Here is a 57,671-nt window from a genome sequence, read left to right as displayed (position 1 = left end):
ATCCATCACTTCCAGATGAAGAAACGATAGATGGAATTCATTATGTACGTGTACCAGGAAAAGTATTCGAAATATATCGAGAAGGTGTTGTTCAATATATTGAATCAAACAACTTATTTGACCTCATCCACATTTTTAACCGTCCACGCCTTGTCATTCCTGTCCGTAAGGCAGCGCCTCATTCTAAAATTACCTTAAGCATGCACAATGATATGTTCAATGTTGAAAAAATCGATCCAGAGGAAGCAACAGCAGCCTTAGAAGAAGTTTCAAGTATTGTAACAGTCAGTGATTATGTAGGTAATGTCATACGTCAACTCTATCCACAGGCTTCGTCAAAAATACGCACGATTTATTCTGGTGTAGATACCGAGAGATTTTTACCTGGAAGTCATCCAAATATGCAAGAAATTCGCCATGAACTTCGAAAAGCATATGGTTTAGAGAACAAAACGGTAATTTTATATGCAGGAAGGCTTTCGCGTAATAAAGGGGTCGATAGGTTAGTTCGAGCGTTACCGGAGCTTTCAAAAAAATTTAAAGATTTAGCTCTAGTTATTGTAGGAAGTAACTGGTTTAGCCAAAATCACATTACCGATTATGTTGCTTACGTACGAGCATTAGCCAAAAAACTGCCAGTGCCAGTTATAACAACAGGCTTTGTTGCACCAGATAAAATACAATATTGGTTTGCTGCAGCTGATTTATTTGTATGTACTTCACAATGGCAAGAACCACTTGCTCGGGTACATTATGAAGCAATGGCTGCAGGTCTTCCAATCGTAACAACAGCACGGGGTGGTAATCCAGAAGTCATTCTGTTAGGAGAAAACGGTTTTGTTGTAGAAAACCCTGAAGATCCCCGTAATTTTGCGGAAAAAATCACCCAAATTTTATCTGACAAATCCTTGATGAAAAGAATGGGAGAAAAAGGAAGAGAACTTGCGATTTCCCAATATCAATGGGATCGAGTCGCATCCGAACTACTAGAAGTTTGGACTCAAGCGATTCATACGACCTCAACATCAGTTATTGAACAAGATCGTACTGAACAAATAAGTACAGATGAAATAAATAACACAACAGTAGAAGTACCAGATAATGTAATAGCAATTCCAACGACACAAGTGGACGAAAAGGCAGTTATTCAACAAGATCGTACTGAACAAATGGGTACAGATGAAATGAATACCACAGAAGAAAAAGAACTGGAAAATGATGTAGCGATTAAATACTCAATGACAGAAGAGGACGAAATGGAAGTTATGGAACAAGATCATGCTGAGCAAATGGATACAGATGAAATGAATAGCTCAGAAAAAAAAGAACTGGAAAATGTAGTAGCGATTAAATACACAATGGTAGAAGTGGACGAAGAAGCAGTTAGAAGATGCATATGGTATTCCAACATTTATGATGGGTGGAAATATGCGCGATAGGTTTCCAACCTAATAGTGTATGTTTTGGTAAATAGATTAGGTTAAGAGGGGAGGTCGGAGTGATGATTCGAAAAGCTATCATACCGGCAGCAGGGCTGGGTACAAGGTTTCTTCCTGCAACAAAGGCATTACCAAAAGAAATGCTTCCAATTGTAGATAAGCCAACCATTCAATATATTGTCGAAGAGGCAGTTGCCTCTGGGATTGAAGACATTATTGTGATAAGTGGCCGCAGTAAGCGTTCGATTGAAGATCACTTTGATAAATCGTATGAGTTAGAAGAAACTCTTTTTAAGAAAAACAAACAAATGTTACTAAAAGAAGTACAAAAGATTTCAAATCTGGCTAATATTCATTATATCCGTCAAAAAGAACCGAAAGGCCTTGGGGATGCAATTTATTGTGCGAAAAGTTTCGTAGGCAATGAGCCATTTGCTGTATTGCTTGGCGATGATATCGTCAAGTCTTCGAAGCCTTGTTTAAAACAATTAATTGAAGTATTTAATCATTATCATTCATCAATAGTAGGCGTTCAGCAGGTTGAAGAGGATGAAGTTTCGAAATATGGAATTATAAAACCAAAAGGCAATGAGATAGAAGAAAATCTCATCAATATTGAGACGTTAGTGGAAAAACCCAAAAAAGAAGAGGCTCCTTCTCGCTTTGCCATTATGGGACGCTATATTTTACGACCTGAGATTTTTGATATTTTGAAAGATTTACCCCCAGATTCCAGCGGAGAAATTCAATTAACAGATGCAATTAAAATAATGAATCAGTCTCAAGCAGTTTTAGCCTATCATTTTCACGGCAGGCGCTATGATATCGGGGATAAGGTCGGCTTTATTCGTGCAACTATTGATTTTGCTTTGCAGCGCCCAGACTTACAAGAAGATATTTTAAAGTATTTAAAAGAAGTGATTGTCCAAAAAGAAGCAAGCAGTTAGAACATAAGCCAATGGACATGAGATGCCCCAAAGAGTGATATATATCTTTTCATTCGATATAGGTTATTATCATTTCGGTTGATAAGTGTACACCACCAGAGGTACCAATTAGTAGAAAGCGAGGTGATCTTATGAATATAGCAGTAATCGGGGCAGGCTATGTAGGAACCACCACCGGTGTAGCTTTTGCTAACTATGGACACAAAGTATTCGTTATCGAGCAGGACCAGGAAAAATTAAAAAAGTTAAGAAAGTCAATTCTCCCTTTCTATGAAGAGGGGATGGAGGAGTTATTAAAAAAACTTATTGCCAACGGAAATCTTTTGTTTTCCCATCATTTAGAGGAAATTATCGATCAATGCGAAATTTTATTTATTACAGTTGGTACTCCTTCCTTACCGAACGGAGAAGCAGAATTATCCTATGTGGAAGAGGCGGCAAGACAGATTGGAAGATGGATGAACGAATATAAAGGAATCGTCATCAAGAGTACTGTTCCAATAGGCACGGGTGAAAAAATAAATAAGATTATAAAAGCTGAACTAAAAAAAAGAAACGTGGAGATTTCTTTCGATCTCATTTCGAACCCAGAATTTTTACGAGAAGGAAAGGCATTACACGATGCTCTGTATCCTGAACGAATTGTAATCGGCTGTGAAACAGAGAAAGCCCAAAAGTTGATGAAAGAGTTGTATAAAGAGTTCAACTCACCAATTGTGTTTACAACAATCAAAGATGCTGAAATGATTAAGTACGCATCAAACGCATTTTTAGCTACGAAAATTTCGTTCATTAATGAGCTAGCCCGACTTTGCGATAAGATTGGGGTAAATGTTATTCAAGTAGCAAAAGGTATGGGGTTGGATAGTAGGATTGGTCCTCAATTTCTTCAGGCAGGAATTGGGTATGGAGGATCATGCTTTCCTAAAGATATAAAAGCATTGCTAGCATTGGCTACTGCAGAGAAAACCCCCTTGCAAATCCTTCAAGCAGTATCGGATGTGAACCAAACACAAACACAATGGTTTATGGAAAAAGTGAAGAAAGCATTGAGCACTCTAACCGAAAAGCGTATTGCGGTACTAGGACTTACGTTCAAACCACAAACTGACGATATAAGAGAAGCATCCTCACTAAAAATCATTCATTACCTCCTTCAAAATAATGCTTATATTACTGCATACGATCCACAAGGAACAGAACATGTTAAAAAGATTTATCCTACCATTAGCTATGCCAAAACCCCAATTGAAGCATTAAAAGAAGCAGACGCTGTATTAATTGTAACGGAGTGGAAAGAAATCATTGAAATCGACTGGCAAAAGGCAAAAAACATATTATCTCAACCATTTATATTCGATGGCAGAAATTGTCTAAATTCATCTGCTATGCATAAATTAGGTTACCATTATGAGGGAGTTGGTATTCCAAGCTTTGATGAAAGTACTTAATGGGAAAAATCCTGAAGCCAAGGCTTGGCTACTCGTGTATCTCATGAATTGCTGAATGGATCCTTCATTTATACTAAAGATCTTTCCTTTAACTTCACAAATGAAGCTGTTAGAATATTTTCCTTATCATAGGGAAAAATTGTTATTAAAAACATACCATGTTATGACCATGCTCCATAAAACGTTCTGTAAAACTTTCACCATATCTAATAAAAAGGAAAGATCGATCATATGTATTATTTTATCGTCAATAAAACCTCTGGTAACGGTAAAGGACTAAGAGTTTGGAAAAAGATCGAAAAATTGCTTCAAGAGAAACAGGTAGATTATCAAGTGCGGTTTACCGAGCGTCCAAAACATGCAGTAGAAATCGCTAAAATGGTATCCTCTGAAAAATGTGATGCTGTTGTTGCTATAGGCGGAGATGGTACAGTCCATGATGTTGCAAACGGGTTAATTGATTCCAATATTCCTTTAGGTGTTATTCCCGCAGGATCAGGAAATGATTTTGCAAGAGCCCTAGAGATACCAATGGACTATAATAAGGCCTTAGAACGTATTTTAATGGGAAAGCAAAGAAAAATAGATATCGGAAGAATTGGTAGCGAATACTGCATCACTGTAACGGGGATTGGTTTTGACGGTAACGTCGCCCATGTAAATAATACTGCTAAATATAAAAAGTGGTTGAATTCCATTCGATTAGGTGAGCTTTCGTACGGTCTTAGTTTCTTGCATGTTTTATTAAAATATCGTCCTGTTAACATTGAATTAAAGATTGATGGGAAAAGCCTAGTATTTTTTAATGTATGGTTAATTGCCATTGCCAATATCCCTAATTACGGCGGAGGCATTAGAATATGCCCAGATGCTTGTTATCATGATGGGCTTTTTGACATTTGTATTGTACACAACATGACGAAATGGAATCTGTTACTCACTTTTCCAAGAGCGTTTAAAGGCAAACATGTTTTACATCCTGGTGTAACTATGATCAAAGGAAAACATGTAGAAGTTACGTCTAAATTACCGGTGATTGTACAAAGCGACGGAGAGCCCCTTACGGAAACACCAGTGAATATAACCATTCAGAAAGAGGCATTACTGATCATTTAAAATAGTCAAGGCCTTCTTTTAATTACTTTTTGATTTTGTCAAGCGTCCCATTAAAGTTAGCCATAAAAATACACAACTTGCAGTGTTGGCAAGTTGTGTATTTTTCATTTTATGATTAGAAATTAATATATTTCCGCGGATCTACCGCATTTGATTTCGAAGCGTTCCATTCACCTTCGTGAATCTCAAAGTGTAAGTGTTGGCCAAAGGAATGGCCGGAGTTACCCATGTACCCAATTTTTTGCCCTTTAGATACGACGGCTCCTGTTCCGACTAGACGGCTAGATAAGTGTGCATAGACCGTTGTATAAATTTTTCCATTAATCGAATGCGTGATAAAAATAACCTCTCCGTAGCTACTAGAATAATAGGAACGAAGCACAACCCCATCTGCTGCCGCTACAATTGGAACAGTACCACTTTTCGCAATATCAACCCCATAGTGGAAGCTTCCCCAACGGTGACCAAAGTTAGAAGAAACGTACCCTTCTGATGGACGCATAAACAAGCCAGGCGTCACTGGTGGTGTTCCACTGGTTCCACTAGATCCACTGGATTGCTGTTGTTGTTTAGCTAATTCTTCAAGGCGTTTCTTTTCTAACTCAATCGCTTTTTGGACAGCCGATTTTTGAGCAGCTAATATTTCTTTTTCTTCTTCAAGTTCCATTTTTTGATGCTCTAGTTGTTGTTCTTCTTTTTGAAGCTGTTTTACTAGCTTGTCCTTTTCGGCTTTTTGCGTCTCGAATTGAGCTTTCATATTTTCTAATTCGGCACGCATGTTTTCAAGTTCATTTAATTTGTTCGTTACTTCTGCTTTCTTCGCTTCTAAATCCGCTTTATCTTGTTTATGCTGTTCAATAATCTGATTGTCAGCTTCCATAATGGTAGCAATCGCACTAACGCGGTCAATAAAATCACTAAAGCTCTCTGCACCTAAAAGGACATCTATGTAACTAATTAAACCACCTGATTCTTGCATTGAACGAGCACGGTTTTTTAACAAGTCATTTCGTTCATTTATCCGATTCTTTAATACTTCAATTTCTTGCTTTAACCGTTCAATTTCTGCTTTTGTTTCATCGATTTGAACTTCTTTTTCATGGATCTTTTTAGTCGTATCCGAGATTGCTAGGTCAATACGTTTAATTTCTGCTTCAAGCTGTTGTTGTTCTTGTTGAAGGTGGGAAATTTGATCTTCTTTTTCTTTAATATTTTTCTCGACTTCTGATTCTTTACTTTCGATTTGCTTTTTTTGAGATTTTAAGTCTGATAGTTTAGAGGCAAAAGCCTCCTGATGACTAGCCATCATCGTTCCAAAAGCTAGAACTGTTGCTAAAGACACCGACAGAATTGAACGCTTCTTCAACGGTTAAACCCCTTTCTACTACTCTCCCTTTTTTCTAAAGCGAGAACTCGTTCGCTTCTATATTTTCAAGAATTTACGAATGGACATCATACTGCCCCATGCACCGATTAAAGCCCCCATTGCGATCAGTAAACCAGCAAGTTGGAACACAAATGGAGAGAATTCTAATATTTGAATAAAGTGATTTTCGAGTCGTGGTGATAAATAGTCATAGACGTAATGGTACGCCGTTGTAACGACCACGATTGGGATAATGGACCCTAATATTCCCAACCAAAGACCTTCAAGGAAAAATGGCCAACGAATAAACCAGTTCGTTGCCCCTACCAGTTTCATAATTTCAATCTCTTTACGACGCGCAAAAATCGTAATTTTAATGGTATTAGAAATTAAGAACATGGCAGTAAATAAGAGTCCGATAATTAACCCTAAGCCAACGTTACGGCCGATTTTTAATGCGCTAAAAAGGCGTTCAATTTTTCCTTCGCCATATCGTGCTGAATCGACAAAATCGAACGTCTCTATTTGCTTGGCCACAACTGGTGTATCAGTCGGATTTTTCGTTTTAACGATAAATACATCGTAAAGAGGGTTTTCTTGTTCAAATAAACGGAAAATTTCTCCGTCTTCCCCAAGGTTTTTAATTAAGTTATTTAACTCGTCTTCTTTTGACGAGTAGGTCACCGATTTCACTTTTGGAATTTGTTCTATTTGATTTCGTAGCTTGGCTTGGTCTTCTTCCGTTGCGGTTAAATCAATGTGTACACGAATTTCAACATCTTTTTCAATATCGGAAGCGATTTTATTCATATTCATCATTAGGACGAAAAACACACCAACAAGTAAAAGCGTCACGGTTACGGCACTGATGGATGCGAACGTCATCCAAGCGTTTCGTCCTAAGCTTTTAAAGCTCTCTCGAAAATGGCGCTTAAACGTTCTAATTTTCATAGCCGTAATCCCCCCGCTGCTCATCGCGAACAATGCGCCCGTTTTCTATGGCAATAACCCGATGACGAATCGTGTTCACGATTTCTTTGTTGTGTGTGGCCATGACAATGGTTGTTCCGCGGTCATTAATTTCTTGAAAAATGTTCATGATTTCCCACGATGTTTCCGGGTCTAAGTTCCCGGTAGGCTCGTCCGCGATGACCACCTTCGGCATATTGACGATCGAACGAGCAATTGACACCCGTTGTTGTTCACCACCGGATAGCTCTGATGGCAACATACGCGCTTTATGCTTTAAACCGACTAAATCAAGAACTTCTAAGACACGTTTTTTAATATTCTTTGGATTTTCTTCAATAACTTCCATGGCAAACGCGACATTTTCAAACACCGTTAATGTCGGCAAAAGTTTAAAGTCTTGGAAAACAACCCCTATATTCCGACGGAAAAATGGAACACGGTTTTCTTTTAGCTTGGTCAAATTGACACCATTCACCATAATGGTGCCTCTTGTTGGTTTTTCTTCACGATACATCATTTTGATAAACGTTGACTTTCCAGCACCACTGGGGCCAACGACATAAACAAATTCCCCTTGTTTAATGGATACATTAAAGCCATTTGCAGCCATAATTCCATTAGGGTATTGTTTATATACATCTTGCATTTCTATCATTGTTTAATCACCTTAATCTTTTCTATGTATCTATATAAAATGAATGGTTACGTCAAAATTCGTCAACTTTAGACGTCATTCTTATTATAACATTGGAATCGCGTATTTTAATGAAAATTTATATTACAGTTTCTTTTCAAATTTCATCATAAAATGAAATCTTTCGTACCGAAATTCCCTTATTACTCGGGAAATATCGACAGGAAGGAAAAAATGTGAAAAATAAAAAAATCGACACGAACCATCGTATCGATAGAAAAAAGCGGGCTGGTGTAATTTTTATCCAGCCCATCTTTATAAATCACGATATTATTTATTATTCGCTAACCATTCCGCCACAGCTTCAGCTTCATCGTCATTAATAATTCCTGGTGGCATAGACCCTTTACCGTTGTTAATAACGTTTAAAATTTCATCTTTACTTAATTTTGCTCCAATTTTTTCAAGAGCTGGGCCGAAACCACCTTCTAGGTTTCCACCGTGACAGCTGGAACATTTTTGATTATAAATTTTTTGAGCATCCCCCACACTTGTAGTTTCAGTGGTTCCATCGGATGTTGTTCCTTCGTCTTGACCCCCACCACATGCAGCAAGACCGAAGACAAGGGATGTACCTAACATGAATCCTAGTAGCTTTTTCTTCATCACTTTCTCCCCCATTTTTTAAAGATAGTAGCTCATATAAATTATAGCAATTCTACGCCCGCTTGAAACCCTCGCCAAGAACCTCGGAAGCGTCCATAACTACAACAAATGCAGTCGAGTCAATGTTTTTCACCACTTGTTTCAATTTTGTGAATTCTGTTTGATCGACCACACAGAGTAATACTGGGCGTTCATGGTCCGTATATCCGCCGTATGCTGATAGTTTTGTCACACCTCGGTCAATTTTATGCAAAATTTCTTGGCGAACTTCCTTTTCTTTATTCGTAATAATCATCGCCATTTTGGATCGCCCGAAACCGACTTGAACAAAATCAATCGTTTTACTTGTCACGTATAAACCTATTAGTGCGTATAACCCACCTTCGATATCAAAGACGATAGCTGCTGAAAGGACAATTAATCCATCAATAATCGCCACCGATGTTCCTAAAGAGAGCCCTGTAAATTTTGTAATAATTTGGGCCGCTAAATCCGTTCCTCCAGTGGATGCTTTTCCACGAAACGTTATGCCTAAGCCAAGGCCAACACCGATGCCCCCAAACAAAGCACCAAGCAGCTGATTTGTTGTCCACGGTTCCCAATCGTTCGTTAAAAAGACGACAAACGGTAAAAAGAGCGTCCCTACAAGTGTTTTTACTCCAAACTGCAAACCTAAAATAAGCAGGCCTGCAATAAACAACGGAATATTGAGCGACCATTGGACGAAAGCTGGCTCCCATCCAAATAACGCATCTAAAATCGTACTAATTCCACTTACTCCACCGGAAGCCACGCGGTTAGGAAGTAAAAAGACGTTAAACGCAATGGCTACAATAGCTGAACCAATAAGGACGTATATGTATTCAATCAATTTTTCCATCTTCGGTGATAATGTGATTGGTTCCCTTCTACGATTCATAGCTTCTCCTCTTTCCCTGTCAAATCATGCCGATTGAGAGTATAGCATGAGGGCTCTTGGTTGTAAATGACAGCTAGATAACGCATTAACGTGATGAACGGCTAAAAATGAAATTCGTTTTGTTCCCTTAGACGAAAATGTACTATTTATTATTATTGGTGATGTTCATACGGAACATGCGCGGGGAAGGCGGGGTTCATATTTTGGAGGTCCCATTGCGGTATTTATGTTTCTGTTGGACCGGTTTTACATTCATTTATCGTATTATACTTTCTGTTTCATCAATTTACTTTACGTTCCTGCTGATTACTTTCTGTTGGTTTGATTTTACTTTCCGTTCGGTGCTCAATACTTTCTGTTGAGCCAATTTTACTTTACGTTCGGTGCTCGATACTTTCTGTTGATCCAATTACTTTACTTTCCGAACCGATTACTTTCTGTTGAGCCAATTTTTCTTTACGTTCCGTGACGATTTCTTTCTGTTGAGCCGATTTTTCTTTACGTTCGGTGCTCAATTCTTTCTGTTGAGCCGATTTTACTTTACGGTCCGAACCGATTACTTTCTGTTGAGCCAATTTTACTTTACGTTCGGTGCTCAATTCTTTCTGTTGAGCCGATTTTTCTTTACGTTCCGTGACGATACTTTCTGTTGAGCCGATTTTTCTTTACGTTCGGTGCCGAATACTTTCTGCTGATCCAATTACTTTACTTTCCGAACCGATTACTTTCTGTTGAGCCGATTTTACTTTACGGTCCGAACTAATTACTTTCCGTTTAACCGATTTTACTTTCTGTTTAACTGAAATGATGTTCTGCTACGAACAAAAATTAAAGCTACCTATCTCCTAACGATAGGTAGCTCATTAGTTTACTTTAAGCGAGAACGTAAATAAGCATCAATAAAGATGTCGATTTCACCGTCCATCACGGCTTGAACGTTTCCGACTTCCGTATTCGTACGATGGTCTTTTACTAGAGAATATGGATGGAAGACGTACGAACGGATTTGGTTACCCCAACCGATCTCTTTTTGTTCACCGCGAAGTTCAGCCAGTTCTTTTTCTTGCTCTTCAATTTTCTTTTGGTAAAGTTTCGCTTTTAGCATATTCATCGCTTTTTCGCGGTTTTTAATTTGCGAACGTTCGGACTGACAGGTCACGACAATACCCGTTGGAATGTGGGTAATTCGAACAGCAGAGTCCGTCGTGTTGACGTGCTGACCACCGGCACCAGAAGAACGATACGTATCGACTTTAATATCTTCCGCGCGAACTTCGATTTCGATCTCTTCGTTGAACTCTGGCATAACTTCGCAAGATACGAAAGATGTATGGCGACGGCCTGAAGCGTCAAACGGTGAAATGCGTACGAGGCGGTGTACCCCTTTTTCTGCTTTCAAATATCCGTACGCATTGTGACCTTTAATTAAAAGCGTCACGCTTTTAATACCCGCTTCCTCACCAGGTAAATAATCGAGCGTTTCGACTTTGAATCCTTTTTTCTCCGCCCAACGCGTATACATCCGAAGCAGCATGGAGGCCCAGTCTTGTGACTCCGTACCACCCGCACCTGGATGAAGCTCTAAAATCGCGTTATTTTTATCATACGGTTCGCTTAATAAAAGCTGTAGCTCAAATTTATTCAAACGTTTGATTAATTCTTTTAATTCGCTTTCGAGCTCCGCTTTTAACTCTTCATCGCTTTCTTCTTTTACTAATTCGTACGTGAGCTCTAAGTTTTCTTGTGTTTCTGATAAGTCTTTGTATTCGTTCACTAAATCTTTTAATCCATTCGCTTCACTAATAATGGATTGCGCTTTTTGTTGATCGTTCCAAAAGTCCGGAGCGACCATGATTTGCTCGAGTTCAGCTATTCGAGCTTCTTTCGTATCGAGGTCAAAGAGACCCCCTAAAATCCGCTAATCGCTTAGCTGTTTTCTCAAGTTCGTTCTTAATTTCGAACAGTTCCATGCTGATCACCTCTAAAAAATGTATTTTCATCATAAAGAGAGGCTGACCCCTGAGGAGTCAGTCCTCTCCATTACGCTAGTTTACCATGACAATGTTTGTATTTTTTCCCGCTTCCGCACGGGCAAGGGTCGTTGCGTCCAACGTTCGTTTGTTTACGAATTGGCTTCCGCTTCACATTACCGCCGTCTTCTTTCGGATTCACCGCATGCCCTTTCGCGACTTCTTGGCGTTTTAAGTTATTTTGGATTTCAGCTTTCATTACGTATTTTGCCACATCTTCTTCAATAGCAGCAACCATATTTTCGAACATGGCAAAACCTTCGTTTTGGTATTCACGAAGCGGATCGATTTGACCGTACGCGCGCAGGTGAATACCTTGACGTAAGTGATCCATCGCATCGATATGGTCAATCCATTTCGTATCGACCGCTCGAAGAACGATGACTTTTTCAAACTCGCGCATTCTTTCGCCTAAAATTTCTTCTTTTTCATCGTAACGAACTTTTACTTTTTCTAAAATGAGGTCAATGATTTCCTCCGCATCTTTTCCTTCAAGGTCTTGGACGGTAATGTCTCCTTCAGGAAGTAGGTTCGCGTTGACGTAATCAATAATTCCTTGAAGATTTACTTCTTCATCGTCTTGCGTCGCCATATGTGAATGAACCGTACGCTCCACGACCGATTTAATCATATTTTCTACGATGTCGCGAAGGTTTTCCGCTTCTAACACTTCGTCGCGCTGTTTATAAATGATTTCACGCTGTTGACGAAGGACATCGTCGTATTGGAGCAGCTGCTTCCGGGCGTCGAAGTTGTTACCTTCTACCCGTTTTTGCGCTGATTCCACCGCGCGTGTCACCATTTTACTTTGGATTGGCTGGGAGTCATCCATACCAAGACGTTGCATCATCGCTTTCATATTGTCAGAACCGAAGCGGCGCATTAACTCGTCTTCCATGGACAAGTAAAATTGTGTCACACCCGGATCTCCTTGACGACCCGAACGACCGCGCAACTGATTATCAATACGGCGAGACTCGTGGCGTTCCGTACCAATGACGGCTAATCCGCCAAGTTCTTTTACACCTTCACCTAATTTAATATCCGTACCACGACCAGCCATGTTAGTTGCAATCGTCACCGCACCTTTTTGACCAGCTTGGGCGATAATTTCCGCCTCACGCTCGTGGTTTTTCGCATTTAATACATTATGCCGGATACCACGTTTCGTTAACATTTTCGATAGTAATTCCGAAGTTTCAATCGAAACCGTACCAACGAGCACCGGTTGTCCTTTTTTATGACGCTCAACGATATCTTCCACGACCGCTTTAAACTTACCTTCCATTGTTGCGTATATTAAATCCGGACGGTCGTCACGAATGACTGGTTTGTTAGTTGGAATGACGACAACTTTCATGTTGTAAATGTTCCGGAACTCTTCTTCTTCCGTTTTGGCCGTACCTGTCATACCGGCTAGTTTTTCATACATACGGAAGTAGTTTTGGAACGTAATCGTCGCCATCGTCATGCTTTCGTTTTGGATTTCTAATCCTTCTTTAGCTTCAATCGCTTGATGAAGACCGTCGCTATAACGACGCCCTTTCATTAAGCGACCTGTAAATTGGTCAACAATGACGATTTCGCCGTCTTGGACAACGTAATCGACATCGCGATGCATACTTACATGGGCTTTTAACGCTTGGTTAATATGATGGTTGATCGTAACATGCGTGATGTCAAACAAGTTGTCGATACCGAAGTATTTTTCTGCTTTATTAATCCCTTCTTCGGTCAGCTGAACACCTTTTGTTTTCTCATCGTACGTGTAATCGACGTCTTTTTTCAGCGTGCGTACAAACGCATTTGCCTGTAGATAAAGCTGTGTCGATTTTTGAGCCGTACCAGAAATAATGAGCGGTGTACGTGCTTCGTCGATTAGGATGGAGTCAACCTCGTCAATGATAGCAAAATGAAGCGGACGCTGTACTTTATGTTCTTTATAAAGCACCATGTTGTCCCGTAAATAGTCGAAGCCAAATTCGTTATTCGTTCCGTAGGTAATATCCGCTTCGTATGCTTTTTTCTTTTCTTCTTTAGATAAGCCACTAGCATTGAGGCCAACGGTTAAGCCTAAAAATTCGTACAGACGGCCCATTTCAGTTGCGTCACGGCTCGCTAAGTATTCGTTCACCGTCACGACGTGAACCCCTTTTCCAGTAAGGGCGTTCAAGTACACCGGCATCGTCGCTGTCAGAGTTTTACCTTCACCCGTTTTCATTTCGGCGATATTTCCTTCATGAAGGGCAATACCACCCATCAGCTGCACTTTATATGGATACAAGCCTAACACCCGACGAGACGCTTCCCGAACAACAGCAAACGCTTCAACGAGCAAATCATCAAGCGATTCACCTTGCTCGTAACGCTTTTTAAATTCTGTCGTTTTTTCGCGAAGCTGCTCATCCGTCAAGCGTTCCATGTCGGACGATAACGCATCGATTTGATTCGCAATTTTTTCTAAACGATTGATTTCCCGCTTATTGGGGTCAAACACTTTATTTAATATACCAAGCATGAAAGACGCTCCTTTATTCCTTCTTCGTACGAACTATTCGTAAAAATATCGATTCCTTACCTATTTAATAATACCACTTCTCACGGAAAAGTGACAACTTATGGGATATCCGGGCTAGAGGTAAGGTGCGAGCAAAAAAAATGAATTCTATAACGTGAAATAACTAAAGGAGCAGCAGCTTACTTGGTAGGCCGTTTTCTGAAATAGGTCCTGTTTTGCAGTTGTGATAATACCTTTTGCAGTTTACAATTGTTCTTTTGCACTTAATATAAAATCTTTTGCAGTTTGCATCAGTTTTTTTGCACTTGTCACAATTTCTTTTGCACTTTCCGCCACTTGGTTTGCACTTGTCACAATTTTTATTAAAAAAACAGCCTTTCATCATGAAAAGCTGTTTACCAATTGATTATGAAGATAACGAAGCGACTTGTTCCGCAACAGCTGCGTCCATTTCTTTACGACGCTGTGAGATACTATTCGGTGATACCCCAAATCGTTCCGCGAGTTCTTTTTGCGTAAAGGTAGGCAAGTCAAATGCTAATGATTGCAGGAGATAGTACGTGGCTGCGACATACAGTTTCGGGTTGCGAATAGTTGGTTGAACTTTTTTACTGAACACGTTCCATAAAAGCACACCGAAATCGGACGCATCTTTGGAGCCACCTACTTCTTGTATGAATGCTTGCAGGTCGTCCCCAATTTCTCTATAAATCTCTTTTTCCCACTCGTACGTTGGCTGCTCTTCTTCTTGAGAAGCATTTTCTTTTTCCGCTAATTTCGTAAACACATCGTCGATAAACGTTAAATAATGCTCACGGAAATACGATTGAACGTCTCCTTCATACGCAGCGATCTGTTCTTTTAAGTATGGCACCGCCACATCAGCCACTTCTTTAGGGAAGTCGTAGCCGAAGATATAGAATTTATATGTCTCTTCGTAAGGTAAAAGTACCCCTGTTACAAACGTATGTGGCTGGAACGAACGATTTTTATATTGTACTTGATATGTTTCGTTCGATAACTCATCTACCATCGTAATATGAGTATCGGTCACTTCTTGAATCATCCCGGCTACAAAGAGCGCTTCTTTCCACGATTCGACAATCGCCTTCGTGCGCGGACGGTGGATCGTTGGAAGTTGATACTCGACAAAGGATTCCAAAATCGTCGTTCCCTTCGATTCATACGCCGTTGTAAACCAAATATCAAACAACAGGACCGAGTTCATTTCGTTTTCGCGAAAGACACTCGTTTTTCCTTCCACTTCCCGGAACAGTTTCTCCCGCTCGTTACGGTAATGGGTGTACATGTAACGATATAACTGTTCCTCTTGCTTTTCGATTTCTTCATAAATGACGTCCATGATCGAAACGACGCCGTTTTTCCCACAACATTTTTTATATTTTTTTCCGCTCCCACAAGGGCACGATTCATTCCGACCAATTTTTGACATATATATCCCTCCTCATCGTTCACTCTGTATGTAAACTCCAACGGTTTGGGGCATACAGGAAAACTTCCATCAGTGGTCTTCAACGGATGGTTAGTTGAACCAATCGGACCTTTATGGACTTTTTTTCCCCACCTTGAGGTGAGGGTTATTGCCCGTTAAGTATGGGATAAAAAAAGACCATTTTCCATCTTAACACGAAATGGCCAGGACGAATAGTACGGAATTTTTTAACGGCACAAAAAAGACCCCATAGCCAATAGCTACGGGGCCAACGAGAGGATATGGTGATTCGTAAAGTTAGACTTGGTTAAAGGTTAATTTGTTTCAATTAACCCATATTTTCCATCTTTACGACGGTAAACGATGTTCGTTTGGTTCGTTTCCGCATCCGTGTAAACAAAGAAGTTATGGCCAAGGAGGTTCATTTGTAAAATTGCTTCTTCGCTATCCATCGGCTTCAAATCAAATTGTTTCGTGCGAACGACTTCTAGCTTGTCTTCTTCCTTCTCCTGATGGTTGGCGGAAACATCATCGACATTGGTAAATAGTTCTTTTGGACTACCTTTTTCACGAAGCTTACGATTCACTTTTGTTTTATGCTTACGAATTTGACGTTCTAATTTATCCGTAATTAAATCAATCGCTGCATACATATCTTCATGTCGCTCTTCCGCCCGTAACACGAGGTGAGGAAGAGGAATCGTAACTTCCACTTTAGATGTTTTATCTGGATACACTTTCAAGTTCACGTGTACGTTGGCATCTGGAGCATGAGAGAAATAGCGTTCTAACTTTTTGATCTTCTTCTCTACGTAATCACGAATAGCTGGAGTTACTTCAATGTTTTCGCCACGAATGTTGTTATTCATCATGCGAACTCCCCCTTTAGTAAAAGCTATGTTATTATATTTCTCTTTTTCTTAAAATAATCCTGCTTAATCTTTCAAAAAATTTTGTCAATTTTTTGACCAATTTGTGGAGAAATGGTGAAAACCGTTATATTGACGGCACTTTTAATAAGGGAAAGATAGGGGTAAAAAAGAAGCTACTGAATTAGTCAGTAGCCGTGAAGGATTAATGTTGAATATACGGTTGAAAGGATTCTTTGATTTGGTTGGACCATTGTTGAAACGTCGGAACCAGTTTCTGTTGAAAGTAGTCTTGTTTGAAACGGGAATCTCCTACAAGTTCATTAAATAAAATCGTTTCTTTTAACACCGTATCAAACGCTTGAACGGCTTGAACAACGGCCTCGTCTTTGTCGGAAAAAATTTGACGGAGCACGCCATTCGTTTCGCCAATTTGTACAAACGCCTTAAAAATGTCCGCTTTTAGTCGTTCTGCTTCGGTTTTTTTTAGGTTCGTGAAGCTTTCATCAATATATAGAAGGGCTTCTTCAATTGAATGAAGAAGTTCCACATATTGTTGGCAAAGGGTTACATGTTGCTCGGTTAATGAGAACGTTGATTTCATAGTGCGTCACCTATTTTCTTTTATCGTAAAACATTCCATCAAATTGGAGCGATTCGTACGGATTCCGATATTTTTTGACGGATTGTTTTCGTTTTTCAAACGAATTCTGGTCTTTTTGAATGTCCATTTGCAATTGTTTCAGGAGTGGTTCGATTTGTTGATTGATACGAACTAACTCTTGCCCAAGCTCTATTTCCTCTTCGGAAAAAGGCGGTTGAATGGACGGAAGGAGTGCTTGCCGCTTGTTCAACAACTTTTGTATCGACTGGATGACTTCATCACGGTCCTTTCCTTCCATCGTTTGGAGCACGTGTAAAAGCTGTTTCGTCACCTCTAGGCTTTGCTGAACGACCGACATTACACGTGACCACCTTGTCCGTGCTGTTGCTGACGGTTCAGTTGAATCACTTGTTTCCACGTATCGCGGAATTCTGTAACATAGCCTTCGACTTCGTCTAAAATTTCAACGTCGTTTTTAAGGTTGGCTTCAATGAGACGACGATGAATGTAGTCATACATTACCATCATGTTTTTCGCCACGTCATAGTCCATATTGAGCGTGACCATAAGTTCTTGAATGATGTTTTGGGCTTTTAAAAGATTCGTATTTTTCTCCTCGATGTTTTTCTTTTCTATGGCTTTTCGAGCGAACTTAATAAATTTTAAACAGCCGTTATAAAGCATTAACGTAAGCTCCCCTGGGGAAGCGGTTTGCACGGAATTCACTTGATAGGACTGATATGGATTGCTAATTCCCATGTGTAAAACACTCCTTTGATTACATACCCCCACCGAAGGCATTCATTAGGTACATCGCTTGTGAGTTGTACATATTAATCGCTTTTTCCATTGCCGTAAATTGACGCCAGTACCGGTCTTCGATTTGGATGAGGCGGTCTTCGAAGGCGTCGATTTGGTTATCGAGCTGCATTAAGCTTCGACCGATGGAATACTGTTGACTTGTCCATAACGTTTTACCTGCTTTTTGTTCGATGTTACCGATGGTTGATTTCACGGTATCACGTAAACGTCGTGCAATTCCTTTTGTATGATGGTCGGAACCGTTGGCATTAAACAGTTCATATACGGCCTCTGGATCATCTTCTAATGCGGCTTTTAACTTTGCTTCATCAATAATAAGTTTACCATTTTCTAAATAATTCGAAGAAGTGGTGATACCGATTTCTGAAATAGAGTCGTAATTCGTGTTTATTGTACCGCCAGAGACACTTGTATAAATATCTAATCGCATTTGAGAAAGTCCACTTGATAAAATCGGGTCTCTTCGTAACAGACCGCTTTTCGCCTTTTCTTCCCACAGTTCAATTTGTTTTTCGGTCATCGCTTCTTTTTGTTTGTCAGTAAGCGGAAGATAATCTCGATAGCGTTCTTCAGAAATTTTGTCATTAATCTTTCCAATGATTTCATTGTACTTTTCGACAAACCCTTTAATCGTGTCAAACATTGCATCCGTGTCGGTTGAAGTAGAAATCGTAGCAGAAGCCCCTTCTTTTTTTAGCGTAAACGTTACGTTATTAATTGTAAACGTATTTGATGAACGGGTGGTTGACAAGCCGTTAATCGTAAATTGAGCATCTTCCCCTGCTGTTTTTCCGGTTAATTCAGCACCAGATGCAGCGGCTGTGAACCCAAGCTCTTGGAAAAATATTGCGGTCTCATTATCGTTTAGTACTAAACTTGCAGCTGCCCCAGTATCTTTTTTTGTCACGACCACTTTGTCCGTTTCTGGATCGTGAAACACGGTAATCCCTAAGTCTTTATTACTGTTAAGCTTATTAATCACCGTATCTAGTGTATCATTCGCATCAATGGAGATGGTCACCGGATTGGCAGGTGTCGTTCCATCCCCATTCGTCACAGTAAAACTTAACGTTCGAGCTCCCTGAACATAGTTTTCTGTTCCGTCTGAGATCCAAGTAGCTGACTTTGCTAGTTTCGTTACAGATATAGTGGTATCTATGTTTGGAGCTGATGATGTTGCCGTAGCCGTTATAACACTTTCATCAGAACTTGAAACCTTTTTCTTTAAAAAGTTACTTTTTAATGTTAAATTATCAAAAATGTACTTATCTAGCTCTTGAAGCAAACTGTTCATCGAACGATAGTCGTCACGTTGCCATTCGAGCGTTTGTTTCTTTTGATAAAGTTTATCTAACGGCATTCGCTCAACAGCCATAAGTTCACTAACAAGCGAATCAATGTCCATTCCACTTGCTAATCCACCAATACGTAAGTTACTTACCAATTGATCTCACCATCCTAAATCTTTTTATCTACCACTAACCCGACAAGCTCCATCATTTTCGCATACATATCTAACAGTTTTTTTGGTGGGATTTCGCGTACGACTTCTTTTGTTTTTTCATCGATAATTTGAACGTAATACTCTTCTAAATCCTCATGTAATTCGAATTTCAGTTGGGTATGACTTGGTTGTAAAAATTTATTGAGACCTTGGACTACTTCTTCAAGGTCTTTTTTAGATACGATTAATTGAGTTTCTTGGTTAGCAACATTTACGTTATTTAGTTCTTTTTGTTGAATATCAGCAGCACTGTTTTCGTTACGAACCTTTGTATATAAATATGAGGAATTGGCATGTGGGGAAATACGTTCCGTCATTATCTTCCGCTCCTTTACAGAAACAGTTCTATTTTTTATATCGGCAAAATCACGTAAAAATGTAGATGTTAGAATAAACAAAAATATAGAAATGAATTTCATTTAATTTTGTGTATAATTAATTGCAGAACATATGTTCGATTGATGAGGTGATTTAATTGAATGAACTATCCCAACTAACGCTAGTACAACAAAACATTTTAATTGCAAGCATTATCGGTGATGGAGAAATCACAAAACTTTATAAAAATAATAGGAGAAAAAATCATAGTTACCGAGAACATTTTGGCGTCGAGCAAATGGAATATCGAAAATGGAAAGTTTCATTTTTTGATGGTCTTTTATATATTATCAAAAAAAGTCATTGTATTCGTTCATCTTCTCTACCATTGTTTACAAAGTTATATCCTCTCTTTTATCATGATGATGGCACCAAACATCTGCCGCTTTCTTTATTGTTATATTGTACACTGCCACATTTTCTTTCAATTTTATATATGGATGACGGCTCACTCTGCATCTCTTCACGAATTAACAAGCGAAAGAAAAAAATCTATCTAACTCCTCCTATCTATCTCTACTTGCAATGTTTTCCTCCCCACGAATTACAAATATTACAACAACATATTTCTACCCATTTTGGTATTACATTTAGATTAAGCAAACGCCCTGATGGACAAGGAATGATTTTAAAAACAACATCAGTGAAAGATACGTTTCTCTTCTTCGAAACAATTGCTCCAGTCATTCATAGCTGCCCATCTATGTATTACAAAACAAACTGGAAAGAACGGTTAAAAACGGAGGAAGTAAAATGGGAAAATAAGTTCCCTGAATGAGACCCATATTCAGACAAAGAAATACAACTTCTTAAAGAAATGAAACATCAAGGAGCTACCATCGATGAAATCAATAAAGCTCTAAAGAGAAGTTATTGGTCAATAGTATATAAATGGAAAGAAGTAAATTGTGAATGATGTATTTACTTAAACAAAAGAGACCCTAGGTATCCTAGGATCTCTTTCCATTTGCTTATCATTAACGGAGTAATTGAAGAACTCCTTGTGGTTGTTGGTTGGCTTGCCATGCCTCAACGTCTTTCGATCGTTGTGTAGACTATATCTTCACCCGCTAGCTTACCGCTAGTTAGGGGCTGGGCACTTCGGTTCAGCTATCTTGCCTCACCTACGGACTTCATCACCATAGCGTTTCGCCTTAGGTGGTATGTCCTAGTCGTTGAACCTTCTCCACTCTTTCGAGACAGGAGCTTGGCTGCTGATTATCCATTGTTTCATCTCCATCATTTTCAAACCTTCACGCCTGCCGTTTCCGGCTACGTTGTGGTTGATGGAGCTTTAGGAACTCCCAGCAATTCACCCAGTGATCCTCTAGCCCGTTTCCAGACTAGACGCCCTTCCAATCCTAATTACCTAAGAAGTTGTAATACTCCTTGTGGCATTTGATTGGATTGAGCTAACATAGATTGTGCTGCTTGAGAGAGGATGTTGTTCTTTGTGAACTCCATCATTTCTTTCGCCATCGTGCGAACATTTGCTTTCGCAAATGACTAGACTATATCTTCACCCTCAGCTTTACCTGTTAGGGGCCGGGCACTTCGGATCCACAATGTCTCTCATCATTGCTTCACCTACGGGTTTCATCGCCATAGCAATTGCCTTAGGCGGTATACCCTAGTCGTTGAACCTTCTCCAGACTTTCGTCACAGGAGCTTGGCTGCTCGGTTGCCCAATCCTTTGACTTTTCCAGCCCTCACGTTTGCCGTTTCCAGCTACGTTGTGGCGTCAAAGGCTCTAAGGGGTTCCCAGCAATTCACCCGGTCATAATCACTAGCCGTTTCCAGCTAGGACGACTGTGCCTGTCACTACTTAGGCAGCTAAGGCATAATCAACGTCACGGATACGTGATTCTGCTGCTGTTAAGTTTTCAGCTGATGTTCCTAAGTTGTTGATTGTGTGCTCTAAACGATTTTGGTATGCACCTAATTTTGAACGTTCTTGTGAAACTTGCTTAATCGCAGTATCAAGAACTTCAATAGCATCTTGTGCTCCCTCTTTTGTTGACACATCAATATCTTCTAGTTTTAGTGTATTTCCAGCTTTAGTTGTTGTTTCACCAATTGCACTTGCACTCATGTCATTAATGCTAATTGTCATAGTTTGAGATGCATTAGAACCGATTTGGAATGTAACACCAGAATTTTTAATATCCGCATTTACATTTGTCATTCCAACAGTAATAGCACCTTTCGAACCTTCATCAACTTCCATTAAATAAGTGTTACTAATTTCTAATTTACCTTCTGTGTTAAATTCTACATTTAAATTTGCTTTTAAATCGTTTTTATAAGCTGTTTTCATATCCGCAAGTGCACCACGGTAACCCTTCGCTTCCAAATCAGAAGCTGATAGTGCATCTACTGCATTATCAATTGCTGTTTCTATGGAATTTTTAATAGCTTCTGATAAAGAACCTACGCCATTTAGGGCTGTATAATTTCCTTCTGCAATTTCAGCAGTTAATTGGAGTCCGTCCATTTCCATTTTTAGTTCATTGTTTTGGTTAACTTCTGGATTTAGACCATCTTCTAAATCAACTGAAAATGCATCCCATTGAAAATCTGTTCCCGAAGTATCCTGTGAGTTTGCCCCTGCTGCAGTTGAACCTGCTGTTGCACCACCAGTGTGAGATAAATCGCCTCCACTAATTCCTAAGGCATTAACTAATTCTGTACTTGCCCCATTTTTTTTAATAGTTAATGTTTGACCAGAAACAGTTCCGTCGTCACTAATTTTAAACTGAACTGTCCCTGTTGCAGAATCTACATCAAATCCTAGGGTAAACTTCCCTAAATTTGTTGAAATCGTAGTACCATATGCGGTGTCGTATTCGCTCGCAGCAGCTGCCAACTTGTCATTAAATTCTTTTGTAAAAGATACTAAATCATCATAACTTCCTTCATCAAATTCTACTGTTAACATATGGTCATCTGACCCATCATTATAAAGCACAGAAATAACATTATTCTTTGTTTCACTACCATCTTTAATTACAATAGGGGATGCTGCTGACGCGGTTAAAGCCACTCCACCTGTAAGATCCGCACTTGTTGTTTTAGCCCCTTTTGAACCATCCAGCAATTTTTGTGTATTAAATTCTGTAGTATCTGCAATTCGATTGATTTCATCTTTTAATTGTTTAACCTCATCCTGAATTGCTTGTCGGTCCTCATCAGTATTTGTATCGTTTGAAGCTTGAACAGCTAATTCACGCATACGTTGAAGGATAGCATGTGTTTCATTTAATGCACCTTCAGCAGTTTGAATTAAGGAAATACCATCTTGTGCATTTCGTTGAGCTTGCTCTAACCCACGAATTTGTCCACGCATTTTTTCTGAGATCGCAAGACCTGCTGCGTCGTCGCCAGCACGGTTAATGCGAAGTCCAGAAGATAATTTTTCCATAGATTTAGTTGCTGCCATAGAACCTGAAGTTAATTGACGATAAGTGTTTAACGCCGTAATGTTGTGATTAATTCTCATTTACATTACCTCCATGTTTTTAATTTTTTGTGGGAACATCCGTTTTACCCACTTTTTGTATTAATAACCTCTTTTTTAGAAGAGGATATTAAATAGATTGATGAAGATAGTGGAGGGAAGTTATGAATAGCAAAAAAGGATGAGTGATATCGATATGCCTCCTGCACATCCATAAACACTCATCCTTGAGGTTTCATGTATTATTAAAATTTTTACTTGCTTCGTATACTTCTCCTCGAACGATGGAGACTTCTTTTGGTGCATCGATTGCTAATCTTAAATCTCCTTTGTTGCTTTTTACTACTTTGACAATAATGTTGTCATTTATAACGACATATTCACCAGGTCTTCTACCTAAAACTAACATCTTTTAAGTTCCCTCCACAGAATTTAGTAGTAATAAAATACTAGTAAACAAGTCTTTATAAATGTAATTTAATTGAATTGTTGTATCCATTTAACACACAAATAATAGGATAAATTACCTATACATACATTTACAAGACTAAAAATTTCTACATATTCCGACAAAATTTGTATTTCCCCAAAGAAAAAAGGATGAGCAAACACACCTATCTCAAACCGCCTCCTGCAGTATGAAATAAGTCTTGTTCACTCATCCTTGAGCGTCATTAATCTATTAAATTTTTCGAAAACATAAAGTTACATTATTGGATTTTGTTACATAGCATGCTATGTTTTCCCTTTCATCTTTTTTATCGGAGGTAATCAAAAATGTTTAACACTTTTTAATAAATTTTTTATAAAAAAGGTTCTCCGTCAAATGTTGGGGTGGTAAAGAAATCAGGCCACCCCTTATCCTATATGTAGACCCATTCCTTTATACTGATGTCTCAATAAGATTCTTGCTCGAAATCTCTTGAAGTTTTTATATCCATAGCCGTTTCGCTTGATGACTTTTGTCGTATTATTGATTCCTTCCAAAAAGCCATTGGAATGACCATACACAAAGCTATTCAGGATTTCTACTTGCCAATTTCGAAACGTTTCTATCGTTGTTTCATCTCTGGAATTCCTGATTCCTCTACTACTTGATAAAATGCTTCCAGCTCTTTTTTTACCTCTTTAATCATTTCTTGACCGATCTCTTTCGCTCGGTTAAACCACGATTGATAACGTTCTTTTAGTTCATAGGCTTTTTTTAGCTCTTCCGACATATTCAAATAGCGTTCTAAATGCCACTGATCGTCTTCAGTTAAAGTGTTTTGAGGTTTATAAAAAATGTACCTTTTTCTTTTGCACTTTTTACGGTCATAGTCGTGAAACTGCTGCTGAATACGCCTGCGAACTCGATCAATCCCCCAATAAATATAACGACAAAAATGAAAACGATCCGCCACGATCACTGGGTTCCCTAGGGCCGAACGAACGGCTGCCTTAAAAGAAGGACTCATATCCATAATCACCACTTGAACGTGGTGACCATGCCTTTGAAGGTAGTCTTTTATCGTCTTTTTATTTCGGTTCGGTAGGATGTCTAGGGGTTGCTTTGTGATCCCATCGGCGATGATGAGTTGATACTTTCCTTCCCTTGTATCTCCTTTATATTCATCAATCGCAATCACTCGAGGTAGTGACTCTACTTGCTTGACTTCCGTTTGAGCGATTTGATCAAATCGCCTCATAATGGTCGTGGATGAGGTACCGTAAACATCCCCTACTTCCTTAAATGTCTTTCCCTTAATAGCGCATACGGACACGGCCTGATTCCATTCAATCGATGTTCGTTGATATCGTTTGACAAACGTATTCTTTTCGGAAAAGCGTTTTCCACAAGCACAGGCATATCGACGACGTTTATACCAAATATACGTCATCCGTTCAAACCATTTTAAATGTTGAACTTTTTGCCATCGATAATCATGAACTTTGTTGGTGAGCTGACCACAGTCAGGACAAGGGTGTGGCTTTCGCTCCATTTCCACATAGAGGAGGATTTCCCCTTTACGCTCCTCCATTTTTATCACCTGACAGTCTTTTAATCCTGGGATATTCATGATAGAATTCATAGTACACGCAACTCCATTCTTTTTACTTGTTTCTGGACAATTCAAGTATAAAAGAATGACGGGGTTGCGTGTCTTTTTTTTTGACCAAAATTGTATGAAAACCCCAACATTTATTATAGAGCCATAAAAAATGAAAAAAGTCACCTCAAAATGAGGCGACTAAATTTGTAATTATCGAAGTAATTGAAGTACTCCTTGTGGTTGTTGGTTGGCTTGCCATGCCTCAACGTCTTTCGACCGTTGTGTAGACTATATCTTCACCCTCTAGCTTTCCGCTAGTTAGGGGCTGGGCACTTCGAATGGCACTTGCCACCCTACGGATTTCATCACCATAGCTTTATCGCTTTAGGTGGTTTATCCTAGTCGTTGAACCTTCTCCAGAGTTTCCTCACAGGAGCTTGGCTGCTGATTATCCATTGTTTCATCTCCATCATTTTCAAACCTTCACGCCTGCCGTTTCCGGCTACGTTGTGGTTGATGGAGCTTTAGGAACTCCCAGCAATTCACCCAGTGATCCTCTAGCCCGTTTCCAGACTAGACGCCCTTCCAATCCTAATTACCTAAGAAGTTGTAATACTCCTTGTGGCATTTGATTGGATTGAGCTAACATTGCTTGTGCTGCTTGAGAGAGGATGTTGTTCTTTGTGAACTCCATCATTTCTTTTGCCATGTCTACGTCACGGATACGGGACTCAGCAGCTGTTAAGTTTTCAGCTGATGTTCCTAAGTTGTTGATTGTGTGCTCTAAGCGGTTTTGGTAAGCACCTAGTTTAGAACGTTCAGCAGAAACAGTCTGAATAGCATCGTCAATTGTAGTAATAGCATTCTCTGCACCTACTGCCGTAGTTACATCAAGTGATGACACTCCAAGGTTGCTAGCATCCATGGCATTTACAGATACATTCATTGTTTGATCTTCATTAGCACCAATGTGGAAGTTTAATGATCCCCCAACAGTAATATCAACAGTTACACCTGCACCCGCTTGATTTGCGGTGAACTCTAAACCTTTTGCATTACCACCAGTTACAATAACTTTATTACCATCATATGCAACATTAGTGTTAGCACCCATACCATCTACGTTAACACCTGAAATGTTAGTTCCAGTATCACTAACAGCTGATGCGTTCCAAGTTTCACTGTTTATTAAGTTATCAGCACTTGCAGAAACATCTAAAGTCTGATCCGCACCTACTTCAATTGTACGAATTTCAAATGTGTTAGCAACATTGTCATAGATTGCTTCTACTCCATCAACTTTGGCAGTAATATCAGCTGCTAAATCTTCTAGTTTAGTAGTAGTATCAACAGCAAAGTCAACACCATTTACTGTTAATATACCTGTACCTTGAGCTAACCCACTAGCATCTGTAGCTATAGCAGTCGTTGTTGCTCGAGTCCCTAAAGTAGCACCAGTCAAATCGATTGTGTAAGTTCCATTTTGAGTATCAGCCGTCATACTAACTTTAGACGCAATAGAAGTGTCACTTACACTTAATCCAATACTACCATTTAGTAATTTCTTTGTGTTAAACTCAGTAGTATTTGCAATTCGGTCAATTTCATCTACAAGCTGATCGATTTCTTTTTGAATCTCTTCACGATCAGCTGCTGTATTTGTATCGTTTGATGCTTGAACTGCTAACTCACGCATACGTTGTAAAATAGAGTGAGTTTCGTTTAACGCACCTTCAGCTGTTTGGATTAAAGAGATACCGTCTTGCGCGTTTTTAGAAGCCATTTCAAGTCCGCGAATTTGACCACGCATTTTTTCAGAGATGGCAAGACCTGCTGCGTCGTCACCAGCGCGGTTAATGCGAAGACCTGAAGATAGTTTTTCCATTGATTTTCCTGCTGCAGCTGTACCAGCAGTTAACTGACGATACGTGTTTAACGCTGCAATATTGTGATTAATACGCATAAAAAATCATTCCTCCTTGAATTTTACGGCCTACGTCCTTGTGGGCCAATTGGTTTTGGAGAAGATGAGTCGGCCGCCTCATCTTCTCCCGTTCACTCTTTATATCGGATAGATAATTCCTATTTTTATAGGTTTTTGAAAAAATTTATCGAGATTTGTCGTTGTTTTGTTTTAAGAGTGATAGTAGATTATTCACTTCTTTCGATGCTTCGGCGTTTTCTTTTTGAATGTCTATGTAAATCTCTTTTCGATAAATTTCAAGATGTTTGGGGGCTTTGATGCCGATTTTCACTTGGTCATTAGTAATTGATAAAATTTTTATTTCAATGTCATCCCCTATTTGAATCGCTTCATTTAGCTTTCTTGATAAGACAAGCATCTTCTCACCCCTTTGACCCTTGAAGTTGGGCTTCGAACAATAGATGTTTTGTTCGATAGTTCGTGTCGTTTAATATCACTTGCTTACCTAGCTGTTTATTACGATTCACAATGACAGGGGCTTGAAGATTAGCCGTCGTTTTTGTAAATGGATCTTGGACGGTCAAAATGACATACACTTCTACTTCGTTCGTTGAAGTCAGTTGAAGTTGAGATACTACTGCATCCGGTAACGTAAAATCGTAGTCTTTAAAAAAATGAAAGGGATTCACAACGACAAATCCGAGGTTAGCGCTTTTAACGGATTGCATGATGAAAAACACATCATTCTCCGGTAACGGTAAAAAGACAAATTCATTTTCATCCGGAAATCCCGGAATTCCTTGTTCAAAAGTGATAATATCCGTCAGATTAATGGTCATTTCTCCGTGATACTTCGTTTGAATGTTCATTTTTCACATTCCTTTTTTAAATTTGTTGTTCATAGTTAATGCCTACAAATTTTAAGTTCGCAAAATCCACTTTTAAATTAGCGTATTGCTTCATTGCGATTTCGACTTTTCCAGGTTCATATTCAATTATAGGTTTTTGCGGTTTCGTATTGTTAATCGGTTTATTTACTTTCCATTGAATATTGAGCTTGGCTGGTTCATAGTTGATTTTTACACTGAAATGGGATGGCACAAAGCCGATGTTAAAATCATAGATTGGGTTTTCACTATTTCTTTTTGCTTGCTCGGCAAGCGGATTTCCGCCGTTTTCAATCCTCATTAATTCATCCCCGTCTTGTGCCATCCGCTCGAGTCCTTTTAACCAATCCTCGTATCCTTTTTGTGCAAACTCTTCGATTCTCCTAAATATGTGCTTTAAGTCCATGTCTTCCCATGCTTTCGTTTGATCAATCGTGAGCTTCCCCGGTGTCCGTTCGATCGTTAATTTGGCTTGAGGCTGCTGAAGGTCTAATTGAGCGTGCAGTTGTTCAATCGATTGTTTTGGTGGAATCGTGTGCATTTGAATTTTTGCTTGCTGGGACTCTAAGCGAATTTGCGGCAGTTGCATGTAATCACCACCTTACTTATTTTGAAGAAAAAGAAGCTATCCCACTTGGTATAGCTTCTAACGTAAAAAGTCTAATAATGTCGGTTGAATAATCCGGGCACCTACGCCAAGTGCGGCACGATGAACACTTTCTTGCGTTTTTAAATCGGTAATAACCCGTTCAATATCCGCATCCTCATTATCGGACAAAATTCGGTTAGCAACCACTTCTTGTTGCGCTAACCGGTCATCCACTAATTCCAATCGATTGTAACGGGCACCAAGTTCAGAACGTTCAGCCGAGAGCGTGTCCATGACATCGTCCAAGTCACTTAATAAGTTATTTAAATTCGATTGGTCTCCGGATTCAAGGGCATCTTGAATCCCTTGTACCGTATCCCAAAGCTTCTGGCTAAACACGTTTGCTGGATTGACGTTTGCTTGTAAATAAACGCCTCTTGAGACTTCAATGTTATAACTATTAATTTTAGCCAGTTGCACAGGGTCCGTAATGTTGTCCGCTGCCTGCGGCGGATTAAGATTTTTTAGTGGTGAATTATTCACATCTGTTCCATGGAAAATATATCTTCCTGATACTTTTGTATTGGCCACACTTATTAAGTCTTCTTTAATTTGGGCAATTTCTTTAGCAATCGATTGTAAATCCTCAGGAGATAACGTTCCGTTCGAACCTTGGATCACCAGCTCCCGTACCCGTTGTAAACCGCTATTCGCTTGCTCAATCCCCGCTTCCGAGTTTTCCATCCACAAGTACAACTCAGAAAGGTTGCGTTTATATTGTTCAATCTCTTGTAAGTTCGAACGATAATACATCCCTTTCATTGCTACGACAGGATCATCAGAGGGACGGGTAATTTTTTTCCCAGTCGCCAATTGGTCCTGCAATTTTCCAAGGCGTTCATAGCTGTTGGAAAGGTGTTTTAATGAGTTCGAAGTTAACATACTTTGGGTTACACGCATCACTTTTCACCTACCTTAACGTCCTACAGTCCCCATGCCGTTAATAATTCGGTCGAGCAATTCGTCTTGTAACGTAATCATGCGAGCCGCTGCATTATACGCATGCTGGAACTGAATCATATTCGTCATTTCTTCATCAAGAGAAACCGAACTCATCGACATTCGGCGTTGTTCCACTGCTTCGCGTAATACATTACTATTAGAAGATAATCGTACCGCCTCTTGCGATTGCACCGCCATATCGCCAATGACGGATTCATAATAATCTTTAAACGTTGAAGGATACGTTCCGTAATTTAATTTTTCACTTACGATAATATTGGCTAGTTTTATAATATTTTGGGCATCTCCGTGTACTGGATTCGATGCATCTGCGTTCGCAATGTTGTTCAGATCAGTTAAGATTTCATCCGCAATAGCCATTCGTCCGGCAAATCCTTCTTTTGGCGTTGTTCCATCAATTGTTCCATTTTCTTTGTCTTTAAAAAATGGAGGGACTGATGTGGATGTACCGTCGATCACATTTGGAGACTTTCCATCTTCATGTTGTTCATTAAAGCGAACAGCAAACGTATATGCTAAACTATCTAATTCAGCGAGCATGTTCGGATAAATACCTTTTACATTTCCACTTCCGTCCTCAAACCCATACGAATCGATTAAGCCTCTTAATTTCCCACTATACGTAAAATCGTCCGCACGAATCACCGTACTTCCAACCGAAATTTCGTTTACCGTATTTGAACTTCCGCTAAAATTTATAGTTACCTTGTTGTAACCTAGGGCATCCACAAGAGTAGCTCCTGGCATTCCATCCGTAACGAGCTTAACAATCGCTTTTCCTTCGGCAATGGCTTTCGAGTTTCCATCATTTTTTTCATAGGTTACTTGGATATTCACTAGTTGCGAAAGCTCATCAAGAAGGCGATCTCGTTCATCATACAGGTCATTGGGCAAATACCCATGTGGCTCGACATCGCTAATTTGGTTATTAATTTGGTGAATTTGCTGTAACAACGAGTTAATTTGTTTTTCTGTTACTTCAATTTCATTTTTTAAATCTTGGCGTACACCGTTTAACGAAGAAGATAAATAATTAAACGTCTCAGCAACGGCAATTCCCCGTTGGCGGACAACCGACCGAGCCCCTGGGTTCATCGGGTTTACGGCCAAATCTTGCAACGACTGCCAAAATAAATCCATCGTTTGGGACAATCCGGATTCAGAAGGCTCATTCATAATTTCTTCCATTTTCTTTAACGCTTCTTGTTTCGTTTGCCAATAGCCTAATTTATTATTTTCCCCACGATATTGAACGTCTAAAAAGTGATCCCGAACACGTTCAATGGAACCTGCCTCTACCCCTGTCCCCATCTGACCAGGAATTTGCGGTCGGTTTAACGACGCCGCTGGATATGGTTCCGTTTGGACAAAGTTCACTCGTTGACGTGAATATCCCGGTGTATTGGCATTAGCAATATTGTGGCTTACCGTTTGTAAAGCGGTTTGTTGAGTCATCAACCCTCTGCGGGCGATTTCCAATCCAAAAAATGTGGATTTCATTGGTTATTTCCTCCGTTCTTCCGTTCGAGTGCCTTATGCTTTCGAATCAAACATCGATGTAGAATGATTGTTGTTCCGTTTCATCGGATGCGAATACGTTGTTTGTTCCGGTTGTGGCCTTAGCAAATGCAAACTTATATTCACGTACTGAAGGGATTGGTATAAAAGTTGTTGATTAAGTTCGTTGCGTTCTTTTAATCGTTCGATCACTTGAAGAAGCTTTTGCTGCTTTTCACTCAATCGTGTTCGCTCTTCTTCACGGCAGAAGGAGAGGCAATTGGAGATGGTTTGCTCTTTGTCAAATACTCCATGTTGATGGAAAAATGCTTGAACAAGCTGTTGGCGTTCGTTTTCTTTTTTTTGAATGGTCGCTAACAGGGCTTGTTCATGTTTCATCATCTCTTGTAGCTGATCAGATTGTCCCTTTTTAATAACCTCTGTTTTTTGAATGCCCAGCTCCAATAACTGATTGTGAAGTTCATATAAATCTTGTAAATTCTCAACAATGTTCGTAATCGTCATACCGATCCCTTCTTTCTATGACCGCTCACCATTCGAATAAAAGTTCACCATACTTTTAGCCACTGCTTTCGTATCTACTTTGTACGTACCGTTCTGTACTTGAATTTTTAGCTCGTTCACTTTCGCTTGGCGTTCGTTGATGAGTTGGGACGCCTGCTGCATTTGTTTAGCCGCCTTAGAAATTTCTACTTGATCGCTTACCTTCGACCCTTTTTTAACGTTTGCTGCTGATGGCTGGAAGTTCCGTTGATACGGGTTTACTCCCATGGGACCGAAACGATGGATTTTCATACAATTTCCCTCCTTTTTTCCGTCCTTATCTCTTCTAATCTATATATCGACATGAATGGTTCATCATTTAGGAAAGCAATTGAATCTATCTATATTATAAAAGAAAAATCGATAAACACACTCGCCCTTGTTAAGTCAATCGTATCGTTTGTCTAATGTATAATACGTTTTATTTTTCTCCTTCATTTCTTTTTGACGTTCCTGCTCCGCTTGAAATTGTTCAAGGTCGCTCTTAATCTCTTGGGCGCACACGTCACAAATCCGACCTTCTCGAATGAGCTTCCCGCAGCGATCACACGGGTAGCCTAAATTCGGGAACTGTGTCAGTTTTAAACGTCCTTTACGAATAAACTTATAAAGAAGGTCTTCTTCAACCCCTGTCGCTTCTACAACTTGACTCATGGTTGCTGCCCGATTTTCCCGTTTCCGTAAAAATTGGTACACCGTTTCGTATGCTTTTTCTTCTTCGCGAAAACATTTTTCACATACATCTCGGAATTTATTTTTTACGAAAATCGCGTTACATGTTGGACAGTTTAGTAATTCCATGTTCGTTTTTTCCTCCTAATCAAACACCCTCTTACTACTTATATCGGCACATTTTTTAAATCTATAAGTCCTTTTTATCCCCGAGCTAACGTGAGGGAGGAAACACTTTTTGCCCCATGGCCTCGAAGAAGTTTGGCTGCATAATGGAGAGTTGCCCCGGTTGTATAAATATCATCAATTAATAAGATACGTTTGGACGCGATTGTTTCTTTAGACACCAGATGAAAAATCGGAGCATAATCCATTCGCTCCGCCCGTGATTTTTTCGATTGCTTTTCAGAATGCGTCCTTTTCAAAACATTTCTGATGGTAAGTCCAGAAACTAACGCTTCCGCTTGGTTAAATCCACGCTCGTATAATCGTTCGACACTTAGCGGAATCGGAATGAGTACATCAAAAGATATCGATTTAAGTTTCTTAGTAATCAATGGTTGAAAAACAGAGGCAAGAGCATAGTCTCCGCGAAACTTCCAGCGGGCGATGACGTCTTTTAAAAAATCGTTGTAGACGAAAAGAGACGTGTTTTTCTCCAATACTCCTTGCCATGTAGGGTCTGATTCCCACCGGACGCAATCATAGCAGTACTCATCCTTCCAATAAGAGGATGAGACTAATTCTTTTGGTCGAGAACATTTTTGACATACTTCACCTTGGATTGGTTCCAGTTTTTCCTGACAATTAGTGCAAATCTGCTCTCGATGAAACGTAAATAAATCCTTCCATGTAAAAGACGTGCCGAGGTCTCCTTCACAAATGAGACACCGCTCACCCATCGATTAACCCCCGCTTTCTCGCTTCCGTGTTCATTCGTTGAATGTGACGGACGGCGCGGACCATTTCGTTCGTTAAGCCATAATGAAAAAAGGTTACGTTTCCGGTTGGGTATTGGGGACTGCGACCGACGCGGCCAGCCATTTGGACAAGGGCGCTTTCGGTAAAAATGGAGTGGTCGGCACCGATGACGGCCACATCGAGGTTCGGAATCGTGACACCCCTCTCTAAAATCGTGGTCGTAAGTAGAATCGGAATCTCGCCCTTTCGCATCCGTTCGACTTTTTCAGAGCGGTCAGGATCGTCCGCATGCACTGCTTCAATATTTGGATTCAATCGCTGAAAAAGTGGCAACGCTTGTTTCATTAAGTCAATATCCGGGAAAAAGAGAAAGGCTTGCTTTTGTTGGTGAAGTCGTTCGTTGACCCAGCGGAGAATCGGGGAAGGGATACGACCTTTGGCCATTTGTTTTTTCCAGTTGCCACACCATTGAAGCTGAGGAACCGGAAGAGGATGGCGATGGAATCGAGCCGGAATCATAACATGCCGCCTTTTTCTAATCTTACATTCTTTTTGCCATTGGGCCGTTGGGGTAGCGGTTAATAAAATCAGTGAGGACTTTGGCTTCCGGGCTTTTTGAACAGCCCATTGCAACGTTTTAACATAGCTATATGGAAACGCATCGACTTCATCGACGATCATACAATCGAACGCTTCGTAAAAGCGATACAGTTGATGCGTCGTCGCGACAACTAGCGGAGAAAATGTATGTCGTTCTTCACTTCCCCCGTACAAGGAAACGACTTTTACGTTTGGAAATACGCGCTGCAATCGAGGAGTGAGCTCTTGGACGACATCGCGTCTCGGAATCGCAATACATACTCGCTTGTTTTGTCGAAGGGCTTCGGAAATGCCTTGAAACACAACTTCCGTTTTTCCAGCTCCACATACTGCCCATACGAGAAGGACGGAGTTAGTTCGGACTGCTTCCACCACCGCATCGGAAGCCATCTGTTGCCCCGGTGACAAGTGGCCGTCCCATACTAGCACATCCCGGTCTATTTGAAACGTTACGTCCGGCCCAGTCCAGCGAACAAGCGGTGTACACGTAGACACCCGTCCCATTTGAATGCACCTACGACAATACGTGCATGTTTCCTGACAACGCGCACACGGAAACGAAGTAATATAAAACGGATCATCGTTTCCACACCGCCCACATACCCATTTGTTGTTCCTTTTTATAATCCCTTTCATATAGGTGACATACCCATGTTCGTAGTGGGAGTGAATCTGTTCGATAGAAAACGGAAGTTCGTCTAGCAGGAGTGCGCGTCCAACGAGGAATTGTTGCAGATCTGACAAGTAAGAGAAGGTGGAATTGATCGGAATGGATGGTAGCGAGGAAAAAGAGGAAATCGGTTGCCACTCAGTAATGCCCTTTGACCCAAGCACTTCTGGTAATAAGCGTTGATTCACGATAGAAAAACGCAAATAGAATTCTCCTCCTTTAATTTATAATGATAAAACAAGCGCCACTCTTCCTTAGAAGAAATGGCGCTGTTCGTGTTGTTTCCTTATTCATATTTTGTATCAGAGTGCACCCAGCCGAGCCCCATGGCTCCTTCACCGAGATGCGTACCGATGACTGGACCAAAATAACTTAAATAAAACTCAACGTGAGGATATTTTTCCTCAAGCTCCTGTTTAAAGGCAAGCGCCTCTTCTTCACGGTTGCCGTGAATGACACACGCTTTAAGCGGCTCCCCTTTGCTAGCCACTTCATCAAACAATTCGACAATACGTTTAAGTGCTTTTTTACGCGTACGAATTTTTTCAAACGGAACGATTTTTTTGTTTTCAAAATGAAGGAGTGGCTTTACTTGTAGCAAGCTTCCGATAATCGCTTGAGCGCTTGATAAACGACCGCCGCGTTGTAGATGAGATAAATCATCGACCATAAAGTACGCCTCGCTACGTGACTTAATTTTGTCTAAATGAGCCATAATATCTTCAGGAGATTTTCCTTGTTTGGCAAGAACCGCCGCTTCAAGCGCATAAAATCCTTGAATCATACAGCTAATTTCGGAGTCGAACGGGTATACTTGAATGCCTTCGACCATTTGACCAGCTGTAACAGCTCCTTGATAGGTACCGCTAATACCGCTTGATAAATGAATACTTATCACCGCTTCGTATTCTTGAGCGAGTTTTTCAAACAATTCGACGAACAAGCCTACAGCCGGCTGGGAAGTCGTCGGTAAATCTTCGCGTGCCTTTACTTCTTCATAAAATTGGTCAACCGTAAGTTCGACTTCTTCCTGGTACGCTTCATGACCAAATATGACGTTTAGCGGAATCATATGAATATCGAGTTGTTCACGCAATTCTTTCGGAATGTAAGCTGTACTATCCGTGACAATTGCTATTTTCATTGAAATACCATCCTTATTTTATTTTTCTACACTCTATTTTATAAAAAAACAGTGACAAATGCACCATATTTTAAGGAATCAATTGATTTATCTTCCTTTTTTTGTAAACGCTATCTTTCCTAATGTGTCAATTTTGAAAACGTTTTAATTTTTTGTTGACAACTTGTATATACAGGTGTACGATAATTATGCAACTTGTATATACAACCAAAGACCTAGTTTTGTAACCGCTTTTTATATAAGAGAACTTATAGGAGGGAATAACATGAGCGTCAATAAAGAAAGCGTTCGTCAAATTGTTGACGCAATTGGTGGTAAAGACAATATTGCCGCAGCTAGTCATTGCGTCACCCGTCTTCGTTTTGCTTTAAAAGACGAAGGAAAAGTCGATAAAGAAAAATTAGAGTCCATTGACATCGTGAAAGGTTCGTTCTCAACAAACGGACAATTCCAAGTCGTTATTGGACAAGGACTTGTTGACAAAGTATACAACGAACTTGTGGAACAAACAGGAATCGCACGAGCAACGAAACAAGACATTAAAAACGAAACAGAGAAAAAGCTTAATCCGGTTCAACGTATCATTAAAACATTAGCGGATATTTTCATTCCGATTTTGCCAGCAATCGTTACAGCCGGTCTATTAATGGGTATTAACAATATTCTTACCGGAAAAGACATTTTCTATGATGGCCAATCTTTTATTGAAGTGCATCAAAACTGGGCTGACTTCGCGAGCATTATTAACTTAATTGCGAATACAGCATTCGTCTTCTTACCGGGTCTTATTGGTTGGTCAGCCGTGAAAAAATTTGGAGGTAGCCCATTACTTGGTATCGTACTCGGACTTATGCTCGTACACCCTGACCTGCTAAACGCATGGGCGTACTCTTCCGCTAAGACAGAAGGTACGATTCCATACTGGAACATTTTCGGTTTAGAAATTCAAAAGGTTGGTTACCAAGGACAAGTGTTACCAATCCTAGTCGCATCCTATTTACTTGCAAAAATTGAAATCTTTTTAAACAAACGCGTACACGACACGATTAAATTGCTTGTTGTGGCTCCAGTCGCACTTCTTGTTACTGGTTTTGCATCATTCTTAGTTATCGGACCGGTTACCTTCTGGTTAGGAAACTTATTAACTGATGGCGTTGTTGCGATTTTCGATCAGTTCGCCGCACTTGGTGGACTCATTTACGGTGGTTTATACGCGGTACTCGTTGTCACAGGTATGCACCATACGTTCTTAGCGGTCGATATTCAATTAGTGACAACGGCTGGCGGTACGTTCTTATGGCCGATGCTCGCGTTATCTAACATCGCTCAAGGTTCGGCTGCCTTTGCAATGATGTTTGTAGAGAAAGGAAATGAAAAACTAAAAGGCCTGTCTTTAACATCAGCGATTTCCGCGTTTTTAGGAATTACCGAGCCAGCGATGTTCGGTGTGAACCTACGTTATCGCTACCCATTCATTAGCGCCCTCATCGGTTCTGCGATTGCCGGTGTGCTATTGTCTATCAATCATGTAAAGGCGTTCTCCATTGGTGTTGGAGGTTTACCAGGATTCTTATCCATTATTCACGAATACTGGGGCGTCTTCTTCGTCGGCATGGCGATTGTGTTAATTGTTCCATTTACGCTTACGTTTATTTGGGCAAAAGTAAAAGGAAACAAAACTGCATAATTCATTGAAAGGGGAAGCCATACGCTCTCCCCTTTTGCCATTTTCATATTTGCTCAATGTATCACAAAACTAAATAGAAGGTGATAAACATGAAACAACAACCTTGGTGGAAAAAAGCAGTTGTGTACCAAATTTATCCGAAAAGCTTTAACGATACAACCGGAAATGGTGTCGGTGATTTAAGAGGGATTACAGAAAAGTTAGATTACTTAAAAGAATTAGGCGTCGACGTGATCTGGCTCACACCGATTTACAAGTCTCCACAACGAGATAACGGCTATGATATCAGCGATTATTACGCGATTCATGAAGAATACGGAACGATGGAAGATTTTGACGAACTATTGGATGAAGCGCATAAGCGTGGCATTAAAATTATTATGGATATCGTGGTGAACCATACGTCAACGGATCACGAATGGTTCCAGCAAGCAAAATCGTCAAAAGATAATCCGTACCGCGATTTTTACATTTGGAAAGATCCGAAAGAAGACGGTTCTGAACCAACGAACTGGCAATCCAAATTCGGTGGTTCCTCTTGGGAATACGATGAAAAAACGGGACAATATTATTTACACTTATTTGACGTCACCCAAGCGGACTTAAACTGGGAAAACGAAGAAGTTCGTAAAAAAGTGTACGAGATGATGCACTTCTGGCTTCAAAAAGGTGTGGATGGCTTCCGTCTCGACGTCATTAACTTAATTTCAAAAGACCAACGTTTCCTTGATGACGACGGCTCAGTACCTCCTGGAGATGGCCGTAAATTTTACACGGACGGTCCTCGCGTTCACGAATTTATGCACGAAATGAACCAAGAAGTGTTTTCGAAATATGACATGATGACCGTTGGTGAAATGTCATCGACAACGATTGACCATTGCATTAAGTACACGAATCCAGAGCGTCAAGAGTTAAATATGACGTTTAACTTCCACCACTTAAAAGTCGATTATCCTAACGGTGACAAATGGACAATCGCTGATTTCGATTTCTTAAAACTGAAGGACATTTTAGCGACATGGCAAGTGGAAATGGATAAAGGCGGTGGCTGGAACGCTCTGTTCTGGTGCAACCATGACCAACCGCGCATTGTCTCTCGTTATGGTGACGATGAAAAGTATCACAAAGAATCTGCCAAAATGCTTGCTACAACGATTCATATGATGAAAGGAACCCCATACATTTACCAAGGGGAAGAAATCGGAATGACGAATCCAAAGTTTACGTCCATTGACGAGTATCGCGATGTCGAGTCGCATAACATGTATAAAATTTTACGCGAACAAGGAAAGAGCGAAGAAGAAGTGCTCGCTATCTTACAACAAAAATCGCGTGACAACTCACGCACACCGGTACAATGGAACAGTTCAAAACATGGAGGCTTTACAACAGGAACACCTTGGATTGACGTTGCGAAAAACTATCAAACAATTAACGTAGAAGAAGCGTTAAAAGACCGAGACTCCGTCTTCTATCATTATCAAAAACTCATCCAATTACGGAAAACGTATGACATCATTACGGATGGAACGTTCGAATTAATTTTAAAAGACCATCCAGACATTTTCGCGTACTTCCGTCACGGAGATAATGAAAAGCTACTCGTTGTCAACAACTTCTACGGTAAAGAAACAGTATTCGAACTACCAAACGACTACGACGTAAGCGACTATCAAGCAGAAATTTTACTTTCTAACTACAAAGACTCTTCTCTCGATTTTAAGCGCGTGAACTTACGTCCGTACGAATCCATTATTTATCGTTTAACGAAATAAAAAAGAAAGGAGCAGACTCCCTATCGGAGCTGCTCCTTTTTCATTTAGATGAACGTATACGGCACAATTAACTTAAATAACGCATCCTGGGTACATAGATGGCTTAAATGGGCTTATAGGAGTTGAAGTTTGGTACATAGATTACTAGATTGGCTTATAGGAATTGGAATTCGTTACATAGACAACTCGATTTGGCTCATAGGTGTTAGAGTTTGGCTCATAGCACCTCAATTTGGCTCATAGGAATTAGAATTTGGCACGTAGACAGCCGTATGACTCATAGAAAGCTATTTGGGGCTCATAAAAGTTGATTCAGCCCATAGGTTTCGGCTCATATCACCACTACGATCTTCTATTTATTCTCTCCCGCATCCATCGCAAATGTCGCGACAATTTTCCACTCTCCGTCGTCTTTACGAAACATGGTGACTTGGCGGGCGACGTCTTCGATTTCGTTTCCAGCATCGTCTTTTGTGACCGTATGCATTTCAGCAAAAATGCTGGCTTTATTGTTCGTATACTCAATAATCGTCACGTGTTGTGGATTGAGTGTAATATCATAGTCGTCAAACACGTTTTGAACATACACCTTCTCTTCGTCATAATCGAACGATAATGGCTTTTTCGAAATAGTGTCCATATATCGCTCTACATCTTCGGCATTAAAGGCGTCTATATGCTGTTGAAATACGGCTAAAAGAGCCGTTTTCTCTTCTTCAGGAATATCAGCTTCTTCAATCGGTGGGGCTGGTAACGTCGTTTTTGCTTTATCAGTCTCTTTAACGGAAGGTTCCGTTCCTTCATTATTACATGCCGTTAGCAGCGTCATGCCAACAAGAACCGGCACGATATATTTTCGAACCATCGAATCATCTTCCTTTCTTCCACTTAGTCCTTCACATTTTACCATGGGGATTATGATAAAATAAGGGTGGTGATTGAAATGACTGTGAAAAAATATTTAACGATTTATCAAGATTTAGCCGACCAAATACAAAAAGGCACGTATCATCCGATGGACATCTTGCCATCGGAAAATGAATTAGCCGACCTTTACGACACATCCCGTGAAACAATTCGGAAGGCATTACATTTACTCTCACAAAACGGGTATATTCAAAAAGTGCGTGGAAAAGGGTCCATTGTCCTGGATGTATCAAAGTTTAGTTTTCCCATATCGGGACTGGTAAGCTTTAAAGAATTACAAAAATCGCTCGGACGACAATCTCGAACGATTGTGTATGAATTTGGTCTCCAACAGCCTGACACTTGGCTTCAAAATCAATTACAAGCGTCTCCAGACGATGAAGTATGGAAAGTCATTCGGGCACGTGAAATTCAAGGAGAGCGGATTATTTTAGACAAAGACTTCTTCTTGAAAAAGCACGTTCCTTATTTGTCCAAAGAAATATGTGAACAATCGATTTACGAATACTTGGAAAACGATCTCGGTTTGACTATTAGCTTTGCCAAAAAAGAAATTGTCGTGGAACGCTGTACAGATGAGGACCGCCAATATTTAGATATCGGAAATGATACACATATTGTTGTCGTAAAAAACTACGTGTATTTAGAAGACGTGACGCTGTTTCAATATACCGAATCACGCCACCGGTTGGATAAATTTCGTTTCGTTGATTTTGCTCGCAGACGGCCGTAAATTTTCCCACATAAAAAAACGCCCTTTCCAATTTTGGAAATAGGGCGTATTATTTTTACCGAACCTCCACCCAACCGTTTTTAATGGCCATAACAACCGCTTGAGTACGGTCGTTCACATTCATTTTTTGTAAAATATTACTAACGTGGTTTTTCACCGTTTTTTCACTGATATATAACGCTTCACCGATAGCACGATTACTTTTTCCATCCGCTAACAGTTGCAATACTTCACATTCCCGACGCGTTAATAGGTGAAGCGGACGACGAACTTCCGTTTGGTGAAATTGCGTGTTTTGTTTCTTTTCTTCCCCATGAGCCACCAGGCGTCGAAATTCGTTCAGTAAGTTTCTCGTCACTTTCGGATGTAAATAGGATCCACCTTCTGATACAACTTTCACCGCTTCAATTAACGTTTCAGAATCCATTTCTTTTAGTAAATAACCCATCGCTCCAGTTTTTAAGGCGTGCGTTACATAGTTTTCATCGTCATGAATCGATAAAATAATCACTTTCGTTTCTGGAAATTTTTCAATCAGCTGTCTTGTCGCTTCAATGCCATTCATATCAGGCATGTTAATATCCATTAGCACAACATCTGGTTGGTATGTTTCAACGAGTTGAACCGCTTCGGTACCATCATTTCCTTCCGCAACAACGGTAAACTCTTCTTCAAATTCTAAGATACGTTTCATTCCTTCACGGAACAATTGATGATCATCGATAATGACAATGTTAATTGCCATTGTTTTCGCCTCCCTACGTTTGAACAACGATCATTTCTTTAATGGTACTTGAATATATACAACCGTTCCTACGCCTATATTTGAACGAATGGACAATTCCCCTTCTAACAAATCGACCCGTTCTTTCATTCCCATAATGCCGAACGAACTCGGTTGTTTCACAGAAGGGTCAAATCCTTTGCCATCATCTTTCACAACGGCGGTCACTTGCTGGTTTTGAATATCGACTTTTACTTGGATCTCATGCGCTTGGGCGTGTTTAAGGGCATTTTGTACAGACTCTTGAATCAAGCGAAAGAGTGCTACTTCATAATTTGGAGGAAGTCTTGTTTCTAAGCCATAATTCGTAAAATGGATTTTTGTCCCTTTATGATATTCTTCGATCGTTTGTAAATATTTTTTGAGGGTAGGAATTAAGCCTAAGTCATCCAGTGCCATTGGTCGCAAATCATAGATAATTCGTCGCACCTCATATAATGCCGATCGAACCATCTGTTTTAAGCTCCGAATTTCTTTTAACGCTTCTTCTGGACTCCGCTCCCGATACACTCGATCAATTAAATCTGAGCGCATAAGAACATTCGCTAACATTTGCGCTGGACCATCATGAATTTCCCTCGACAGACGTTTTCTTTCTTCTTCTTGAGCTTCAATGATGCGTAAACCAAAATCTTTTTTCTCCTTCGCATCTTTGATCATTTCACCAACTTGTTTAAAGTCCGTCTGTAAATAATTTAATACAACCGATACTTGAGATACTAAATGTTCGGCCCGTTCGATTGTATGCTCAAGTGACCGTAAACGACGTTCCAATTCATCACGCCGATCGCGCAGCTGTTTTTCTACTTGATGATTAATCTGAAGCTTCGTATGAAATTCGTGTGCTTTCTCATATGCTTCACGTACTTGTTCTTCGGTATATTGGTGAAAATTTTTGTTCACTTCAGATAAGCGATTTCGTGCTAATCGAGACTTTACTTCCAGCTCTTCTCCTTCTGCAATCACCTGTTCGAACATTTTCTTAACTTCTTCTAGCTCTAATGAGATCGCTTCGTAATCTTGTCGACAACGTTCCCCTATATTAAAAATTTCATCTTTACTTTGGTCGACAGTTTGAATCATTTTATCGACTACTTTATCTAATGCCTTCACATCGACATTATCCACTTTCATTCTTTTCCCTCCGATGAACCCCATCGCCTGATGCTACAAATATTGTACATGGAAAAAAAAGAGGAAACTATTCTTTCCTATGGAAATTGAACCAAAAAGACCAAATTTCGGTAAAAAGAAGTAGTTTTGCTCTATGTACATATGCTATTTGGACTAACTGATATAGGAATAATGTCCGTCATCCATGAGAACTTTTACCTGCAACCTGTTTAACGGATCCTTCTAGATCCTATTATAACATGTCTATTTTTGTCGAATATTAAAGTTTAATTACAATACAGGGCAATTTTATGTTATGATGAAATGATGATGTTAATTTTTGTATAGGAATGTATTAATTTTTAAAATTTTTGTATTAATTTTGATGGTATCTTCATCGAATGACTTTTGTTGTCGAAAAATAAAATCTCGTTTACAATGGCAAAAGAATAGTTGAGGAGTGAACAGAAATGCTACCTCGTTACTATACGGTAAAAGGTTATGGCGAACACGAAATTGTTATTCAAAAGTCAAGGTTTATTGCCTATGTAAACCGTGTACAAACCGAAGAAGAAGCTCAAACATTTATTCAAGAAATCAAAAAGAAACACTGGGACGCAACTCACAATTGTTCTGCATATATGATTGGAGAAAACAATCAAATTCAAAAAGCGAATGATGATGGAGAACCAAGCGGTACCGCCGGAGTTCCCATGCTAGAAGTACTGAAAAAGAAAGATTTAAAAGATACCGTCGTTGTGGTTACTCGCTACTTCGGAGGCATTAAACTCGGTGCCGGCGGACTCATTCGGGCATATGGAAAAGCAACCTCCGAAGGAATCAAAGCAACCGGTGTTGTCGAACGAAAACTCATGCGGGTTATGCATACAAAAATTGATTACACATGGCTTGGAAAAGTCGAAAACGAGCTTCGTTCATCGATTTATCAAATAAAAGACATCCACTACCTCGACCAAGTCGAAATCGAAACATATGTCGAAGAAAACCAAACTGCTTCCTTCACCGACTGGATGACCGAACTCACAAACGGACAAGCGGTGATTACGGAAGGAGAGACGGTGTATTTGGAGACAGAGGTAGATAGGTAAAAGACTGGCATACTGGCCAGTCTTTTTCATACTTCTGGATTGTTTGTAATGAAAATTTCATTTTACCCATATATAAATTCATAGTAAAATGAATTTTAGTTTAAAAAATTTGTTTTATTTTCGGATGATTTGTCGTAAATTTGTATAAAGGAGTTAGACATTCACAATGAATAGACAACATTTAAGAAGGAGACAAAAGAAGGCTAAAAGAAGACGAATCTTTTGGTTTCTAATTTTTCCGATATTACTTTTGGGACTGTCTACAACAGGTTACGGAGCGTATTTGTATTACAAAGCACAATCTGTAGCTGATCAGTCATATACCGAAATCGAGGGCCGTGAAAAATCGAACTTACGTGATGAAGATGTCGATCCGAAAGAGGATAACATTTCAATTTTATTTATTGGAGTAGATGACAGTAAATCGCGAAATTACGGGGAAAAAACTCGATCCGATGCATTAATACTAGCAACATTTAATAAAGAACAAAAATCTGTCAAATTGCTAAGTATTCCACGCGATTCTTTTGTTTATATTCCTGAAGTTGGGTACAAGACACGTATTAATCACGCACATTATTTTGGGGGTCCAAAAGCAACGATTGAAACGATCGAAAACTTGTTAGACGTTCCTGTGGATTATTACGTTCGTATGAACTTTTACGCTTTCATTGATGTTGTTGATGCCTTAGGTGGTATTACGGTGGAAGTACCTTATGAAATTTTCGAAAAAAATTCAGAGGACAAACATAACGCAATTCACTTACTTCCAGGAGAGCAAAAATTAAACGGGGAAGAAGCATTAGCATTAGCTCGTACGCGTAAAAAAGATAACGACATCGAACGCGGAAAGCGTCAACAGGAAATTATGAAAGCCATTTTGAAAAAAGCTATTTCGGTGAACGCCATTACGAAATATGGCGACGTCATGGAAGCCATTGGCGATAACATGAAAACAAACATGAAATTTTCTGAAATGAAATCACTAGCTAGTTATGGACTTTCCAATGAGTTAAACATTGAGTCATTAACATTAAAAGGTTCAGATGGTTATCAATCCGGACTTGGCTATATTTACGAATTAGACGAGGAAGACTTAGAAAACGTAAAAGAAACGTTAAAAGCGCATTTAGAAGTGTCCAGTCGCGAAGATCATGATGATCAGAAAGATGTTGCTCAAAATGATACAAACTAAAGGAAAGCGAATATGCTTTCCTTTTTTATTTCCATAAATGCTGATCACTATTCATATAAAGGAGATGAAAAAAGGATGTTCCAAATCATCGGAACATCCTTTTTTGATTACTTTCTTGCACGAACTAATTTTAGCAATGGTCGATAATTTTTTCCGACTAGGCCAATACTTTCAACAAACAATTCAATGGCAATCAACAGTACCGCAATAACAATCATTGCCCCCCACATCGTCGCTTGGGAAAAAATCACGGCAGCGAGACCAAACAATGCGGAAATGGCGTATATAATTAACACCGTTTGTCGATGAGTAAAGCCTAATCGCAATAAGCAGTGGTGTAGGTGTGATTTATCTGGAGCTGATAATGGTTGTTTGTTAACGATTCGGCGAATAATCGCAAAAAACGTGTCGGAAATTGGAACTCCAAGAATAATTATCGGGATAATAAAGGAAATAACGGTAACGTTTTTAAATCCTAGTAAGGCAAGGACAGAAATCATATAACCTAAGAACAATGCCCCTGTATCTCCCATAAAAATTTTGGCTGGGTGGAAATTATAAATGAGGAAGCCTAACGTACTTGCTAATAACAAGGCGGCAATGGTCGCTACGTAAACATTCCCCATAATAAGGGCCATACCCACAATCGTAAATAGGGCGATGGAGGATACACCGGCAGCTAATCCGTCTAATCCATCGATTAAGTTAATGGCGTTCGTTACACCAACGATCCATAAAACCGTTAACGGAATACTAAGCATCCCGAAGTTAATTTCTCCACCGAACGGGAGGTTAATGAACTCAACTTGTACTCCTCCCCACAACACAACAACTAAAGCCGACGCTAGTTGTCCCATTAATTTGACTTTGGCTGATAATTCCATCATATCATCGAGCATTCCGGTGACAATAATGATGAAACTACCTAACAAAATTGCGGGAGCATATACATTTGATGGTTGTAAGACTATAACGCCTACCATAAAACTGATATATATGGCTAATCCACCTAATCGTGGCATAATTTTTTGATGAACTTTTCGATGATTCGGTTTATCAGTAGCCCCAACTTTAAAGGCGAGCTTTTTCACCAAGGGAGTTGCTACTATTGAACATAGAAAACAAAGCAACAAGGTCAAATAAATCATGTAGACCCTCCTTAATAGGTATCTTGCCCATTTCAGTTAACTAAAAACAAGAACTTCATCTCTTTTATGTATATCTCTTCCTAAGTTCCCATCCAATTTGTCGAAATTAGTTAGAAAAAGTTACACAAGATGGATTATATCATACTAGGAAAATCAATAAAATAAAAATCTGCAATATTTCAAGTAATTTACAACTTTAACATTCTCCTAACTGCGAAAAGCGAGCCATTTGATATAATAGACAAATAGACAAATATTTTTAAGGAGTGACTTTCATGTTGAAAAAAAAGAAAGGGCTCGTGCTTTTCGCTACTTTTCTATTAACTTTTACCATCGGATGGAAAGCCGCCGCCTCATCAGAACAACCGATTATTGCGAGCGTTGAATGGGTGCTATCCAAAGTTAATCCTCTTTCTGAACGGGTCAAAGAACTAGAATTAAAAGTTCAACAATTAGAAGAAGAGCTCGAACAACTAGAACAACAATATAATCAATAGGAATGGTGACAATGAAAAAAATAATCAAACTATTAGGTGTGATGATTTTTCTTCTAATATTAAGTAAGCACCCAATTAAAGCGTTCGCCGAACCATCCAATCCCATTACATATCAACCAGAAGTGAAAGTGAAACTTGTCCCTTCTTCTTCGTTTACATTAACCATTCTCGGTGATTATCAAGTGGTAGACATTGAAACAAACTCGATCATACCAGTTTCAGAACCAATATCCATTTCACAAGAAAATGGTGTCATCTTCTACGCTTACGGAAAACAGACCGGCGCCACAACAAAGGGACTTAATATTCAAGAGATTCGTTCATCCGATGCGAACGAAGTCATTGTGTCGACCATTAAAACAGTTTATGGTCCAAAAGACGTCCATTATCGTGGATCATTGGAAATTCGTCCAGGAGAGTCATCTCCACTTCTTTTTAATCGATTAGATATCGAAAGCTATGTTCAAGGTGTCGTTCCGAACGAAATGCCTGCTAGTTGGCCTTTAGAAGCGTTAAAAGCTCAGGCAGTAGCCGCTCGAACATATGCTTATACCCAAATGACTCGAAACAAAACTAAAGGATATTTGGAAATGACTGTCGCTAGCCAAGTTTACGGTGGTAAATCAAGTGAACATTCGAGAAGTAATCAAGCTGTCGCCGAAACAAAAGGCATATATGCTCTTTACAATAATGTGCCCATTGATGCGGTGTTCCATTCGAGCTCAGGGGGTCATACGGAACATAGTGAAAACGTTTGGCTTAGTTCCGTTCCTTATTTACGAGGCGTAAACGACCCTTTTGATCAACATCCGAACAATTACCATTACGACTGGAAAACGACAGCCACGACAGCTAACATTAAACAACGCCTTAATTTAACCGATGACCAAATGTTATTAGACTTACGCATTTCAGAGCGTGGTGTCAGCCAAGCAGTGACGAATATGGAAGCAGTTATATTCGATCATCAAACCGACTCAACGTCGATCATTTCATTAAAACCGACCTTTGTTCCTTACCCCGACCGCTTCCGTAGTTTCTTCGGTGTGACACTAAAAAGCACAAAGTTCTCGATTACATCTGACGCCACGACTTCTATTCAACTTGCTGATGGATCTGTTGTGGAAACGAATTATTTAACGGGTTATTCTATGATGGATGCGAACGGTGCGGTACAGAAAATCAAACACGAAATTCAGTTACCAGTCAAGCTCACTAATGGAGTGGTTTATGTACCGACCTATCCTCAATCATTTACATTCTCGGGTGACGGATGGGGACACTTGCTCGGCATGAGCCAATGGGGGGCAAGAGGCATGGCTGAGCAGGGATATACATTTAAGGACATTTTAAAACATTATTATACCGGTATTGATGTTAAGACTTGGAATCCATCATAAACATTAGAAAAACTTGGCAGTCCAAGTCTTATGACGAAGGCAACTGCCAAGTTATTTTTATGCGTACATCGTACATATGTAAAGAGAATTTTTGGCTTTATGAGGAAAAATTCAATTTTATGAGCAACAATTTAGCTGTTGAAATTCTAGTGTTCCGTTTTTTATGAGAAAATTCTTTTTTTATGAGCAAAACTTCTTCTTTTTGAGAAATAATTCCACATTTATGAGAAAAAACAGCCGATTTATGGGAAATAGCTAGACGTTTATGGGAAAAAATCCATATTTATGAGTAATACTTTAGCTTTTTAGACAACATTCAGGTGCTCTATTTTTCAGTGAAGCGTGTTCGAAAGCGTTAAGATAAGCAAACAGCATAATGGAAATAGTCAGTTTTATAATAAACGTTTGTTTAATAGCCATGATTCCTCTTATTTAAAAACTTGCCCGTTTATATAAACGTTTGTTTAAAAGATACGATTCCCCTCATTTAAAAAACATCCCCGGCTAATTTAACGTTTGTTTAAAGTCACCATTACTCTCATTTAAAGAACTTAGCCGACTAAATAAACGTTTGTTTAAAATTGCCCTTTATATTGCAGCGTACGATATACAAAGGCGGAAAAATGGGAACGTTTCGTTGGATCTTCTGGTTTGAAATATCCGTTCGACCCTTTCGCAATTCCTAACTGACTAATCACCTTAATCGCATCATAACCTTCCACTTCTTCACAAACATCCGTATACCCTGAAAAAGGAGTGTCGTTTCCCTGTAAATCAAACGCCCGCTGTAACACCATCGCCATATGGCGTCGTTTTATTGGTTCATTAGGCATAAAATATCCATCGCTTCCAATAAAAATTCCGTGCTCATAAACCGCCATAATTTCCTTTAAGCCCGGATGATCATTGGAAACGTCTTTAAAAACAGATGGAGCTTCGCTAAGCGGGAGTTTCAAGGCTTTTACTAACATCGATGCCGCTTGATATCTAGTTAAGGTCCGCTCCGGATAAAATTTTCCTTCTTTTGGATAACCTTTGATGATTCCTAAATCATACAGTGTCATGATTTCTGTATGTGCCCAATAATTTGTTGATACATCCGTAAATGGGGTCACTGTTTTCCCTTGTAAATTTTGGATTCGTTCTTCCAACTGTTGAAGACGATCGTCAACAGAGGTTACTTGCTCCTCAATTGGCTCAAGCTGTTCTTCCACCCATTCAGTGGACGCGGCTTCTAAGCTTTTTTCCGCTTTCACACTTGGTTTTTCATCAAACGTTTGTTTATTACAGCCAGCAGCTACCATCATCAATAACAATAACAATAACCAACCCCAGCACCTTTTCATCTCCCGTTAGCTCCCCTTTCTTTTTAATTTAGCGATGACTTCATTCATAATATCTAGGCGTAACAATAGACAGAAACAAACGTACACAAGTAAGGTCAATCCACTTAGAATGATGACTTGAACATATACCGATGGAATCCACCCGAGCCCATGATGAAGAGCTAAGGTTACCCCATATAGTCCACCGACAAGGATGAACCATTGTCCTATTTGCTTTACGGTTTGAAACGAGTAATGAAACTTTTTCCACGCCACCATTCCTAATATGAGGAGTTGTACATAAGCACCAATCGTCGTTCCCCATGCAACTGCTTCGGCTTCATACAAATGGATGAACATCATGACTACAGCCACGTTCACACCAAAAACAGATAAAATCCCACTTACCACCGGAAACACCGCTTGTTCAGCCGCATAAAAAAATCGAGTGACGTACACATTCGCTGCATGGGCAAACATCCCGATCACAAATATTTCCAACAATTGTGCTGTAACGACGGTAGACGTAGAAGAAAACGCACCGTATTCATACACGACCGTAATCACTTCTTCGGCTAATACATACAGTAACACACTAAACGGAATCATAAAAAAGAGAAGCATAGAAATTCCTTTTTGATAAATAGAAGCTAGTTCCCCTTGTTTTCCTTCACCCATTTTTTTCGTTATTAACGGATAAATCACCGTTGTGACAGCCGTCATTAACACCGTTTGTGGAAGCTGAACGAGCTTTGACGAATAGTTCAAGGCAGCGAGTAATCCATCTTCTAAATAAGAAGCAAACACGCGCTGCATAAGGAAATAAAATTGTAAAGTCGCCCCACCTAATAAAATAGGCACCGCTATTTTTAAGTACCGGTTCATTAGCTCTTTATTGGCCACGGTCCACCTTAAACGAGGCTGAAAAAAGTCATTGACTCGAATAGAACGAAACAGAATAAAAGCCATGACAACCGAACCAAGTAATACTCCCCACGAATAAGCAGCACCACCGATCAACGGAAACAGTAAAATAGCTACAAGTAAGACAAGAGCATTATTGATCAACGGGGCTACAGCAGAAACTCGAAACTTTTCATGAACGTTTAATACCCCTGAAAAATACATCGAGAGCACGAAAAAGACACTTGACGCTCCCATCATTTGAAACCATTGACTCGTTTGCTTCCATTCCTCATCATCAAGACCAGGAAAAAAGATACCAATCCACCACTGAGGAGCTAGAATCATCGTCACTGATAAAACAGAAAAAATAACGAATATATATGAAAAAATAACTTCTTGAAGTTCCTGTTTTTCTTTGGTTGTTCCTTTTTGATACACACTAATAAAGGCGGTTGTCAGTGCCCCACCAACGACCATATACAGGAAATTGGGAATCGTAAAAGCGGTAATGACGCTATCCGCCTCTGTCGATGTGCCAAGATGGTAGCCTATCAATACTTCTCGTAAAAAGCCTAATAACCTCGACAACAAATTGATGGCAGCGACCGCTCCAACAATTTTCAGTAAGGAAGCTTTTTTCATAGTCACCATACCTAGCCTAAGTTTTCAATAAAATCTTCAATTAGTTTGATAATTCTCGTTCGGCTACTAATAAACGGTCGGGGCTGAAAATCATTCACTTTTTTAAGGACGTCCGCTAAATCGAGATGCTCGTCCCAATATAAAATGTGTCCAAGCTCATAAAATTGCTTAACGATTTCTAATTGATGATCATCATTATGTTCGCCATATTTAAGAAGTCGTGGAACCGCAATCACCTTTTTCCCCATTTTTACTCCCATCGTAATGGATCCTGTTCCCCCATGGGTAATGATGAAACGAGCTTCTCGATACAACCGTTCCATTTCTTCGTACGTTGTAAATTTAATGAATTTCATGTTGTCCGAACGATAGCGTGTATGACCAACTTGTACAATCACTTCTTCTTTGATATTTCCAAGTTCAATTTGTTCATCAATTGCTTCTAACAGACGAGTAAATGGTAATTCATGCGTACCTAATACCACAAAAATCAATAGATTGAACCTCCGTACACAGCTTTTGGATAATGCTTTTTCATACCTTCCCACTGAATAATAAACAGGTCAGCAATTGGGTATACGAGACGACCAGAAATCGTCGGCGTCGAGGTTTTTGCGAAGCTTTCAATAAAAATCACTTTCTTACCGAAAAGTTTCGCAATATAACACATCGGAACCGCCGTATGAGCACCAGTTGTGACGACGACATCAGGCCGAATACGTAAAAAATGGTAAAATGATTTAAGAATATTATAACTGAATTTAAAGATGTAACGGATTGGATAGTTTCTAGCCCCGTAGACTAAAAAAGACATTGGGTATTTATGGCTAAGTTCTTTTGTAATCACGGATTTTTCCGTAACAATATGATAATCATACTTCTCAAATAAAGGTTTTAACTGTAAAAGTTGTGTTAAATGTCCCCCTAATGAAGAGATAAATAACACTTTCTTTTTTCTCTGTCGACTCATATCCTACCCTCCAGTAGGAAAATATAATTTTTTCACTTCGCTCGTTAAATAGGCCGCGTCGTTTTGTTCGGCCTTTTTTAATCCGTTTTCTATTAGCGTTTGCCGGTAATTCTTATCAATCCATACTTTTTCAATGCCGGCAGCTAAAGAATCTGCATTTTTGGGCTCGACTAAACAACCCGTATCATTGGCCAACAAGTATTGCAAGCCGCCTACTTTTGTTCCGACGACCGGTGTTCCACACGACATCGCCTCAAGCGCCACAAGACCAAACCCTTCAATATGTGAAGGCAGCACAAAGACATCAGCAGCAGCCATCCATTTCGCAATTTCTTGTTGGGTTTTGACTCCTAAAAAGTGAACATACGGTTGGACGTGTAATTGTTCGATGCGTTCTGTCAGTTCCTGTTTGAATGTCGCATCTTTTTCTGGACCTATAATATATAATTGTCCGTCCACTTCTTTTTGGCGCAGCTGATGAAGCGCTTCAACTAACTCTAGAAGCCCTTTTTGTTTGATGATATTACCGACAAATAAGATAGATAAAGCTTGTTCCTTAATTGCTACGTTTGCTCGTGCCAATGACTTGTCCATCGGCTGAAAGACTTGTCGGTTGACTCCCATGTTCAGGACAGAAACTTTTGTCGATGGGATGCCAAAATCGTTTATAATTTCTTGTTTTAATTGCTCACCGACGGCAATAACTTCATCTGCGTAAGTTAATATCTTTTTCGTGTAACGAAAAATCCGCTCATTTTTACGGGCCATTTTATCTATGTCCCCGCCATGAGCGGTGACAATCATCCGTTTCCTCCAAAGCTTTTTGTAAAGGGAAGCAAATACGCCGCTCGGAAACACATAATGCGCGTGAACAGCATCGTATCGATAGCCTTTAAATAAGAAAATCAGGATATTTTGAATGGTCCATAATAAATATTTTTTCAACACGTTTACTTTTCCGCTTTGAGGGTCAGTAATCGCGATGACATCGACAGCTAGCCCTTGTCGTTTAAGCTCTTCTACTTGATTTTTCACAAATATTCCAAAGCTTTTATGTTGCTCTGTTGGATACATATTAGTTATGACAAGTACTTTTTTGTTCATCGAGTATTTCCCCTATTCTCCTAACTGGTCAATCACGCGAATCCCTTGAACGGCTTCCTTTCGTTTTTGCTCGGAAAGGGTGCGAAATTGCTGTTGCTTTTCGTTCCAATTATGATACTCGTTTGTAATGACATTCCATAATGTATTCGAATCTTTCAATCCGTCAATAGGAACATACATTGACGATAAATTCAACGTTTCAAAAAAACTTTTTACCTTTGGATGATAACCGATTCCGATGATTGGTGTTTCAGCAGCGACTGCTAAAATTAACGAATGAAGCCGTGTACCGATCACGAGATCTACATCTTGACATACCTTCAAAATTCGTTTGGGAGTCAAATTATCTTTTTTAATAGTGACCGCCTCTTGATGAGCCATTTGCTCATAGATGTGTTCGGTCACTTGTACGTCTTGTGGAAATTTCGTTGAAAAGAGTACAATTTCGGCTCCGAGCTGCTCAATGAGCGTATCTAAATTTTGTGCCATGTTCTTTACGTACTGTCCATATTTTTCTTTATTGGCAACAGGCCAGTACGTATGACTAAAATACGGTACTGCCGTTACACCAATGCGACGAATCGCAGGTCGCTCTTCTTTTTTTACATCATTATGTAAAGTAAAAGCCGGATCAGCGATGACGCGAATCTCTTTTCTTACCCCTATACGGTGAAGCAACTGCTTTGAATCTTCATCTCGCACAAAAACGGCGTGGGAGAGCTGTACCATTTGTCGAATTAACCACTTTCCTAGGGCGGTTTGAATCGGACCAGCACCCACTCCGTAAATCATCACTTTTTTCTGTAGCAATCGGGCGATGAAAACAAGGGAACTATATAATGGAGCATCCCTTTTATACATATCCATCAATAGCCCGCCGCCACCTACTATAAGAACATCCAATGATTGGACGACACGTATATGTTGCTTTAACGTACTTCCTACGGATCGAATGAAATTACCTTTCTTTTTCAGTAAATATACTGCTTTGACTCCGTATTGTTGCGCTGTTTTTTCTGGAGAGTTACTAAATACAACTATATCTTCTTTCCGAACTCCTTGATACTCAACAAGTTGCTGAATAATTCCCGTTAAAATGGCTTCATCGCCATTGTTATCGTGTCCGTAGTTCCCTACTATTCCTATTCTCATATAATAACACCTTTTTTACATGTAATTCATTCCCGTCATAACGACATTATACCATTTTTAGAAGGTGAAAAAATACTTGTCATCATGTAGTTATGATACTGCAATATACGAAAACAATCTACCAATGAATGGGACTCTCTATCGTTGATTAATCGTACCGAAAAGAAAGACCACCCGCTCATATGAAAAAAGAAACGGATTTTCCAAAAAGGCTATGTTATGTTTCATTGTTGATTTTTATCAAGTTGTTCACACGGGGCGACTCCAGCGGAAACAAGAAGCCGCAAGACCCATACTTGAGCGTAGCGAGGGAAACGGCTTGCGGCTTGCCCGCGGAAAACGTCCGCCTGGAGCGAAATGATAAATATCAACAGTATCATTTAAAAGACATTTATACCAATTGCCATTGGCACATTGATGAATGAAATAACCGTAAAAGTTATCCACAGTTATTTTAGGGTAGAGCCTCTAAAAAAAGAACTTTGCTCCCATGAAAGAGAACAAAGTTCGTTCGAGTATTTATTTTGCCCATTTCTTGACTTTTCCAGTTATTTGTTCAATCAAGAACGATAAGCCGTACCCCGTAATAATGGCAAGAATCGGCATGATAATTAAGCCGTATCGCGGAATCGTTAAAAATATATTAGAAAATACGATGTAGATGAGAACGACTAGGGATAACGCCATGAACGGTTTATGCTTACGGAATAAATAGGCAAACAATAATCCAAAAATAGCTAAAAACGCATTTTGGTAAATAAAGAAGGTTGATAAAAATTCTGGAAACGTCTCTTGATAGGGTCCGAGCCCATCAGGAATTCCAGTTGGATCAATAAATAACCAAATCGTTTTTCCAACTGTAAACCACGCGAAATATAATGGGAAGTTTTCTTGGAAGCCTTGTTTGATGCGCGTCCATCCATGTTCTTGAAAGCTTACCCCTAAATCACGAGCCGTTTGTACAATCGTTGGGTAATCCTCCATATGAAACGGATTCGTCCCTGCTAGCAGCGGATCCCCTGAATGTGACGAAAATAAATACATATGGTCAAACAATAAGATGTTTCGAATCACCCAAGGAAGCATAATAACTAGCGGACCAATCGTCCAAATAAAGCCAATTTTCACGCCTTCCCTAAACCCTTGACGCAATAAGACAATCGCCCACGCCAGCAGCAATATCGGCGCCGGAGTCGGCCGGAACATGAGCATAATGGACGCAACAATTCCGAATAGCACATGATAACGATACTTGCCTGTTTCAAGAGCCATTAAAAAGATCCAAATCGAAAGTAAAAACAGGAAAATCGACGGCGTTTCCGTTAGCGTTGTCCGAAAATAATGGTACGGGGCAATGTGCGTACAATAAAGAAGAGATGCCACTAAACCAATCGTTTGCTTTTTAAACAATTTTATTGAAATCGTATAAATAAGCACGACCGTTAAAATATTAAGAATCATATTGGACAAGCGAGCTAACATGACATGGTTTGTCTGCATCCATTCAGCTACTTTAAAAATCGCCACTAAATAATACGGTTGACCAGGAGTTACGTAGGCATTCGGCTCTTCGGAGTTATATCCGTAAATTCCTTCGTTTATTAGTTGCCATGCCATTTTCGCATAAAGGGAAGCGTCGCGGGAACCATATGTAGATATGGCCTCACCGAACCGTTCGGGCTGGTTAAATATTGAGCCAGGGTGCTTCATAAGAAACCAGCTATTCACGATGATATACATAAGAAGTAGAACTAAAAACAACGAATGACGCTTTATCAGTGATACGTTCACAGTCACACCTCTCATTTCGCAATAAAATAAACCCCAACAATAATGAGTACCATGCCAATCCATTGGGACGTACCAATGGTTTCTTTAAATAGTAAGAGAGCAATAAAGGCTGCAAATACATAGCTTAAGCTTTGCGAAGGATAAGCGACACTTAACGGAAGCTTAGACAACACATATAACCAAACTCCCGTTGCCAGTGCATAGAGAAAGGCTCCTCCTAAAAAGTAAGGAGAAACCAGTAAAGAGAAAATCGTCGAACTATTCCATTCGACGATGTTGGAGACTGCTAATTTCCATAATACTTGTCCAGTGACTAACATACAAATGTTCAATAATAACATCAAATAAATCATGACGATTGCCGTTCCTTTTCTTCTAATTGTTTTTTCAAAATGGCATACTCTTGTGCTAAATGGGTTAATTCTTTATTTAGCTTCGATACTCGGCGGGTTAAATCAAAAATGAGTAAGAATGCAAATAGTAAACCGAAGAGGAATAAAAGGGATGGGGGATAAAAAACACCCATCCATTCGCCGAGTTGATTAATGAACCCTTCACTTAAACTTAAGATTGCCATCGAAACGCACATAAAAATCCATAGGAGCGAGTATTTCGTTTCTAACGCCCCGCGTCGAACCGCTTCAATGACTGTCAATAACAATATTAAGACAATCCCAAAAGAAACTAACGTAATGCTCATTTCCTTTACTCCTTAATTAATTTTTGCATCAAAATAGATAAGGTTACTTTTAACATGTAATAAATCGAGCGGAAAGGAGTGATGGAAGAAGAGCCGCCTTGTCGTTGCTTCATATGAACCGAAATTTCTTTGATTCGAAAATTTTTCCGATGCAAAAACAAAATGACTTCTGGTTCAGGGTAATCTTTTGGATATTCACGCGCAAAAAGCTCAATCACTTTTTTATTAATAGCGCGATACCCTGACGTTGCATCGGTATACTTCTTCCCTGTTAACAAGAATAAGAGTAATTCAAAATAATAAATTCCGATACGGCGAAAAATACTACCTTTATAATCCGTTTTTTGGACAAAACGCGAACCGATACACATATCGGTTTCGCCATTTACAATCGGTTGGATGACAGCGATGAGATCCGCCTCGTTATGTTGTCCATCAGCATCAAATTGCACCGCCACATCATACCCCATTTTATAAGCATACTTGTAGCCGGTTTGTACGGCTCCTCCAATGCCTAAGTTATATGGTAAGTCAATCAAGACAACGTCTTCAAATTGACGAACGACTTGCGCTGTTTGGTCTTTTGAGCCGTCATTAATCACACAAATATCAATGGAAGGTAGATTTTTTTTAATGGATAATAATTTTCGTAACGTATGTCCTATCGATTCTTCTTCGTTATAAGCCGGGACAATAATTAGCGTTCGTGCTTGGTCGATACCGTTCGACAAGTACATCCCCTCCATCGGGTATATTTTACTCTCATTCTATCATACAGACATTCATTCCCATCATCAAGCGAATTTTCGACACGAGGAATCTACAATACCTGCCAATTGACTCCTATTGAGCTAGAACAATATTTTATTTTTGTAACACTCGATATAAAAACGTACTGAACTGCGCTCGAGTCACTGGATGATTTGGTCTAAATAGATGGCCTTCATAAGGGACGGTAATATGATTGGCGTATAATGCATGAATTTCTTTGTACGCCCAGTAAGAAGATGGGACATCCTTGAACGGTTGTTTGGTATCTCC

General features: G+C 39.6%; 56 protein-coding genes and 4 pseudogenes (2 of these 60 cut by a window edge). 13 read left to right on the top strand and 47 right to left on the bottom strand.

All coding sequences use genetic code 11. The annotated features are described in order from the left end of the window. From H0Z31_01680 to H0Z31_01665, 4 genes and pseudogenes are all read left to right on the top strand, one after another. A pseudogene (locus H0Z31_01680) lies at nucleotides 1-1,046 on the top strand (glycosyltransferase family 4 protein) (it extends 133 nt beyond the left edge of the window). Nucleotides 1,047-1,501: 455 nt separating this feature from the next. Beyond that, nucleotides 1,502-2,386, top strand: coding sequence for a UTP--glucose-1-phosphate uridylyltransferase GalU (gene galU / locus H0Z31_01675; GenBank protein MBO8176145.1), 885 nt, complete (start codon nucleotides 1,502-1,504; stop codon nucleotides 2,384-2,386). Nucleotides 2,387-2,517: 131 nt separating this feature from the next. Next, nucleotides 2,518-3,837, top strand: a complete 1,320-nt coding sequence (locus tag H0Z31_01670; protein MBO8176144.1) for a UDP-glucose/GDP-mannose dehydrogenase family protein — start codon at nucleotides 2,518-2,520, stop codon at nucleotides 3,835-3,837. A 231-nt stretch (nucleotides 3,838-4,068) separates the two neighbouring features. Further along, nucleotides 4,069-4,953 (top strand): diacylglycerol kinase family lipid kinase, encoded by an 885-nt coding sequence (locus tag H0Z31_01665; GenBank protein ID MBO8176143.1) that lies wholly within the window; start codon nucleotides 4,069-4,071, stop codon nucleotides 4,951-4,953. Nucleotides 4,954-5,068: 115 nt separating this feature from the next. Here the strand turns inward: H0Z31_01665 and H0Z31_01660 are convergent, their stop codons facing one another. The 15 genes from H0Z31_01660 to flaG all read right to left on the bottom strand — a co-directional run bounded on the left by H0Z31_01660 (nucleotide 5,069) and on the right by flaG (nucleotide 19,627). Next, nucleotides 5,069-6,262, bottom strand: coding sequence for a peptidoglycan DD-metalloendopeptidase family protein (locus tag H0Z31_01660; protein ID MBO8176142.1), 1,194 nt, complete (start codon nucleotides 6,260-6,262; stop codon nucleotides 5,069-5,071). A gap of 114 nt (nucleotides 6,263-6,376) precedes the next feature. Further along, nucleotides 6,377-7,270 (bottom strand): ABC transporter permease, encoded by an 894-nt coding sequence (locus tag H0Z31_01655; GenBank protein ID MBO8176141.1) that lies wholly within the window; start codon nucleotides 7,268-7,270, stop codon nucleotides 6,377-6,379. Continuing rightward, nucleotides 7,260-7,946: a cell division ATP-binding protein FtsE gene (gene ftsE, locus H0Z31_01650; protein ID MBO8176140.1), complete on the bottom strand. Its 687-nt coding sequence runs from the start codon at nucleotides 7,944-7,946 to the stop codon at nucleotides 7,260-7,262. Before ftsE ends, H0Z31_01655 begins: the two co-directional genes overlap by 11 nt. Before the next feature lie 309 nt (nucleotides 7,947-8,255). Continuing rightward, complete coding sequence (locus tag H0Z31_01645; GenBank protein MBO8176139.1) at nucleotides 8,256-8,591, bottom strand: cytochrome c; 336 nt, start codon at nucleotides 8,589-8,591, stop codon at nucleotides 8,256-8,258. 52 nt (nucleotides 8,592-8,643) lie between these two features. Continuing rightward, a complete protein-coding gene (locus H0Z31_01640) occupies nucleotides 8,644-9,510 on the bottom strand; it encodes a YitT family protein (GenBank protein ID MBO8176138.1) in 867 nt (288 codons plus the stop codon). Between the two features lie 374 nt (nucleotides 9,511-9,884). After that, nucleotides 9,885-10,109, bottom strand: coding sequence for a hypothetical protein (locus H0Z31_01635; protein MBO8176137.1), 225 nt, complete (start codon nucleotides 10,107-10,109; stop codon nucleotides 9,885-9,887). 269 nt (nucleotides 10,110-10,378) lie between these two features. Continuing rightward, nucleotides 10,379-11,480, bottom strand: a protein-coding gene (gene prfB / locus H0Z31_01630) for a peptide chain release factor 2 (protein ID MBO8176136.1) whose coding sequence is annotated in 2 segments (ribosomal slippage) — nucleotides 10,379-11,407 and nucleotides 11,409-11,480 — 1,101 coding nt in all. Because the reading frame shifts where the segments join, the coding sequence is not laid out codon by codon here. 70 nt (nucleotides 11,481-11,550) lie between these two features. Then, nucleotides 11,551-14,058, bottom strand: coding sequence for a preprotein translocase subunit SecA (secA, locus tag H0Z31_01625; protein MBO8176135.1), 2,508 nt, complete (start codon nucleotides 14,056-14,058; stop codon nucleotides 11,551-11,553). 406 nt (nucleotides 14,059-14,464) lie between these two features. After that, nucleotides 14,465-15,511, bottom strand: a complete 1,047-nt coding sequence (locus H0Z31_01620; protein MBO8176134.1) for an SEC-C domain-containing protein — start codon at nucleotides 15,509-15,511, stop codon at nucleotides 14,465-14,467. A gap of 314 nt (nucleotides 15,512-15,825) precedes the next feature. Continuing rightward, complete coding sequence (gene raiA, locus H0Z31_01615) at nucleotides 15,826-16,380, bottom strand: ribosome-associated translation inhibitor RaiA (GenBank protein ID MBO8176133.1); 555 nt, start codon at nucleotides 16,378-16,380, stop codon at nucleotides 15,826-15,828. A gap of 205 nt (nucleotides 16,381-16,585) precedes the next feature. Then, nucleotides 16,586-16,984 carry a hypothetical protein gene (locus H0Z31_01610; protein MBO8176132.1) on the bottom strand — a complete coding sequence of 133 codons (399 nt, stop codon included), beginning with the start codon at nucleotides 16,982-16,984 and terminating at the stop codon, nucleotides 16,586-16,588. 10 nt (nucleotides 16,985-16,994) lie between these two features. After that, a complete protein-coding gene (locus H0Z31_01605; protein MBO8176131.1) occupies nucleotides 16,995-17,342 on the bottom strand; it encodes a flagellar protein FliT in 348 nt (115 codons plus the stop codon). Beyond that, entirely contained in the window at nucleotides 17,342-17,743 is a 402-nt protein-coding gene (fliS, locus tag H0Z31_01600; GenBank protein MBO8176130.1) for a flagellar export chaperone FliS, read from the bottom strand. The genes H0Z31_01605 and fliS overlap by 1 nt, the downstream gene beginning before the upstream one ends. A 19-nt stretch (nucleotides 17,744-17,762) precedes the next feature. Further along, a complete protein-coding gene (locus H0Z31_01595; protein ID MBO8176129.1) occupies nucleotides 17,763-19,250 on the bottom strand; it encodes a flagellar hook-associated protein 2 in 1,488 nt (495 codons plus the stop codon). Nucleotides 19,251-19,264: 14 nt separating this feature from the next. Beyond that, entirely contained in the window at nucleotides 19,265-19,627 is a 363-nt protein-coding gene (gene flaG, locus H0Z31_01590) for a flagellar protein FlaG (protein ID MBO8176128.1), read from the bottom strand. A gap of 158 nt (nucleotides 19,628-19,785) precedes the next feature. Here flaG and H0Z31_01585 point away from each other — a divergent pair. After that, nucleotides 19,786-20,604, top strand: a pseudogene (locus H0Z31_01585) (DNA endonuclease). Nucleotides 20,605-21,053: 449 nt separating this feature from the next. Here the strand turns inward: H0Z31_01585 and H0Z31_01580 are convergent. The 17 genes and pseudogenes from H0Z31_01580 to H0Z31_01500 form a co-directional block, all read right to left on the bottom strand. Beyond that, nucleotides 21,054-21,167 carry a hypothetical protein gene (locus tag H0Z31_01580; protein ID MBO8176127.1) on the bottom strand — a complete coding sequence of 38 codons (114 nt, stop codon included), beginning with the start codon at nucleotides 21,165-21,167 and terminating at the stop codon, nucleotides 21,054-21,056. A 346-nt stretch (nucleotides 21,168-21,513) separates the two neighbouring features. Then, nucleotides 21,514-22,188, bottom strand: a complete 675-nt coding sequence (locus tag H0Z31_01575) for a hypothetical protein (GenBank protein MBO8176126.1) — start codon at nucleotides 22,186-22,188, stop codon at nucleotides 21,514-21,516. A gap of 582 nt (nucleotides 22,189-22,770) precedes the next feature. Further along, nucleotides 22,771-23,187: pseudogene (locus H0Z31_01570) on the bottom strand (flagellin). Nucleotides 23,188-23,380: 193 nt separating this feature from the next. After that, nucleotides 23,381-23,554, bottom strand: a complete 174-nt coding sequence (locus H0Z31_01565) for a carbon storage regulator (GenBank protein MBO8176125.1) — start codon at nucleotides 23,552-23,554, stop codon at nucleotides 23,381-23,383. 449 nt (nucleotides 23,555-24,003) lie between these two features. Then, nucleotides 24,004-25,217: pseudogene (locus tag H0Z31_01560) on the bottom strand (ISL3 family transposase). 556 nt (nucleotides 25,218-25,773) lie between these two features. After that, a complete protein-coding gene (locus H0Z31_01555) occupies nucleotides 25,774-27,141 on the bottom strand; it encodes a flagellin protein FlaA (protein MBO8176124.1) in 1,368 nt (455 codons plus the stop codon). A gap of 145 nt (nucleotides 27,142-27,286) precedes the next feature. Further along, nucleotides 27,287-27,520 carry a carbon storage regulator CsrA gene (gene csrA, locus H0Z31_01550; GenBank protein MBO8176123.1) on the bottom strand — a complete coding sequence of 78 codons (234 nt, stop codon included), beginning with the start codon at nucleotides 27,518-27,520 and terminating at the stop codon, nucleotides 27,287-27,289. A gap of 4 nt (nucleotides 27,521-27,524) precedes the next feature. Continuing rightward, nucleotides 27,525-27,971 (bottom strand): flagellar assembly protein FliW, encoded by a 447-nt coding sequence (gene fliW / locus H0Z31_01545; protein ID MBO8176122.1) that lies wholly within the window; start codon nucleotides 27,969-27,971, stop codon nucleotides 27,525-27,527. Nucleotides 27,972-27,987: 16 nt separating this feature from the next. Further along, nucleotides 27,988-28,578: a hypothetical protein gene (locus H0Z31_01540; GenBank protein ID MBO8176121.1), complete on the bottom strand. Its 591-nt coding sequence runs from the start codon at nucleotides 28,576-28,578 to the stop codon at nucleotides 27,988-27,990. A 57-nt stretch (nucleotides 28,579-28,635) separates the two neighbouring features. Beyond that, complete coding sequence (flgL, locus tag H0Z31_01535; protein MBO8176120.1) at nucleotides 28,636-29,538, bottom strand: flagellar hook-associated protein FlgL; 903 nt, start codon at nucleotides 29,536-29,538, stop codon at nucleotides 28,636-28,638. A 15-nt stretch (nucleotides 29,539-29,553) separates the two neighbouring features. After that, nucleotides 29,554-31,101, bottom strand: coding sequence for a flagellar hook-associated protein FlgK (flgK, locus tag H0Z31_01530; GenBank protein MBO8176119.1), 1,548 nt, complete (start codon nucleotides 31,099-31,101; stop codon nucleotides 29,554-29,556). A 33-nt stretch (nucleotides 31,102-31,134) separates the two neighbouring features. Further along, nucleotides 31,135-31,623 carry a flagellar protein FlgN gene (locus tag H0Z31_01525; protein MBO8176118.1) on the bottom strand — a complete coding sequence of 163 codons (489 nt, stop codon included), beginning with the start codon at nucleotides 31,621-31,623 and terminating at the stop codon, nucleotides 31,135-31,137. 15 nt (nucleotides 31,624-31,638) lie between these two features. Then, nucleotides 31,639-31,914, bottom strand: a complete 276-nt coding sequence (flgM, locus tag H0Z31_01520) for a flagellar biosynthesis anti-sigma factor FlgM (protein ID MBO8176117.1) — start codon at nucleotides 31,912-31,914, stop codon at nucleotides 31,639-31,641. Nucleotides 31,915-32,049: 135 nt separating this feature from the next. Next, entirely contained in the window at nucleotides 32,050-32,463 is a 414-nt protein-coding gene (locus tag H0Z31_01515) for a hypothetical protein (protein ID MBO8176116.1), read from the bottom strand. Between the two features lie 74 nt (nucleotides 32,464-32,537). Beyond that, entirely contained in the window at nucleotides 32,538-33,236 is a 699-nt protein-coding gene (locus H0Z31_01510; GenBank protein MBO8176115.1) for a ComF family protein, read from the bottom strand. Beyond that, entirely contained in the window at nucleotides 33,229-34,491 is a 1,263-nt protein-coding gene (locus H0Z31_01505) for a DEAD/DEAH box helicase (GenBank protein MBO8176114.1), read from the bottom strand. Before H0Z31_01505 ends, H0Z31_01510 begins: the two co-directional genes overlap by 8 nt. 320 nt (nucleotides 34,492-34,811) lie before the next feature. Then, nucleotides 34,812-35,669 (bottom strand): DegV family protein, encoded by an 858-nt coding sequence (locus H0Z31_01500; protein ID MBO8176113.1) that lies wholly within the window; start codon nucleotides 35,667-35,669, stop codon nucleotides 34,812-34,814. A gap of 265 nt (nucleotides 35,670-35,934) precedes the next feature. Between H0Z31_01500 and treP the strand changes: the two genes are divergently transcribed. Both treP and treC read left to right on the top strand, forming a co-directional pair. After that, complete coding sequence (treP, locus tag H0Z31_01495; GenBank protein MBO8176112.1) at nucleotides 35,935-37,356, top strand: PTS system trehalose-specific EIIBC component; 1,422 nt, start codon at nucleotides 35,935-35,937, stop codon at nucleotides 37,354-37,356. Between the two features lie 89 nt (nucleotides 37,357-37,445). Beyond that, nucleotides 37,446-39,134 carry an alpha,alpha-phosphotrehalase gene (gene treC, locus H0Z31_01490; GenBank protein MBO8176111.1) on the top strand — a complete coding sequence of 563 codons (1,689 nt, stop codon included), beginning with the start codon at nucleotides 37,446-37,448 and terminating at the stop codon, nucleotides 39,132-39,134. A gap of 352 nt (nucleotides 39,135-39,486) precedes the next feature. Here treC and H0Z31_01485 read toward each other — a convergent pair whose 3' ends face one another. Further along, the gene (locus tag H0Z31_01485) at nucleotides 39,487-39,999 is read right to left on the bottom strand and encodes a nuclear transport factor 2 family protein (GenBank protein MBO8176110.1); all 513 of its coding nucleotides are present in this window, start codon (nucleotides 39,997-39,999) and stop codon (nucleotides 39,487-39,489) included. 78 nt (nucleotides 40,000-40,077) lie between these two features. Here H0Z31_01485 and treR point away from each other — a divergent pair, with 78 nt between their 5' ends. Next, nucleotides 40,078-40,794: a trehalose operon repressor gene (treR, locus tag H0Z31_01480; protein ID MBO8176109.1), complete on the top strand. Its 717-nt coding sequence runs from the start codon at nucleotides 40,078-40,080 to the stop codon at nucleotides 40,792-40,794. Between the two features lie 55 nt (nucleotides 40,795-40,849). Here the strand turns inward: treR and H0Z31_01475 are convergent, their stop codons facing one another. Both H0Z31_01475 and H0Z31_01470 read right to left on the bottom strand, forming a co-directional pair. Then, a complete protein-coding gene (locus H0Z31_01475; GenBank protein ID MBO8176108.1) occupies nucleotides 40,850-41,539 on the bottom strand; it encodes a response regulator transcription factor in 690 nt (229 codons plus the stop codon). A gap of 30 nt (nucleotides 41,540-41,569) precedes the next feature. Then, nucleotides 41,570-42,712, bottom strand: coding sequence for a sensor histidine kinase (locus tag H0Z31_01470; GenBank protein MBO8176107.1), 1,143 nt, complete (start codon nucleotides 42,710-42,712; stop codon nucleotides 41,570-41,572). 449 nt (nucleotides 42,713-43,161) lie between these two features. Here H0Z31_01470 and H0Z31_01465 point away from each other — a divergent pair, with 449 nt between their 5' ends. Both H0Z31_01465 and H0Z31_01460 read left to right on the top strand, forming a co-directional pair. Beyond that, on the top strand, nucleotides 43,162-43,800 hold the full coding sequence (locus tag H0Z31_01465) for a YigZ family protein (protein MBO8176106.1): 639 nt from the start codon (nucleotides 43,162-43,164) through the stop codon (nucleotides 43,798-43,800). Between the two features lie 166 nt (nucleotides 43,801-43,966). Further along, nucleotides 43,967-44,995 (top strand): LCP family protein, encoded by a 1,029-nt coding sequence (locus tag H0Z31_01460; protein ID MBO8176105.1) that lies wholly within the window; start codon nucleotides 43,967-43,969, stop codon nucleotides 44,993-44,995. 107 nt (nucleotides 44,996-45,102) lie between these two features. Here H0Z31_01460 and H0Z31_01455 read toward each other — a convergent pair whose 3' ends face one another. Beyond that, the gene (locus tag H0Z31_01455) at nucleotides 45,103-46,143 is read right to left on the bottom strand and encodes an undecaprenyl/decaprenyl-phosphate alpha-N-acetylglucosaminyl 1-phosphate transferase (GenBank protein ID MBO8176104.1); all 1,041 of its coding nucleotides are present in this window, start codon (nucleotides 46,141-46,143) and stop codon (nucleotides 45,103-45,105) included. Between the two features lie 275 nt (nucleotides 46,144-46,418). On the opposite strand from H0Z31_01455, the gene H0Z31_01450 reads away from it, so the two are divergent. After that, entirely contained in the window at nucleotides 46,419-46,640 is a 222-nt protein-coding gene (locus H0Z31_01450) for a hypothetical protein (GenBank protein ID MBO8176103.1), read from the top strand. An 11-nt stretch (nucleotides 46,641-46,651) separates the two neighbouring features. Further along, on the top strand, nucleotides 46,652-48,040 hold the full coding sequence (locus tag H0Z31_01445; GenBank protein MBO8176102.1) for a SpoIID/LytB domain-containing protein: 1,389 nt from the start codon (nucleotides 46,652-46,654) through the stop codon (nucleotides 48,038-48,040). Nucleotides 48,041-48,615: 575 nt separating this feature from the next. On the opposite strand, the gene H0Z31_01440 is transcribed toward H0Z31_01445, so the two are convergent. Genes H0Z31_01440 through H0Z31_01415 form a run of 6 tightly spaced genes read right to left on the bottom strand, consistent with a single transcriptional unit; the run spans nucleotide 48,616 to nucleotide 54,139 of the window. Continuing rightward, complete coding sequence (locus H0Z31_01440; protein ID MBO8176101.1) at nucleotides 48,616-49,386, bottom strand: S-layer homology domain-containing protein; 771 nt, start codon at nucleotides 49,384-49,386, stop codon at nucleotides 48,616-48,618. Between the two features lie 6 nt (nucleotides 49,387-49,392). Further along, nucleotides 49,393-50,913, bottom strand: a complete 1,521-nt coding sequence (murJ, locus tag H0Z31_01435) for a murein biosynthesis integral membrane protein MurJ (GenBank protein ID MBO8176100.1) — start codon at nucleotides 50,911-50,913, stop codon at nucleotides 49,393-49,395. An 11-nt stretch (nucleotides 50,914-50,924) separates the two neighbouring features. Beyond that, a complete protein-coding gene (locus H0Z31_01430; GenBank protein MBO8176099.1) occupies nucleotides 50,925-51,407 on the bottom strand; it encodes an exopolysaccharide biosynthesis protein in 483 nt (160 codons plus the stop codon). After that, complete coding sequence (locus tag H0Z31_01425) at nucleotides 51,404-51,883, bottom strand: polysaccharide biosynthesis protein (protein MBO8176098.1); 480 nt, start codon at nucleotides 51,881-51,883, stop codon at nucleotides 51,404-51,406. The genes H0Z31_01430 and H0Z31_01425 overlap by 4 nt, the downstream gene beginning before the upstream one ends. Before the next feature lie 3 nt (nucleotides 51,884-51,886). Continuing rightward, the gene (locus H0Z31_01420) at nucleotides 51,887-52,957 is read right to left on the bottom strand and encodes a glycosyltransferase (protein ID MBO8176097.1); all 1,071 of its coding nucleotides are present in this window, start codon (nucleotides 52,955-52,957) and stop codon (nucleotides 51,887-51,889) included. A gap of 42 nt (nucleotides 52,958-52,999) precedes the next feature. After that, nucleotides 53,000-54,139 carry a polysaccharide pyruvyl transferase family protein gene (locus H0Z31_01415; GenBank protein ID MBO8176096.1) on the bottom strand — a complete coding sequence of 380 codons (1,140 nt, stop codon included), beginning with the start codon at nucleotides 54,137-54,139 and terminating at the stop codon, nucleotides 53,000-53,002. A 214-nt stretch (nucleotides 54,140-54,353) separates the two neighbouring features. Between H0Z31_01415 and H0Z31_01410 the strand changes: the two genes are divergently transcribed. After that, nucleotides 54,354-54,500 carry a hypothetical protein gene (locus tag H0Z31_01410; GenBank protein MBO8176095.1) on the top strand — a complete coding sequence of 49 codons (147 nt, stop codon included), beginning with the start codon at nucleotides 54,354-54,356 and terminating at the stop codon, nucleotides 54,498-54,500. 158 nt (nucleotides 54,501-54,658) lie between these two features. Here the strand turns inward: H0Z31_01410 and H0Z31_01405 are convergent, their stop codons facing one another. The 5 genes from H0Z31_01405 to H0Z31_01385 form a co-directional block, all read right to left on the bottom strand. Then, the gene (locus tag H0Z31_01405; GenBank protein MBO8176094.1) at nucleotides 54,659-55,945 is read right to left on the bottom strand and encodes a glycosyltransferase family 39 protein; all 1,287 of its coding nucleotides are present in this window, start codon (nucleotides 55,943-55,945) and stop codon (nucleotides 54,659-54,661) included. After that, a complete protein-coding gene (locus tag H0Z31_01400; protein MBO8176093.1) occupies nucleotides 55,942-56,283 on the bottom strand; it encodes an EamA family transporter in 342 nt (113 codons plus the stop codon). The genes H0Z31_01405 and H0Z31_01400 overlap by 4 nt, the downstream gene beginning before the upstream one ends. Continuing rightward, nucleotides 56,280-56,630, bottom strand: coding sequence for a DUF2304 domain-containing protein (locus H0Z31_01395; GenBank protein ID MBO8176092.1), 351 nt, complete (start codon nucleotides 56,628-56,630; stop codon nucleotides 56,280-56,282). The genes H0Z31_01400 and H0Z31_01395 overlap by 4 nt, the downstream gene beginning before the upstream one ends. Nucleotides 56,631-56,635: 5 nt before the next feature. Then, complete coding sequence (locus H0Z31_01390) at nucleotides 56,636-57,367, bottom strand: glycosyltransferase family 2 protein (GenBank protein ID MBO8176091.1); 732 nt, start codon at nucleotides 57,365-57,367, stop codon at nucleotides 56,636-56,638. Between the two features lie 127 nt (nucleotides 57,368-57,494). Further along, nucleotides 57,495-57,671 carry the 3' portion of an S-layer homology domain-containing protein gene (locus H0Z31_01385; GenBank protein MBO8176090.1) on the bottom strand. It continues 2,550 nt past the right edge of the window, so 177 of the gene's 2,727 nt are visible here — the last part of the coding sequence; its start codon lies off the right edge, out of view — the gene reads right to left on this strand; it ends in the stop codon at nucleotides 57,495-57,497.

Source organism: Bacillus sp. (in: firmicutes) (genome assembly GCA_017656295.1).
In the GTDB taxonomy this organism is placed as follows: Bacteria; Bacillota; Bacilli; order Bacillales; family JACDOC01; genus JACDOC01.
The sequence above is the reverse complement of the archived record's forward strand: the minus strand, read 5'-3'. Positions and strand labels throughout refer to the sequence as shown.

What these genes read in the sequence shown, in the direction of transcription:
- galU (MBO8176145.1), top strand. Translation starts at nt 1,502, where the DNA reads ATGATTCGAAAAGCTATCATACCGGCAGCAGGGCTGGGTACAAGGTTT.
- H0Z31_01670 (MBO8176144.1), top strand. Translation starts at nt 2,518, where the DNA reads ATGAATATAGCAGTAATCGGGGCAGGCTATGTAGGAACCACCACCGGT.
- H0Z31_01665 (MBO8176143.1), top strand. Translation starts at nt 4,069, where the DNA reads ATGTATTATTTTATCGTCAATAAAACCTCTGGTAACGGTAAAGGACTA.
- H0Z31_01660 (MBO8176142.1), bottom strand. Translation starts at nt 6,262, where the DNA reads ATGATGGCTAGTCATCAGGAGGCTTTTGCCTCTAAACTATCAGACTTA.
- H0Z31_01655 (MBO8176141.1), bottom strand. Translation starts at nt 7,270, where the DNA reads ATGAAAATTAGAACGTTTAAGCGCCATTTTCGAGAGAGCTTTAAAAGC.
- ftsE (MBO8176140.1), bottom strand. Translation starts at nt 7,946, where the DNA reads ATGATAGAAATGCAAGATGTATATAAACAATACCCTAATGGAATTATG.
- H0Z31_01645 (MBO8176139.1), bottom strand. Translation starts at nt 8,591, where the DNA reads ATGAAGAAAAAGCTACTAGGATTCATGTTAGGTACATCCCTTGTCTTC.
- H0Z31_01640 (MBO8176138.1), bottom strand. Translation starts at nt 9,510, where the DNA reads ATGAATCGTAGAAGGGAACCAATCACATTATCACCGAAGATGGAAAAA.
- secA (MBO8176135.1), bottom strand. Translation starts at nt 14,058, where the DNA reads ATGCTTGGTATATTAAATAAAGTGTTTGACCCCAATAAGCGGGAAATC.
- H0Z31_01620 (MBO8176134.1), bottom strand. Translation starts at nt 15,511, where the DNA reads ATGTCAAAAATTGGTCGGAATGAATCGTGCCCTTGTGGGAGCGGAAAA.
- raiA (MBO8176133.1), bottom strand. Translation starts at nt 16,380, where the DNA reads ATGAATAACAACATTCGTGGCGAAAACATTGAAGTAACTCCAGCTATT.
- H0Z31_01610 (MBO8176132.1), bottom strand. Translation starts at nt 16,984, where the DNA reads ATGAAATCAACGTTCTCATTAACCGAGCAACATGTAACCCTTTGCCAA.
- H0Z31_01605 (MBO8176131.1), bottom strand. Translation starts at nt 17,342, where the DNA reads ATGTCGGTCGTTCAGCAAAGCCTAGAGGTGACGAAACAGCTTTTACAC.
- fliS (MBO8176130.1), bottom strand. Translation starts at nt 17,743, where the DNA reads ATGGGAATTAGCAATCCATATCAGTCCTATCAAGTGAATTCCGTGCAA.
- flaG (MBO8176128.1), bottom strand. Translation starts at nt 19,627, where the DNA reads ATGACGGAACGTATTTCCCCACATGCCAATTCCTCATATTTATATACA.
- H0Z31_01580 (MBO8176127.1), bottom strand. Translation starts at nt 21,167, where the DNA reads ATGGCGAAAGAAATGATGGAGTTCACAAAGAACAACATCCTCTCTCAA.
- H0Z31_01575 (MBO8176126.1), bottom strand. Translation starts at nt 22,188, where the DNA reads ATGGAAATGGACGGACTCCAATTAACTGCTGAAATTGCAGAAGGAAAT.
- H0Z31_01565 (MBO8176125.1), bottom strand. Translation starts at nt 23,554, where the DNA reads ATGTTAGTTTTAGGTAGAAGACCTGGTGAATATGTCGTTATAAATGAC.
- H0Z31_01555 (MBO8176124.1), bottom strand. Translation starts at nt 27,141, where the DNA reads ATGCGTATTAATCACAATATTGCAGCGTTAAACACGTATCGTCAGTTA.
- csrA (MBO8176123.1), bottom strand. Translation starts at nt 27,520, where the DNA reads ATGCTTGTCTTATCAAGAAAGCTAAATGAAGCGATTCAAATAGGGGAT.
- fliW (MBO8176122.1), bottom strand. Translation starts at nt 27,971, where the DNA reads ATGAACATTCAAACGAAGTATCACGGAGAAATGACCATTAATCTGACG.
- H0Z31_01540 (MBO8176121.1), bottom strand. Translation starts at nt 28,578, where the DNA reads ATGCAACTGCCGCAAATTCGCTTAGAGTCCCAGCAAGCAAAAATTCAA.
- flgL (MBO8176120.1), bottom strand. Translation starts at nt 29,538, where the DNA reads ATGCGTGTAACCCAAAGTATGTTAACTTCGAACTCATTAAAACACCTT.
- flgK (MBO8176119.1), bottom strand. Translation starts at nt 31,101, where the DNA reads ATGAAATCCACATTTTTTGGATTGGAAATCGCCCGCAGAGGGTTGATG.
- H0Z31_01525 (MBO8176118.1), bottom strand. Translation starts at nt 31,623, where the DNA reads ATGACGATTACGAACATTGTTGAGAATTTACAAGATTTATATGAACTT.
- flgM (MBO8176117.1), bottom strand. Translation starts at nt 31,914, where the DNA reads ATGAAAATCCATCGTTTCGGTCCCATGGGAGTAAACCCGTATCAACGG.
- H0Z31_01515 (MBO8176116.1), bottom strand. Translation starts at nt 32,463, where the DNA reads ATGGAATTACTAAACTGTCCAACATGTAACGCGATTTTCGTAAAAAAT.
- H0Z31_01510 (MBO8176115.1), bottom strand. Translation starts at nt 33,236, where the DNA reads ATGGGTGAGCGGTGTCTCATTTGTGAAGGAGACCTCGGCACGTCTTTT.
- H0Z31_01505 (MBO8176114.1), bottom strand. Translation starts at nt 34,491, where the DNA reads ATGAAAGGGATTATAAAAAGGAACAACAAATGGGTATGTGGGCGGTGT.
- H0Z31_01500 (MBO8176113.1), bottom strand. Translation starts at nt 35,669, where the DNA reads ATGAAAATAGCAATTGTCACGGATAGTACAGCTTACATTCCGAAAGAA.
- treP (MBO8176112.1), top strand. Translation starts at nt 35,935, where the DNA reads ATGAGCGTCAATAAAGAAAGCGTTCGTCAAATTGTTGACGCAATTGGT.
- treC (MBO8176111.1), top strand. Translation starts at nt 37,446, where the DNA reads ATGAAACAACAACCTTGGTGGAAAAAAGCAGTTGTGTACCAAATTTAT.
- H0Z31_01485 (MBO8176110.1), bottom strand. Translation starts at nt 39,999, where the DNA reads ATGGTTCGAAAATATATCGTGCCGGTTCTTGTTGGCATGACGCTGCTA.
- treR (MBO8176109.1), top strand. Translation starts at nt 40,078, where the DNA reads ATGACTGTGAAAAAATATTTAACGATTTATCAAGATTTAGCCGACCAA.
- H0Z31_01475 (MBO8176108.1), bottom strand. Translation starts at nt 41,539, where the DNA reads ATGGCAATTAACATTGTCATTATCGATGATCATCAATTGTTCCGTGAA.
- H0Z31_01470 (MBO8176107.1), bottom strand. Translation starts at nt 42,712, where the DNA reads ATGAAAGTGGATAATGTCGATGTGAAGGCATTAGATAAAGTAGTCGAT.
- H0Z31_01465 (MBO8176106.1), top strand. Translation starts at nt 43,162, where the DNA reads ATGCTACCTCGTTACTATACGGTAAAAGGTTATGGCGAACACGAAATT.
- H0Z31_01460 (MBO8176105.1), top strand. Translation starts at nt 43,967, where the DNA reads ATGAATAGACAACATTTAAGAAGGAGACAAAAGAAGGCTAAAAGAAGA.
- H0Z31_01455 (MBO8176104.1), bottom strand. Translation starts at nt 46,143, where the DNA reads ATGATTTATTTGACCTTGTTGCTTTGTTTTCTATGTTCAATAGTAGCA.
- H0Z31_01450 (MBO8176103.1), top strand. Translation starts at nt 46,419, where the DNA reads ATGTTGAAAAAAAAGAAAGGGCTCGTGCTTTTCGCTACTTTTCTATTA.
- H0Z31_01445 (MBO8176102.1), top strand. Translation starts at nt 46,652, where the DNA reads ATGAAAAAAATAATCAAACTATTAGGTGTGATGATTTTTCTTCTAATA.
- H0Z31_01440 (MBO8176101.1), bottom strand. Translation starts at nt 49,386, where the DNA reads ATGAAAAGGTGCTGGGGTTGGTTATTGTTATTGTTATTGATGATGGTA.
- murJ (MBO8176100.1), bottom strand. Translation starts at nt 50,913, where the DNA reads ATGAAAAAAGCTTCCTTACTGAAAATTGTTGGAGCGGTCGCTGCCATC.
- H0Z31_01425 (MBO8176098.1), bottom strand. Translation starts at nt 51,883, where the DNA reads ATGAGTCGACAGAGAAAAAAGAAAGTGTTATTTATCTCTTCATTAGGG.
- H0Z31_01420 (MBO8176097.1), bottom strand. Translation starts at nt 52,957, where the DNA reads ATGTATCCAACAGAGCAACATAAAAGCTTTGGAATATTTGTGAAAAAT.
- H0Z31_01415 (MBO8176096.1), bottom strand. Translation starts at nt 54,139, where the DNA reads ATGAGAATAGGAATAGTAGGGAACTACGGACACGATAACAATGGCGAT.
- H0Z31_01410 (MBO8176095.1), top strand. Translation starts at nt 54,354, where the DNA reads ATGTTATGTTTCATTGTTGATTTTTATCAAGTTGTTCACACGGGGCGA.
- H0Z31_01405 (MBO8176094.1), bottom strand. Translation starts at nt 55,945, where the DNA reads ATGAGAGGTGTGACTGTGAACGTATCACTGATAAAGCGTCATTCGTTG.
- H0Z31_01400 (MBO8176093.1), bottom strand. Translation starts at nt 56,283, where the DNA reads ATGATTTATTTGATGTTATTATTGAACATTTGTATGTTAGTCACTGGA.
- H0Z31_01395 (MBO8176092.1), bottom strand. Translation starts at nt 56,630, where the DNA reads ATGAGCATTACGTTAGTTTCTTTTGGGATTGTCTTAATATTGTTATTG.
- H0Z31_01390 (MBO8176091.1), bottom strand. Translation starts at nt 57,367, where the DNA reads ATGTACTTGTCGAACGGTATCGACCAAGCACGAACGCTAATTATTGTC.